Raw genomic sequence first — 57,671 nt, forward strand, 5'->3', positions numbered from 1 at the left:
TTCGCGGACGGCGTCACGGATTTCCCGGCATGTGCGCAGTCGGCAGAACCGGGCCGTCGGAGACGGAACGGCTCGCGCGCTCTGTAGGTCGTGGGAGTGCGAGGACATCGGCCGGAGCCGACTCCTCGGCGGCCTCGCCGGCCCTCACTGTGGTGATGGGCCCTGTCGCATGACCAATAGCGATGAGCTTGGGGTTCATGCTGTTTTCCTCGCGGACTGCGGCCCGGTGATTCTGTGCGGAGATGTTGCTGGTGTGGGTGGCCTCAGTGCGCCCGGGGGAACAGCTTCTCGACTGCGGCAACGACGGCGGCGCGCCGGGCTGCGGGGGCAGGGTTCGCGGCGTGTTCTGTCGCGGCCTGGCTGAGTTCGGGTTGGGCTGCCCAGGTGGTGGCGATCTGGTTGATCAGGGCGAGGACGTCGGCCGGGTCCCAGGCGGGATCGAGCTGTCCGGCTTGCTGCGCCCGGCGGAGCTGGTCGATTTTACGGGCGATGACCGCCGTGGTGGGATCGTCGGCGGCGACCCCGGATCCTGACAGTTCCAGGCGGCCCCAGGTGATCAGGCGGTGGTGGTCGGGGCGGTCGGTGAAGTAGTCGAACAGGCGGCCCGCGTAGCCGGGCAGGTCGGACGGATTCATCTGTGTGGCCTCGGCGATCACGGCCAGTTCCCGCGCGGCGACGTGGGCGTAGAGCGCTTCCTTGCTGCGGAAGTAGGCGTAGACGCGTTCCTTGCTGGTCCTGCCGAGTTTGGCGATGCGGTCCACACGGGCACCGGCGATGCCATGGCGGGCGAACTCCTCCATGGCGGCGTTGAGGATCCGCTCCCGCGTTGTGTCGCCGCCGTCGGGAGCGGCTGTGGGCGCTGCGGTCTGGCCGGAGTCGAGAGGGTGGGACACAACCCCAGGATAAAGCACCGAACTATTCAGTTTGACGTTGAGGGCTTCCGGTCGTAGGCTCAAACCAAACGGTTTGGTTTGAGCCGTTCGGAGTGGATCCGGCGAGTACTGAGGAAGTGAACTTTTGCAGCACCGCAATCTGGGCTCTCAGGGCCTGCGCGTCTCAGCGCTCGGTCTGGGCGTGATGGGGATGACCATGGCTTACGGCGCTTCGAACGACGAGGAGGGCGTCGCGACCATCCGTCGCGCCCACGAACTGGGAATCGACTTCTTCGACACCGCCGAGCTGTACGGTCTCGGCGTCGGTAGCAACGAGGCCCTACTGGGCAAGGCCGTCAAGGACTTCCGTGACGAGGTGGTCCTGGCCACCAAGTTCGGCTTCGACATGGCCGCCCAGCCGCTGGGTTCCGGGGTCGACAGCCGCCCGGAGAACATCCGCAAAGTCGCCGAGAACAGCCTTCGTTACCTGCAGACCGACCACATCGACCTCTTCTACCAGCACATCTCCGACCCCGACGTGCCTGTCGAGGATGTCGCGGGCGTGGTCGGCGAACTGATCGCCGAGGGCAAGGTGAAGTACTTCGGCCTGAGCAACGTCGGCCCGCAGTACATCCGCCGCGCCCACGCCGTCACGCCGGTCACAGCGCTGCAGTACGAGTACTCGCTCTTTGAGCGTGAGCTGGAAGAGAAGATCCTGCCGGTCCTGAGGGAGCTCGGCATCGGCCTGGTGCCCTACTCCCCGCTCGGCCGAGGCTTCCTGACCGGCGTGGTCAAGCCCGCCGACCAATATCCTGCAGACGACATGCGCAGCTGGGACGAGCGCTGGCAGGGCGAGAACTACACCTATAACCTGCACGCCACCGACCAGCTCAAGAAGTTCGCCACCGCCAAGGGCCTCACCACCGCCCAACTCGCCCTGGCCTGGCTGCTCCACCAGGGCGAGGACGTCGTCCCGATCCCCGGCACGCGCAACACCGTCCGCCTGGAGGAGAACGCCGGCGCCGCCGCCGTCGAACTCACCGACGCCGACCTTGGGCGCATCGCCGAGATCCTGCCTCACGGCTCGGCCGGCAGCCGCTACCCGGCCGCCATGCTGGCTGGCTTCTCCACCGACTGACCTCTGCCACCACTCCGCCGAGGAGAACCAACATCAGTGGTGCCATCCGCATGGCCAGGCTGGAGTCGTTCGTCAATCCGTGGACGCAGCAGACTGCATCGCCTCGAAGTACGCGGCAGGCACCGACGGCTGGGACCCGGTCTTCGGCCTGGGGCGACCGCACCGTCGGCGAAGCCATGGGCCAAGCCCTACCCCCCCACCTCGACCACGGTGTCGACCTGCGCACCGGGGTCACTTGTCGCAATGCGCGCCAAGGTCTCTGGAGTACTTGGCGACGTTGCGCAGGAATTCGAGGCTCCTGCCTTTCTGGTTGGCGGGGGTGAGGAGTTGGGAGATCTTGTCGATCAGGCGTGTGAGATCCGTCCCTGCCGTACGCGGAGCACGCAAGAGGGGGCACAAGAGGTAGTCGGACTGCGTGGTTTCGGCCCAGACGAGCACGGTGCCGAGCATGGTGCCGTACCGCGAGGTGAGCCGATTCGCCTGTGGCAGGCCGTCGCAGAGCTCGGTCCAGTCGCTGTGCGGCATCTGCCAGGTCGCCAAAGTACGTCGACGGAGCGCGTAGTTGACGCGTCGGGGTAGTTGATCGAGATGACAGGCGAGTTGTTCGGCGACTTCCACGAAGCGGGACCACCCGTCACTTTCGCCGAACTGACCGCGGAGTTTGATGAGCGCACTGCGGGCTCGGCCTTCCGGGATGTCCAGAGCCCGAGCGCACTGGAGCCAGGAGCCTCCAGCGGTCATTTCGACGAGCTTGAGCGGTGCGGCCCGGCGCAGGTGGCGGACGGTGTAGAGGTTTGGGTGGGGCACGTGATCGGCGAAGTCCGCAAAATACTTCTCATACCAGTCCAGGGGTAGGTGGGATGGGACTTCCTCAGCGGTGAAACGGCAGTCCCGGGAGGCGACCCGCAGGTTGGCGTACTCCCACGGGCCGGCAGCGTGGAAACCGTGCGCCTGGCGCACCAATGCACGTGCCAGCTTGCCCGCCCCGACCGCGTGCAGGCCGCAGTCCGGACACCACGTGTCACACACACCTCCGTGACACGGCCGACAGCCGGACCGCAATTGCAACTGGCAGACCTCTGCCTCACCGCACCGCACCGATCCGGAAACCGGCACCGGGCAGACCGAAATCGACCGGATGGCACGCTCTCAGGTCGGGACCGTCGTGACTGGGACTGCCAGGTATTCGATCTCCAGCCGCGGTGACACGCCTCGTGACCTGTGGTGTACCAAAGTGCCAACTATCTCTCTGATTCCGGGTCTCCAGCTGCTGAAGCTACTTGGCATCAGCGCAGGTCGCGAAGGTGACCTAGTGCCAACTACCGATCCTGGTCACAGCTCGTGTGACGAGGATTTTTGGTCGGCACAAAAGAGGGATAGCCGGCACCAAGATCACGGGGGCATTCAGAGGTGCCGGCGCATCACCTCGATGCAGGTGACTCGGGCCGCGTTCGATCGGTCCTGGGGGTAGGGGATTCCGAGGTTCATGCCGCTGTCGGTGGTTGCTGCCAGGCGAGGCTTCGAGTTCCACGGCGCGGAGGAACCGCTCGGAGCAGGACACTTGCGGTGTGCGGCAGGCCATGGCCTTCGAACCGCTGCCGGTGGTCTGCGTGATGCCTGACGAGCCATTCGGCGGAGCGCATCCTGATGCTCCCCACGGTGATTGGGACAGCGGAGCCGGCCCCGCGGTGCGTGGGCGCACGCGGCGTCGCTCGGCGCGGCCAGTTCTGGCTGCTGATGAACCCGATGCCACGTGGAGTTCCCCCGCTCCACCCGGCATCGGCGTGAGGTTCCAGCCGCCTTCGGGGCTGGCTCGTAACTGTGCGTGTGTGTCGCCGAGTTCATCGTGCAGGGCGGCGGCGCGAGCCAAGGAACACACGCGACAAATAGTCATCAACCCGAGTATTGCCTCTTGTTCGGATCCGTTGACTTGGAGGTGGTCCCGCGGTCACCGCCGGGTTCGGCCTTGGTCGCTGCTGCGGCGTCCGACGAACTACTCGTGGCTGGTCGTCCTGCGGAGCCACTGCGCGCACAGGGACGTCCACGTGCCGGCGGGCGCCATGTCCTGGGCCAGTCCCACGCCGTGTCCGCCGGTGGGGAATACGTGCAGTTCGACCGGGACCCCCAGGGAGGCCAGGCGCTGGGTCAGGGACAGGGAGTGGTCGACCCCGACGGTGTCGTCGTCCGCGCAGTGCCAGATGAAGGTCGGGGGGGTCCGCGGGACGGCGATCAGCTCGATGGAGACCGCGCGGCGCTGTTCCGGGGTCGAGCCGGGGCCGAGGAGCGGGTCGCTGTCCGGTTCGCCGGCTGCGGCGGGGCCGAAGTTGTGCCATGACGTCGCCGGGTAGCAGAGCACCGCGAACGCGGGCCGCTCGTCGTCGGCCGTGTCCGGGCCGGCGGCGAGGTGGGCGGCGAGGTGGCCGCCCGCGGAGAAGCCGAGGACCCCGATGCGCGACGGGTCGACCCCCAGCCCCGGTGCCTGCGAGCGCGCCTCACGCATCGCCGCCCGTGCCGAGTCCAGCGGCGCGGGGTGAAAGTCTTGCGGCCCTACCGGGTACTCGAGCACCCAGGCGGCGAATCCGAGCCGGTTCAGCCACTGCGCGACGGGCTTCCCCTCGTGCGGAGCAAGGAAGGTGTAGCCACCGCCCGGCATGATGATCACCGCAGGCGCGCCGGCAGCCGAGCGTGGCACCTCCGCCGGGAGTGGGTGGAACGTCAGCGCTGCCGCGCCACTATTCATGATCCGCAAGCCTGCCATCTGTTGCTCCATCTGCCGAGAAGGGGTTTTCTTCGTTCGGACCGCCGCGGTCCTGAAGGAAGTGCGGGCCGCACGGATGCGGGTCCCGACACCTGCACAAGTCAGTGCAACGCGTGTGCGACGGCGGCTCCTTCGCGTACGAAGACGGGTATGCGCTCCAGTGGGGCGTCAGCGTCGGATGTCGTTCCACCCTCCAGCACGTGTCCGGTGGCCGGGTCGTGCCAGCGGGCGCCGGAGGGCAGGTACACCGGGCGGGTGCGCGCGCCCGCCCGGTAGACGGGTGCCACCAGCACGTCGGGGCCGAGCAGGAACTGGTCGTCCACGTCCCAGGCGCGTTCGTCCTCGGGGAAGTCGAAGAACAGCGGGCGCATGGGCGGTGCGCCGGTGCGGTGGGCGTCCTCGGACAGCACGGTCACATAGGGGCGCAGGCGTTCGCGCAGCAGCAGGTGGTCCCGAAGGATCCCGTACGCCTGCTCCCCGTAGGACCAGACCTCGTTCGGCCCGCCGGTCATGTCCGTGGAGAAGGTCGGGTGGTTGGGCACGCGGTCCCCGTGCAGCCGCATGACGGGGCTGAAGGTGCCGTACTGGAACCAGCGGATCAGCAGCTCGCGGTAGGCGGGGTCGTCGGGGTCGCCGCCGAAGAAGCCGCCGATGTCGGTGTTCCACCAGGGGACGCCGCTCATCGCGACGTTCAGTCCGGCTCTGATCTGCCGCGCGAGGGAGTCGAAGGTAGTGGGGATGTCGCCGGACCACAGTGCGGCGCCGTACTTCTGGCTGCCCGCCCACGCAGAGCGGACCAGGGACAACGGCCGGTCCTCGCCGGCCGCGCGCAGGCCGTCGGCGACGGTTCGGGTGTGCAGGAGCGGGTAGAGGTTCGCGGCCTCGGCGGCCGGACCGGCGGCGTAGACGGCACGGTCGGCGACATCCCGGGACAGGTCGGGTTCGCAGGCGTCCAGCCAGAAGCAGGCCACGCCCGCTGAAAGGTAGTTGTCGCTCAGTCGTCGCCACAGTGCGGCGCGCGCGTGGGAGTTGGTCGCGTCGTAGTACGCCATCCGGCGCATCGGCTCCTCGGCGCTACGGGAGGGCCAGTGATAGGTGAGCAGGCCGCCGCCGCCGTCCCGTACGAGGCATCCGGCCGAGCGCAGCTCGTCGAAGGTGTCACTGCCGGGCTCGACGGTGGGCCATACCGAGACCGCGAGCTTCACCCCGAGGCCGGAGAGCTCTGCCACCATCGCGGCGGGATCGGGCCACTCGCTTGCTTCAAACCGCCAGTCGCCCATCGCGGGCCAGTGGAAGAAGTCACAGACGATGACGGACAGCGGCAGTCCGCGTTCCTTGTACTGCCGTGCCACAGCCAGGAGTTCGTCCTGGGTACGGTAGCGCAGTTTGGACTGCCAGAAACCGGACGCCCACTCGGGCAGGAGTGGCGGACGTCCGGTGGCCAGGGTGTAGGCGTCCAGGATCTGGGCCGGAGTGTCACCGGCGGTGATCCAGTAGTCGACCCGCCCGCCGGCGTCGGCGACCCACCGGGTGGTGTCGGTGCCCAGTTCGGCACGGCCGGTGGCGGGGTTGTTCCACAGCAGTCCGTAGCCGCGCGAGGAGTGCAGGAAGGGGATGGCGGCCACCGTGTTGCCCTGGACGAGGTCGATCACACAGCCTTTCTGGTCCAGGAGCCCGTGCAGATGCTGCCCGAGGCCGTGCAGCCGCTCGCCGCCATAGGCCTCGAAGTGCTGTTCCGTCCGGCCGTCGGCCGCATGGACGCGGGGGCCGGGATGATGGGGGTACGGGGTCTTGTCTGCGAGGAGTTCACGTCCCGAGGCGGCGTGCAGGAACCTCAGCCGACCGTCCGGCAAGGCCTCGACCGCGAGGCGGCCGTTGACCAGACGGGCAGAGCCGTCTTCCGCAACGGACGCTTCGACGTGGGGGGAGGGCGGCGGGCTCCCCAGCGCCCCGGGAGCGGCGGGGTCGACCGTCCCGGAGGAGGCCCGAACCCGAACCGCGTGCGGTCCCCAGGGCTCGATACGAAGAAGCTCTTCGGCGGTGTGACGTTCCAGGCCATCCGCGCTGATGCTGTACGGCAAGGCGATTCCTCTTGTTCTTCTGACGCCCCGCCCCGTGTGGGAGCACACGGGGCCGGAGTCGGTCACCCGGTGGTCAGGAGACGGTGCCCGTGACCGTGTCGCCGGACCTGGTCACGTGGTACGCGACGGAAGCCCCGCTCCAGAAGTCGAACTTCAGGGTCACGGTGGCGCCGTCGCTGAGGGTCTTCAGGTAGTCGGAGGTCAGCCGGATCGCGCCGTTCGGGTAGTCCGGCGTGAAGTGGGTGTTGAACTCCTGGTACGGGGTCCAGGAGTAGGGTCCGGCGGGGGTGCCGTCCGCGTACCGGGACTCCATGGTGGCCAGCACGTCGCCCGTGAACTGGGTGGGGATGGTCAACGAGCTGGTCGTACCGGTCGCGTCGGACTGTACGGGCAGGTCGTTGGTGATCACGTGGAACGTCCACGGCACGCCCCGGGAGAACCGCGCCTCGAAGGTGGCGTTCTCGCCGTACGCCCGGTCGCCGCCCAGCCGGGTGAGCAGCGAGGGGGTCAGCGTGAGCTGGTCGCCGGACACGGCGTAGTCAACCCCGGGACGCAGCCGGGTGTCGCCCTGCCACAGGCCGCGGAACGACAGGCCGTTCAGGTTGAGGGTGACGGTGTGCGCGGCGACCGGCGCGGACTTCGGCAGGAACACCTGGTCGGTGGACGCGGTGCCGGAGCGGGTGTGCCAGCTCGCCCTGATCAGCGCGACCAGTTCGGGGTCGCGCCATTGGAGGGTGTTGCGGTTGAGGAACGAGCCGGCGTCCCACAGCGAGGTGGTGATGCCGTTTATCCGCGCCTCGTAGCCGAGCTGCTCGAAGTACTTGAACGCCTCGCCCCGCTCGATCTGGTCGGGCTTGGTGAAGTCCGGGTAGGACAGCGTGCCGTACTCGCCCAGGTACACCGGGATGCCCTTGGCCACGAAGACGTCGTGCACCGCGGTGAAGTCGTCGATCAGGTCCTGCTGGGTCTGCTGGTTGTAGGTGGTGAAGCCGCCGTTGTTCACCGAGAACGGCCAGAAGCTGTAGTAGTGCACGGTCGCCCCGAGGTTCGGGTCGTGCAGCCTGGTGATCGTCGTGTACAGCTCGCCCATCTTCTGCGGGGTCGGGCTGGTGTTCTGGTCGGGCAGCAGCAGGACGCGGGTCGCGTTACGGCCGCCGGACTGCCGCACGATGGTGTGGAACGAGGTGTTCAGCTCGTCCATCGCCTGGGTCTTCTGCGCATCGGTGGCGTTGTCGCTGAACTGCGGCTCGTTGACGCTCTCGAACAGCAGCTTGCGCGGCTCGTCCTTGAACGCCGCCGCGATCTGCTGCCAGGTCGAGTCGAACCGGGCGAGCACCGCATCGTGGTCGGCGGTGGTGATGTTCTTGATCCACTGCCACGAGTCGTGGTGGACGTTCAGGTCCACGTACAGGCCGTCCGAGAGGGCCATGTCCACGACCTCCTTGACCCGCGCCATGTACGTCGGGTCGATCGTGTAGGGCGCGGTGGTGTCCTGGGCGCTGCTCCAGGTGACCGGGATCCGCACGCTGCGGTACCCGGCCGCCCGGACGGTGTCGAACACCGCCTTGGTGGTCAGCGGGTTGCCCCAGGACGTCTCGGTCGGGAAGGCGTCGAGGGTGTTGCCCAGGTTCCAGCTCGGCTGCATCGCCGCGACCACGGATTGCGCGCTGGTGGTGGCGTCCGCGTCCGCGGTGGTGTTGGCGGTGGTGCCGGCCAGGGCAGGGGTGCTGCCCACACCAATCGTGGTGACCAAGGCCAGGGGCAGGCTCGCCAGCAGCCACAGCCGCCAGCCGGCTCTCCCTGGGCGTGCTGTTCCGGTCATGTTCGGTGCCTCTCGATCGTCGGGATTTCCTCGTGCACGCGGTTGCCGTGCACAGGTTCTGGGGACGGGTGCCCCCCGTCAGGCCGGAGCGGATGTCGTTGCTCAGCCGATCTGCTCGTAGTCGAACCAGTCGACGTGGACGGTTCCGGCGGCCGCGTAGACGCCGATGACGCGACCGGTGAAGCCGCCGGCCACCTCGGTGGATACGTACCGGCCGTCCAGCGCGCCCAGCGCGGTGAACGTGCCGTCCGGCTCCTCGACACCGAGCGTGACGAGGTCCGGTCCGGTGCCCAGGCCCAGGTCCTGCGGCGGGGCGATGTCCACGCGAAGCACCACCGGGCCGTCCGGAGCGGGACGCGAGCCGAGCACGCTGCGCAGCCCGCCGACCCGGGCGACCGCGCGCACCTCGCCGTCGGTGACCTCCACCTCGTAGTGGTGCCGCTCGTCCAGGCGCACGGCCAGGCCGCCGGCGCCCTCGGCGGGGTCCAGCAGGGCGCGGCTGCGGCACGTCAGGTGCTGCTGGCGGCGGCCGACGAACACCACGTCCTTCTCGTCCATCGAGGCGCCCCGGGCGCGCAGCGTCAGCCAGCCGGGCCGCTCCCGGGTGGTGATCAGCTCGGCCGGGCGGTCGCGCAGCGAGATCCACTGCGGGGCCAGCGGCTCGGCGTCGAAGTCGTCCCGCGCGGGTGCGGTCGCGGACTGCAGCGGCCAGTTCGGCGCGGGCAGCGCGAGGTCCGGCGAGCCGGCCACCGGCCAGCCGTCCACCCAGGTCACCGGGGAGAGGAAGGTCTCCCGGCCGAGCCCGTGCCAGCCGGGGGTGGAGCCCTGCGGCCGAACGCCCAGCAGCACCAGCCACCAGGAGCCGTCCGGGCCCTGCACCAGGTCGGCGTGGCCGGTGTTCTGCACCGGGTGCTGGATGCCGCGGTGGGTGAGGATCGGGTTGTGCGGGCACGGCTCGAACGGCCCGTTCGGCGAGGTCCCGCGGGCGATCGAGGCGGAGTGCCCGCGTTCGGTGCCGCCCTCGGCGATCAGCAGATACCAGTAGTCGCCGATGTGGTAGAGGTGCGGGGCCTCGGGGTAGCTGGAGCCGGGGCTGCCGGACCAGATCCGGCGCGGCTCGCCGATCACCTTCCCGGTGGCCGGGTCGAGCTGAACCTGCTGGACCCCGGCGGAGGTGCACCAGCAGGTGCCGTCCTCGTCCCAGGCGAGGTCCGGGTCGATGCGGGGCACGTCCGGCAGCAGGATGGGGTCGGACCACGGGCCGGCCGGGTCGGTGGCGGTGACCAGCAGGTTTCCGTGGCCGCTGACGTTGGTGACGATCAGGTGGAAGCGGCCGTCGTGGTAGCGCAGGGTGGGCGCGTAGACACCGGCGGAGGACGGCGAGTCCAGTGGCAGGACCAACTGCTCGGGCCGGTCCAGCACGTTGCCGATCTGCGTCCAGTGCACCAGGTCGCGGCTGTGGAAGATCGGCACGCCCGGGAAGTACTCGAAGCTGGAGCAGGCGAGGTAGTAGTCGTCGCCGACCCGGCACACCGTGGGGTCGGGGTGGAACCCGGGGATGATCGGGTTGCTGACGGTGGCTGTCGCCTGGTGCTGGTCGGACACGCTTGTTCCTCTCGGGGGCCGTCGGCCCTGTTCCGGTCGTCGTTCGACGTGGGGGCCCGGCGAGGCGCCGGGCCGCCCGGTGCGGTTCAGCCGACTCGTGTCAGCCGAACGTCCACTGCTGGTTGCTCTGGTTCGAGCCGCAGGCCCAGAGCTGCACCTTGGTGCCGTTCGCGGTGCCGTACCCGTTCACGTCCAGGCACAGCCCCGTCAGCACGTTGGTGATCGTGCCGTTGGAGTTGACGTTCCACTGCTGGTTGGTGCCGCCGTTGCACTGCCAGATCACGGCGGCGGTGCCGTTGGTCGTGCCCTTGCCGTAGTCGTCCAGGCACATCGGGGTGGAGGTGTTGGCGTAGAGGCGGAACTCCTTGGCGGAGGTGCGCGTCAAGGTCTGGGCCGTACCGCTGTTGCAGTCCCAGATCTGGGCCTGCGTCCCGGCGGTTGTGCTGCTGTTGGCGATGTCCAGGCACTTGCCCGAGCCGACGGCGTGCAGCGCGCCGGAGGATCCGCCGGTGTCACCGCCACTGCTCGGGTGCATCTGCACCACGACCACCGAGTACGCGGGGACGGTCTGGGTGGTGCCGCTGCCGGTGGTGGACGACGTGATCGAGGTGGCGTTCTTCAGGTAGGTGTACACGGTCGGGGCGGCCGAGGACGGCGTGAACCCGTTGTAGGACAGGGACACCGTGGTGCTGTTGTTCGGATCCTTGTTGATCAGCATGACGTTCACGTCGCCGTTGCCGCGGTGCACCGCGTGCGCGGAGATCAGCGAGGTGGAACTGCTGGCCTGGATCAGCGAGTCGCCGGACTGGGCCAGCTTGCTGATCATCGAGATGCCGTAGTAGGGCGCGAACGGGGTGTCCAGCGGCGGCTCGCAGGACGGGCCGCTGGCCAGCACGCCCCCTTCGTCGTAGTCGGTGGCACCGTCCACTGTGGTCACGTGGGAGCAGTCGGTGCCGTTGTGCATGGCCCAGTAGTCGACGGTGAACGCGCCGTGCTCCGCCCAGGTCAGCATCTGGTCCGGGGCGAACAGCCCGTTCGGGGCGGTGTCCTTGTACTTGTCGACGTTCGTCTCGGTGATGGCGATGCTCACGTTCGGCGCGTTGCTGCCGGCGTACTGGTTGATCAGCGACCGCACCGTGCCGGCCATGGTCGGCACGTTGGTCTGCGGCTTGGCCAGCAGGTCGGCTTCGCTGGTGCTGGTCGGGTAGTCGTGCACGATCACGAAGTCGATCTTCGGACCGGCGATCGACAGGACCGTGTGGTTCCAGTCCTGGGTGTCGCCGGGGCCGACGATGCCGTCGGGCCAGCTACCGGGTGTGGTGAGTACCGCCCCGATCTTGATGCTGGGGTCGACCGCCTTCATCGCCGAGACGAACTGCAGGAGGTTGGTGGCGTAGGTGGTGGCGCTGTGGCTGGAGTGCTTGTCCGTCTCCCATTGCGCGCCGTACTCGCCGTTGCCGGGGATCTCGTTGCCGATCTCCCAGTACTTGACGCCGTAGCCCTTGGTGATGTTGGCGTACCGCACCCAGTCCGCCGCCTCCTGCGGCGTGCCCGACCCGTAGTCCGCGGTGATGATCGGCTGTGTGTTCGCCGCCCGGACGGTGCCCATGAACGTGTCGAAGTCGGTGTTCGGGGCGACGTAGTTGCCGTCGGCGGTGTTGGTCTGCCAGTGGTAGACGTCGGCGTAGCTGCCGCCCGGGTAGCGCATCATCCCGATACCGGCGTTGTTGAGCAGGCCGGGGATGTCCGAGCGGTTCATGTTGGCGTCGTAGACCTGGGTGTTCAGGCCGGGGGTGGTGGACGAGTAGTTCGCCAGCCAGTGGGTGCTGTCGACCGTCACCGTCGCGGAGGTGGCGGCGGCGGCCGGGGCGGCGGCGGTGAACGCGCCGACGGACAGGGCGGCGGCGGTGAACGTCGTAGCGGCGGCCAGGGCGAGCAGGCGATCGCGTCCGGCGCGCAGGAACCGTTTCACGAAACCCTCCATTGGGTCGTGTTCGAGCAGGGATGTGGTGCTCCCGTCTGCGGAACGGCGGGTTTCCAGCCGTGCGCTCAGGCACGGCAGGCAGGGGTGGGGGGTGGAGCCCTCATCGCACTGTGGGGCGGCCCCGGGAGGTGGGGCGGGTCGGTTCAGGGGTGGGCGCGGGTCAGCTCAGGCGGAGCAGGACGGCCGACGGAACCGCGGGCAGGGCCAGCGTGAGTTCCGCCGCACCGGGGTTCCAGGAGGTGGTGGCGCGCGTGTTGGCAGGGAAGATCGGTGTCGTGACTGCCGGGGTGTCCAGCAGGTGCGGCAGGTGCAGGGTGGTGGTCGGGGCGGCGCCGGGGCGGCGCCATGCGGTCAGATAGGTGGTGGTCGGGGTGCGCAGGGCCAGCGCCGCCCAGGGGTCGTCCCAGGCCGGCAGGCCCAGCGGCCATATCGGCAGCGCGCCCGGAAGGTCGGTGCGAAGGTCGCGGTAGACCGCCACCGCCTGGTGCACCAGGGCGCGCGCCTCCGGTCCCAGGCCGGCCAGCGGCCCGGACAGGTGGATCCGCCCGAGCAGCGCGCTCACCAGCGTGAACGCCACCTCCTCCAGGGTGTCCTCAGGCTGCGGGTAGGCCCACACGGCGCCCTGCTCGGGGGTGACGGCGGTCGGCGCGGCAGCCGCGATCGGCGCGTAGAGCAGCAGGTTCTGCTGGTCGCTGGTGGACAGCAGCTGCATCCGGGACAGCAACGCGTGGTCCGCGCGCATGCCGCCGGACGCGCAGTCCTCCAGCACCAGGTGCGGGTGCCGGTCCAGCACGCCGTCCAGCCAGGCCAGGTGCGCCCGGTGGTGGCCGAGCGCCCCGGCCGCCGGGACCTCGGCGGGGTGGCCGGAGGTTCCGGTGCCGGCGTCGATGTTGTGGTCCAGCTTCAGGTAGCCGACGCCCCAGTCGCCCACCAGTCGGTCCACCACGGCGTCCAGGTGGGCGCGGGCGGCCGGGTGCCGGAGGTCGAGCTGGTACCGCCCGGTCTCCACCACCCGCACGCCGTCGCGGCGGAAGAACGCCTCGTCCGGCAGCGCCGTGGCGATCGGGCTGCGCACCCCGACCACCTCGGGCTCCAGCCACAGGCCGGGCACCATGCCGCGCTCGCGGATCCGGTCCAGCACCTCGTGGATGCCGCGTGGACCGGGGAACCGGGTGGTGGACGGTTCCCACTCGCCGACGCTGTCCCACCAGCCGGCGCTGTCGTCGTACCAGCCGGCGTCGATCACGAAGTACTCCGCGCCGGCGTCCGCGGCGGCGTCCACCAGCGGCAGCAGCTTCTCGGTCGTCGGGTCGCCCATCAGGCAGTTCATGTAGTCGTTGAAGATCACCGGAAGGTTCTCGTGGTCCGGGTGCGGGCGGCGGGTCGCGCGGCGGTAGCTGCTCAGCGCGCCGAACGCGTCGTCCAGCCGGTCGCCGAGCGCCACCGACACCGGCACCGCGTGGAACTCGCCGCCCGGTTCCAGCGGGTGCCGCCAGCCGTGGTCGCCGTCGGTGGGGCCGGACAGCGCCAGGTAGGCGGTGTCGTGCCGTTCGCCGCAGTCCCAGCGCCAGCCGCCGCCGTTGTGCTCGACCTGCCACACCCAGGCGCGGCCGGACGCGCGGTCGGACAGCGCGCCCATCGGCAGGTGTCCGCAGCTGGACCAGGTGCCCTGCCCGGCCAGCGCGACCGAGCCCTTGCCGTACCCGTACCGGACCCGCCCGCTGAGCTGGGGCAGCGCCGCCCGCAGCGGCCGGCGCTGCCAGCGGAACTCGGCGAGCCAGTCGTTGCCGGCCCACCACACGTCGGCGGTGTCCAGGTCGACGTCGGTGATGCCGCCGAGGGCCAGCGAGGTCACCGACTCGAGGTGCAGGGTGCCGGTGCCCTCGTTGCGCAGCGTCACCTCGGCGCGCAGGGCCGGCACGCCGTCCGGGGACCGGTACACCACCTCGGCGACCAGCCCGGTGTCCGGGTCGTGAAGCGCCACGGTGAGCACATGCCACCCGCCCTCGCGGGTGACGTGGTGCGCGCGGTGCCGCAGCCGCGTGCCGAGGGCGCTGTCCACCAGGCGGTGGCTGGACCAGAACCGGCCGTGGCCGGTGGCGGTGACCTCGACCAGCGGCAGCGCGCCGTCCCAGGACGGGTCGGAGGGCGCGCCCAGGCCGAGTCGGGTGGTGCCGTCGGCGGCAATGCGCAGGTCGAGCCGCAACGCGTCGTGGCCCCAGCTGAGGGTCTGGTGGGTCGGCGTGGCGGTCACAGCGCCACCTCCGCCCCGGCATCCGCGGCGTCGCGGACAGGCGGCCGCTCGCGCACGTGCAGGTAGTGGCGCGGGATCGGGTACGCCTCCTCGCCGTACGACCAGACCGCGTTGTCCAGGCCGGTCATCGCCGGCTCGGGCGTCCGCTCGGGGCCACGCAAGCCGTGCGGGCGTGCGGGCGGGACAGCGGGAGCCCCTGGTCCCACAGGGGGGTGAAGGTCGCGAAAGTGCGGGGACATACAGGGCTTCTCCTCAAGTCCGGGGCAGGGGAAAGCTTGCTGCCGCGGGCGCGCTCGACCGGCACCGCGCGAGTGCGGTGGGCCGGGTTCGGGCCGGTGCCGGTGCTACCGCGGCGCGGGGCCGGTGCTCTGGCGGACGGTCAGGGTCGGTGTCAGCAGGACGCGTTCGTCGGGCGGTTGTTCGCCGCGTTCGGCCGCGGTCATCCGGCGCATGAGCTGTTCGACGGCCACTTGGCCGAGTTTCCCGGCCGGGCCGGTCACGGCGGTGAGGGTCGGCACGTACTGTTCGGCCAGGTGTGCCGGGCACAGGGCGACGACGGAGGCGTCCTCGGGGACGGTGCGTCCGCTGGTTCGCAGCAGGTTGAGCAGGGGTCCGATCGCCGCCTCGTTCTGCACGACGAAGCCGGTGGTGCCGGGCCGGTCGCCGAGGATGCGGGTGACGGTCCCGGCCGTGCTTTCGTAGGTGCCCTCGCAGGGGCGGTGCAGGAAGCGCAGGCCGCGTTGTGCGGCTCGTTCGCGGAATCCGGCCAGGGTGCGCTCGGCGTATGCGGCGCGGCGCTGGTAGATGCCCGGGCCGTAGCCGATGAAGGCGATCTCGTGGTGGCCGAGGTTGGCGAGGTGGTCCGCGCACAGTGCCCCGGCGGTGGCGAAGTCGTGGTCGACGCAGGAGAGGCCGCTGGGGTCGTCGGGCAGGCCGATCAGGGCGGCCTGGGTGCGCTGGCCGCGGACGAGGGGGATGCGGGCGTCGTCGAGTTGGACGTCCATGAGGATCACCCCGTCGGCCAGTCCGCTGGCGGCGACCCGTTGCACGCCTTCGGGGCCTTCGCCGTTGGTGATCAGCAGGGTGTCGTAGCCGTGCCTGCGGGCCTGGACGGTGACGGAGATGGCGATCTCCATCATGATCGGGACGTAGACGTCGGTGCGCAGCGGCACGACCAGGGCCAGGACGTACGAGCGGCGTCCGGCCAGCGCTCTGGCACCGGCGTTGGGGTGGTAGCCGAGTTCGGTGACGGAACGCTCGACACGGTGCCGGGTCGCGGCGGAGATCGTGCGCTTGCCGCTGAAGACGTAGCTGACAGTGCTGGTCGACACGCCGGCATGCCGGGCTACGTCGGCGATGGTCACCATCGTGGTGTCCTGCTCCCATTTCCTCGGATGTGGGAAGCGGCCCCTGCCACGCGGCGGGGTTGGGCGCGCGGAGCCGCTTCCGGTCCGCGGGGTGGTACGGCGGCCGATCACGTCAGCCCTTGATCGCGCCGGTCAGCACGCCGGTGCGGAAGTGCTTCTGGACGAACGGGTAGACGATCAGGAGCGGGACCAGGGTCAGTACCACGACCGCCATCTGCAGGGACAGCGGTGCGGTTTGGGCGTGGGCGCTTCCGAAGCCGGCGTTGACCGAGCCAGGCAGGCCGACGCCGCGGTTGACGTAGGTGAGCAGGACGTACTGCAGCGGCCACTTCTGGCTGTCGGTGGGCATGTAGAGCATCACGTTGAAGAAGGCGTTCCAGTAGCCCACTGCGTAGAAGAGGGCGACCACGGCGGTCACGGCGCGCGAGGTGGGCAGGACGACGGACCACAGGATCCGCCAGTCGCCTGCGCCGTCGAGCCGGGCCGCGTCGATGAGCTCGCCGGAGGTCTCGGAGTAGAAGGCGCGCAGGACCAGGATGTTGAACACCGAGACCGCGCTGGGCAGGATCAGTGCCCAGTACTTGCCGTAGCCGCCGAGGTCGGTGACGACCAGGAAGGTGGGGATCAGGCCGCCGTTGACGAACATCGTGACGATCAGCAGCAACAGCAGGAAGCGGTGTGCGAAGGAGCGGGGCCGGGACAGGCCGTAGGCGCACATGACCGACACGGCCATCGAGACCGCGGTGCCGATCAGGGTGATGCCCAGGCTCACCAGCAGCGAGGTCCGCACGGTCGGGTCGGATAGCATCTCGCGGTACGGCTCCACGGTCAGGCCGTCCGGCCAGATCACCAGGCCTCCGGCCCGGTTGATCGCCCCGGGAGTGGAGAAGCTGGTCACCAAGATGATCCAGATGGGGACCAACACCACCGCGACGACCCCGCTCAGGGTCAGTCCCTTGACGGTCCGTCCGACGACGCTGGGCTGTTCCTCCCACGGCGGGCGTGCCGATCCGGCCCTGCTGTGGCGGGCCTGAGCCGCCGCTCCGGCGCGGGTGGGGCTGATGGTGAGTGTGTTGGTCATTTGCGGTACAACCCGTCTTCGCCGAAGGCGTGCGCCAGCTTGTTGGCACCCCAGATGAGCAGCAGTGAGATCACGCTCTTGAACAGCCCGGCAGCCGCTCCGTAGCTGTAGTTGTTGGTGGTGATGCCGTAGTAGAAGGAGAAGGTGTCCAGCACGTCCGCGGACGAGTGGCCCACCGCGTCACGCTGGATCAGGAACTGCTCGAAGCCCACCGACAGCGCGTTGCCCAGCCGCAGGACCAGCATCAGCACGATCACTCCGCGCATGCCGGGCAGGGTGATGTGCCACATCCGCCGCCAGCGCCCCGCGCCGTCGGCTGCGGCGGCCTCGTACAGCTCGCTGTTGATGCCGGCCAGTGCGGCCAGGAAGACGATGATCCCCCAGCCGGCCTCCTTCCACACCGCCTGGCCGGTGACCAGCAGGGCGAAAGTGTGCGGGTTGGTCATGATGTCCCACGTGCTCATGTCGTGCGAGCGCAGGTACTGGTTGAGCAGGCCCGCGCCGCCGAGCATCTGCTGGAAGATGGTGATCGTGAGCACCCACGAGAAGAAGTGCGGCAGGTAGACCACGGACTGGATGAAGTTGCGCACCCGCATGCTGAGCACCGTGTTCAGCAGCAGGGCCAGCACGATGGGGATCGGGAAGAACAGGATCAGCTGGACGAAACTGAGGTAGATCGTGTTCTTCAGCGAGTCCCAGAACTGCGGGTCGTGGAACAGCTGGCGGAACTGGTCGAATCCCACCCACTGGCTGTGCCAGACCCCGATCAGCGGGTCGTAGTCCTGGAACGCGGTGGCCAGGCCGAACAGCGGCGCGTAGTTGAAGACCAGCAGCAGCGCGATCGAGGGCACGGTCATCATGAGCAGCGTCTTGTCGCGCCGTATCCTCATCCGCCAGTTCAGCCGCACAGGGCGTCCCGTGTCCTGCGACTGCTGGACGCTCACTGGCCGGTCCCGACCTTGTCCAGGACGTTCGTGGTCATCCAGCGCGTCAGGCGGTCACCACTGCTGGACTTCCAGCTGGAGATGGCCGCCTGGACGTCGGAGACCTTCTTCTTGCCGTGGTAGCAGTCCTTGATGGTGTCCTCCACCGACTGCGCGGCGGCGGCAGTCGCCAGCGACTGCGACAGGCTGATGTTCACGTTCCAGAACAGCGGCTTGTACCCGTACTTCACGTTCGCGGCCGCCCAGGCGGTGTAGTCCTTGGTGACGACGTCGGCGCCCTGGTTGCTGATCACGGAGGTCGGCGAGGCCAGGAAGGGGTAGGTGGTCGCCTGGACGAACTTCTGGCCCTCCTTGGTCGCCGTCGGCACACCGTTGTTCATCGTGTGGTGGACGCCCTCGACACCGTAGTTGACCATGGTGTACTCGCGCGTGCCGTAGGGCGCGGCCAGGTAGTTGGCCACCGACAGCAGTTCCTCGATCTGGGCCGGCTTCAGGCGCTTGTTCAGGTAGCTGATCATGCTGGCGGAGGGACCCAGGAAGATGCTCGGGGTGCTCTTGCCGTCGGCGGCGAAGACGTTGAACGAGCCGCGGCGGTAGTTCTTGTCCGCGGCGGTGCCCGACTGGTAGTCGGCAAGGTTCCACGCGCCGAGGCCCCCGCCGGCGATCAGCACCTTTCCGGAGTAGAACCGGGTGCCCTGGCCGGCGTTGTTCCCCGCCAGCGCGTCGGGGTGCATGAAGCCGGACTTCGCCAGGCGGTAGTGCCAGTCCATGGCCTCCAGGAACTCCGGCAGCTCGTACTTGTGGACCAGCTTGCCGTCCACCAGCTTCCACTGCTGCGGCACGCCCCAGAAGAGGGAGAGGTAGGTCCACACATCGTCGAAGGCCCACACACCGCGCTTGGCGTCGGTCAGCTCCTTGCCCAGCTTCCACAGGTCGTCGGCGGACTTGACCTGGTCCGCGGTGATTCCCTTGGCCTCCAGGCTGTCACGGCGGTAGAAGATGGCGCCGGCGAGCCCGAAGTTGGTGGAGAAGCAGGGGATTCCGTAGATCTTGTCGCCCCACGCGCAGGTCTGCCAGGCGCCGGTGGGCAGGGCGGCGAGGTTCGGGTACTCCTTGACCTTGCCGCCGCCCAGGTAGGGGGTGAGGTCCGCGAGTTGGGTCCCGGCCAGTTCGCCGGTGTTGAAGGCGTTGTTCCACCAGGCCGGCAGCTGGATCCAGTCGGGCAGGCGGCGCGCGGCGGTCATGGTGGGGACGATGGTGTTGTAGTTGTTGCCATCGGCCGGCTTGACGGTGAGGTCGACGCCGAGGGCCTTGTTCATGGCCTGATAGAAGGAGTTCCCCGCGGGGGGGATGGTCCCCCACAACGGGGTGACCGCGGTGTAGCTGCCGCCCTTGCCCGGTACTCCGGAGACCGTCGCGACCTGGTCAGTGGGGTAGTGCAGGAACGCGGGGTCGGTCGCCGCCCCGTTGCCGCCACCCGACACGGACGGGATGTCCGGCTTCACGGCCGCGCTGGGCACGTAGGCCGGCAGCGCCGCCTTCAGACCCGCCTTGGTGTTCGCACCGGTCTTCTGGTGCGAGCCGCCTCCGCAGGCGGACAGCAGCGGCGCCATGGCGGCGGCTCCCGCGACCGACGCGGCCGTACTGACGAAGGTTCTGCGATTCAGCTGACTGCTCATGTGGAGGCGGCCCTTCCCCTGAAAGCGTCGAAGCGCTTAGACGATTGGCGGCGACCGTATCGACCGTTCTCCTGCCAGACAAGAGGAGAAACAGAAGGAAAAAACCGTTTCCGCTTTCGTTGACAGCCCGGACGGCCGCGTGGCAGCGTCGATGCGCTTCGCCTTCTGTTCCATCCCACTTGCTAGGGGTCAGCTGCGTGAGTCCGCCATCCCTCTCCGCTGTCGAAAACTTTCCGTTCCAGGACCCGGCGCTGTCCTTGCGGACGCGTGTCGGCGACTTGCTCGAACGACTCGCCCTCGACGAAAAGCTCGCGATGCTGCACCAGTACGCTCCCGCGGTGCCGCGGCTGGGCGTCGCGGCGTTCCGCACCGGGACCGAGGCGCTGCACGGCGTGGCCTGGCTGGGCGAGGCGACCGTCTTCCCGCAGGCGGTGGGGCTGGGCGCGACCTGGGACGAGGAACTGGTGCACCGGGTTGCCGAAGCCGTCTCGGTCGAGCTGCGCGCCTTCCACCACCACCGCCCGCCCGCCTCCGGCCCGGGCACCAACAGCCTGCAGGCGTGGGCCCCGGTGGTGAACCCGCTGCGCGACCCGCGCTGGGGCCGCAACGAGGAGGGCTACTCCGAAGACCCCGTGCACACCGCGCGGCTGGGTACTGCCTACTGCCGGGGCCTGGCCGGCGACCACCCGCACTACCTGCGCGCCGCCCCCGTCCTCAAGCACTTCCTCGCCTACAACAACGAGGACGACCGCTGCACCACATCCTCCGGGCTGCGCCCGCGCGTACTGCACGAATACGACCTGGCCGCGTTCCGACCCGTCGTCGCCTCCGGCGCGGCCACCGGCGCCATGGCCGCCTACAACCTGGTCAACGGCCGCCCGTGCCACGTCAGCCCGCTCATCGAGGACGAACTGCGGCGCTGGGCCGTCGCCACCGGCCACGAGCTGTTCGTGGTCAGCGACGCCGAAGCACCCTGCAACCTCGTCGACCCCGAGCACTACTTCGACGACCACCCCCAGGCCTTCGCCGCCGCCCTCAAGGCCGGCATCGACAGCTTCACCGACCACGAACAGGACAGCGCTACCGTCACCGGCTGGCTGCGCCAGGCCATCGAGCGATCCCTGATCGCCGAGGACGACGTCGACCGCGCCGTACGGCGGCAACTCGAACTGCGTTTCCGGCTCGGCGAGTTCGACCAGCACCTCGATCCCTACGCCGACATCGGCCCCGACGTCATCGACCACCCCCGCCACCGCGAGCTGGCCCGGCTCGCCGCGACCGAGTCGGTGGTGCTGCTCAAGAACGACGGACTGCTGCCCCTGGACGCAGCCCGCACCCCGACGATCGCCGTCATCGGCCCGCTGTCCGACACCCTGTTCGAGGACTGGTACAGCGGCACTCTGCCCTACCAGGTCACCGCCGCCGCAGGGCTGGAAGCAGCACTCGCCGATCAGGGCGGACAAGTGGTCCGGGTCGAGGGCTGCGACCGTATCGCCCTGCGCTCGCGCACCACCGGCGAACTGCTGGGCAAGACCTCCTTCGACACCGCTGACTGGGGCGAAGGCGCACTGACACTGCGCGATGCCGACACCGGCCGCTACCTGAGTGTCAAGGACGACGGCCACCTGGAAGCCGACCAGCAACAGCTCAAGTCCTGGTTCATCCACGAAACGTTCCGCCTGGAACCCGACCCTGCCGGCGGCCCCGACGCCGTGCTGCTGCGCAACGTCCTCACCGGCCGCTACGCCGCCATCGACCCCGCCGACGGCGCGGTGAGGATGACGGCCAAGACCCCGCAGGCCGCCGAAACCTTCCACCGCGAACTGCTCCGCGACGGCACCGCCGAAGCACGGACCGCCGCCCAGAGCGCCGACGTCGCCGTCGTCGTCCTCGGCAACCACCCCCTGATCGGCGGCCGCGAGACCCAGGACCGGGCGAATACCGCACTGCCCGAAGGACAGCAGGAGCTGCTGCGGGCGGTCGCCGCCGTCCGCCCCCAGACCGCGCTGGTCGTCATGAGCAGCTACCCCTACGCCCTGGACTGGGCCGACACGCACCTGCCCGCCGTACTGTGGACCTCACACGCGGGACAGGAGGCCGGCCACGGGCTGGCCGCCGTCCTGCTCGGCGAAACCGACCCCTCCGGGCGCCTGCCCCAAACCTGGTACCGGGGCGAGGACGAGCTCCCCCACCCACTCGACTACGACATCGTCAAAGCCGGCTGGACCTACCAGTACCACCGCACCCCACCCCTCTACCCCTTCGGCCACGGTCTGTCCTACACCGACTTCACGTACCACGACCTGCGCCTGTCCGCAGCGTCCATCGACCCCGACGGCACGGTCGACATCTCGGTCACCCTCACTGACACCGGCACCCGCCCCGGAAGCGAAGTCGTCCAGCTCTACGTCCGCGCGACGGACGCCCGCTATGAGGCGCCCCGGCTGTGGCTCGCCGACTTTGCCAAGGTCCGTCTCGCCCCGGGCGAAAGCCAGGAGGTCACCTTCCACCTGACCGCCGAACAGCTCGCCCACTGGGACGTCACCACCGGAGCCTTCACCACCGACCCGGGCACGTACGAGGTCCTCATCGCCCGGTCCGCCGAGGACGTCGTCCTCACCGCGCCCCTCACCGTCACCGGAACCGCTCCCGGACCACGGGCAGTTGTCGATGACCGCACCTGGGCCGCCGACTTCGACGACTACGAGAACCTCACACTGGTCGACGTCACCCGCACCACCGGCGACGCGATCACCCCCACGGACCCCACAAGACCCGCCACCGCCCTCTTCCGCTCCGCCGACCTGACCTCCGCGGTCCGCCTGGAAGCCGAGGTCGCGCGCGCGGACACCGGGCCGGGCGAGGCTCTCTTGGAACTCAGGGCCGACGAACGCCTCCTCGCGGCCCTCCCCGTACCGATCACCGGCAGCCGCTACACGTGGACGACCGTCACCCAGGAGGTCCCCGCACCGCTGGACGGCGTGTACGACCTGCACCTCACCCTGCACGGGGACTTCCGGCTGGCCGCCTTCCGGTGCGCCTCACCCCACGCAGTCGCGGACTGAGACCGGGCGGCCCGCCCCCGAGGGGCGGGCCGCGCCCGCGCCGACCGGGAACGACCGGGCCCGACCGTGGCGCCGGCTTGCTCGGTGGTCATGCACCGGATCGTGCTGCTGCCACCGCACGCATCCTGCGGCGCGATCCCGGCCTCCGGCGAGGCGGGCCGCGTCGGGCTGCCGCAGAAAGTTTCGTCGCTTGCGGGCGGAGAGAGCTAATATGATGCGGGCCGGTGCCTGGTCCGGCTGTGCGGCAACCGCAAAGGTGCCGCACACGTCGGGCAGGCCTGCCGGCCGCTCGGCCGGCCATGGGGGGCGGCGAGGACGCGAAGGATCGGAAGGCGGCTTTGGCTGACGACGCAGCGGAAGGACTGGCGGATGGTGGCGAACGCCCCGGGGGTGACGCCTCCCGGCCGGTGACGATCGCGTACATCGCCGAGTCGGCGGGCGTATCGGTTCCGACCGTCTCGAAGGTGCTCAACGGCAAGTCGGGGGTGTCGCCCGGCACCCGTGCCCGCGTCGAGGAGCTGATCGACAGGTACGGCTACCGCAAGCTTTCGGGGGCCAACCGCAACAACGTGGTGGAGTTGGTGTTCCGCGAGCTGGAGAGCATGTGGGCCGTGGAGATCATCCGGGGCGTGGAGCGGGTGGCCAGCAAGCACCGCGTGGGGCTGATGGTCTCGCGCTTCGGCCTGCACGACTCACCCGCTCCAGCCTGGGACGACACCGTGGCGCGCCGCCCGAACTGCGTGCTGTCGGTGGCGCAGCTCTCCGAGGCCGAGCGCGAGCAGCTCCAGGCGAAGGGCATTCCGTTCGTCGTCTTCGATCCGACCCGTGAACTGCCGGACGACGTCCCCTTCGTCGGCGCCACCAACTGGTCCGGCGGCCGGGCCGCGACCCGCCACCTGACCGAGCTGGGCCATCGCCGCATCGCGATGATCAGCGGGCCGCAGGACGTGCTGTGCTGCGTTGCCCGGCTGGACGGCTACCGCTCGGCGTTGCAGGCCGCCGGTCTGCCGGCCGATCCGGACCTCGTGGTCCACGCCAAGCTCACCCGGGAGGACGGCTACACCGCGGCGTGCGACCTGCTGTCCCGGCCCGACCGCCCCACCGCGATCTTCGCCGCGAACGACCTTCTGGCGCTCGGGGTCTACCAGGCCGCGCGCGAAGCCGGCCTGCGCATCCCCGACGACCTGAGCGTGGTCGGGTTCGACGACCTGCCGGCGGTCTCCTGGGTGGACCCGCCATTGACCACCGTCCACCAGCCGCTGACCGAGATGGCCATCGCGGCGACCGAACTCGCACTGACCCTCGGCCGCGGTGAGCAGGCACCCCAGACCGGGCTGGAGATCGCGACGACCCTCACCGTACGGGAGAGCACGGCGCCACCGAAGGACTGATGGCTCCGCCGCCGGACCGCGGGGCCAGTTGGCCAGGAGATCTAGAGTCACCATCAAAATCGGAACGGTTCAATCCTGGGTGAACCTAAAGTGCCGGTTCGAGAGTCGAAGCCGATCTTCGCCGGACCTGATCAGTGCTGCTCTGCCGTTTGAACTGTCCCAACCGTGCACAAGGGCGGGGCCACGGCGGCCACGCTGTGGGTGAGCGACAAAGTCAACTGGCGGACGATCGGCGGCGTGGTCGACGATCTCACCCGCATCGGACCGCTGCTCAACTGGGACCGGATGAACCGCTTCGGCCGTGGCGCGTGGGCCGGGGCCATCCGCTTCCACGCGGGCCGGTACTGGGTGTACTTCACCGCGATGGTTCACCGTGACCGGAAGGCGGCTCGCGGGACGAGCCTGCGGCCGTGCGCGCGCTCCGCGTCGACGATGCGCAGACGGTCCTCCGCGGTGGTGGGCAGCGGCTTCTCGCAGGACACGGGCTTCCCGGCGGCGATCGCGCTCAGCACGTGCTCGGCGTGGGTGGGGCCCCAGGAGGTGACGAGTACGGCGTCCACGTCGTCCGCCGCGATCAGCCCGGCCCCGTCCGCGAACACCCGGGAGCCCACCCGGGCCGCGCCGCCTCCTCCGCGCGCGGTGTCGATGTCGGTGAGCGCGGTCAGCCGGGCGCCGGTCGCGCTCTCCGTGAGCCGCCGCATGTGTTCCTGACCGATCCAGCCGGCCCCGGGTTCCGGCTCCTCGGTTACGGTCAGCTGGAGGTGGGGAAGGTGAAGCCGGCGGTGACCTGCTGGGCGGGCTGCGGCCAGCGGGTGGTGACCACCTTCGGGCGGGTGTAGAAGCGGATGCCCTCGGGGCCGTGGACGGGGGAGTCGCCGATGAGGGAGTCCTTCCAGCCGCCGAAGGAGTAGTACGACATCGGGACCGGGACGGGGACGTTGATGCCGATCATGCCGACCTTGATCCGGCGCTGGAAGCGGCGGGCGGCCTCGCCGGAGCCGGTGAACAGGGCGGTGCCGTTGCCGTAGGGGTTGGCGTTGATGAGGTCGATGGCCTGGTCGAGGCTGTCGGCGCGGACGATCGCGAGGACCGGGCCGAACAGCTCCTCCTGGTAGGCGTCCATCTCGGTGGTGACGTGGTCGAGGAGGGAGGGGCCGGTGAAGAAGCCCTCTTCGTGGCCGTCGACCTTCAGCCCGCGGCCGTCCACGACCACGGTGGCACCCTGGGCGGCGGCGGTGCCGACCGCGTTCTCCACCCGCTCCTGCGCGGCCCTGGTGACGAGCGGGCCCATGTCGGTGCCGGGCGCGTCACCGGGGCCGACCTTCACCTCGTTCGCCTTGCGCTCCAGGACGGCGACCAGCGCGTCCGCCGCGTCACCCACGGCGACGGCGACCGACACCGCCATGCAGCGCTCGCCCGCGGAGCCGTAGGCGCCGGCGGTGATGTGGTTGGCGGCGAACTCCAGGTCGGCGTCGGGCAGGACGACGGCGTGGTTCTTGGCGCCGCCGAGGGCCTGCACCCGCTTGCCGTGCGAAGTCGCCTGCTCGTGGACGTACTTGGCGATGGGGGTGGAGCCGACGAACGAGACGGCCTCGATGCCCGGGTGGGCGAGGATCGCGTCGACGGCGTCCTTGCCGCCGTGCACGACGTTGAACACGCCGTCCGGCAGGCCGGCCTTCCGGTACAGCTCGGCGACGAAGTTGGCGGCGGAGGGGTCGCGCTCGGACGGCTTGAGGATGAACGTGTTGCCGGTGGCGATGGCGACCGGGTGCATCCACAGCGGCACCATCGCCGGGAAGTTGAACGGCGTGATGCCGGCGACCACGCCGAGGGGCTGGCGGAAGTTGTGGACGTCGACGCCCCGGGAGACCTGGTCGGAGAAGGAGCCTTTGAGGACGTCGCCGAGACCGCAGACGTACTCGACGACCTCACGGCCGCGGACGATCTCGCCGCGGGCGTCGTCGACGGTCTTGCCGTGCTCGGCCGAGATGATCCGGCCGAGCTCCTCCTCGTGCTCGACGAGCAGCTGGCGGAAGGCGAACATGACCTGGACGCGCTGGGAGAGCGAGGAGTCCTGCCAGGTCTCGAACGCGGCGGCCGCGGCCTGGACGGCGGCGTCGACCTCGGCGGCGCCGCCGAGCACGACCCGGGCCTGCTCGGCGCCGGTGGCCGGGTTGAACACCGGGGCGGTGCCGGTGCCCGGGAGCGGCGAGCCGTTGATCCAGTGGGGGATGGTGTGCACGGGATGGGTGTCCTTACAGGTAGTGACGCTGGGCGCGCTTGCGGGTGGCGTAGGTCTCGTGGGCGGCCTGGGTGGAGTCGAGGGCGGAGGTCTGGCTGACGGGGACGTCCCACCAGCCGTGACCGGGCGGGTTGGGGCCGTACAGGTCGGTCTCGACGTGGACGACCGTGGTGCGGGTGGCGGCCTTCGCCTTCTCCATCGCGGAGCGGAACTCCTCGACGGAGGCGGCGTGCAGCACGTCCGCGCCGAGACTGGACGCGTTCGCCGCCAGGTCGACGGGCAGGACGTCGCCGTCGAGATGGCCCGAAGCTCCGTTGCGGTAGCGGTACTCGGTGCCGAAGCGCTGCGAGCCGAGCGACTCCGACAGCGCACCGATCGACGCGAAACCGTGGTTCTGGACCAGCACGACGACGACCTTCAGGCCCTCGGAGACCATGGTGACGATCTCCTGAGCCATCATCAGATAGGAGCCGTCACCGACGAGTACGACCACTTCGCGCGACGGGTCGGCCATCTTCGCGCCGACGCCGGCGGCCACCTCGTAGCCCATGCAGGAGTAGGCGTACTCCACGTGGTAGGCCTTCGGGTCGCGGGCCCGCCACAGTTGCTGCAGGTCGCCGGGCATGGAGCCGGCCGCGTTGATGACCACGGCACGGTCGTCCAGGACGTCGTTGAGCGCGCCCAGGATCTCCGTCTGCGCGGGGAGCGGGCCGTGACCGACGTGGTAGCACGCGTCCTCGATCTCCCGGGTGCGGGCGATGAGTTCACGGGTGCGGCGGCGGTAGGCGGGGGAGACCTCCCAGCCGTCGAGGGCACCGGCGAGGGCCTGGATACCGAGGCGGGCGTCGGCCACCAGCGGCTCCGCCGAGTGCTTGACGGCGTCCAGGCGGGCCACGTTGAGGTTGACGAAGGTGACGTCCGGGTTGCCGAAGACGGTGTGGCTGGCGGTGGTGAAGTCGGAGTAGCGGGTGCCGATGCCGAGGACCACGTCGGCTTCGCGGGCCAGTTCGTTGGCCGCGTACGAGCCCGTCGAGCCGATGCCGCCGACCGCACAGGGGTGGTCCCAGGCGACGGCGCCCTTGCCGGCGTGGGTGTCGGCGACCGGGATGCCGGTGGCCTCGGCGAAGGCGCGCAGCGCGGTCTCGGCGCCGGAGTAGACGGCACCGCCGCCGGCGACGATCAGCGGCTTCCTCGCGTTGCGCAGCAGCGCCGCGGCCCGCTCGACGGCGGGGGGCTCGGGGACCGGGCGGCCGACGTGCCACACCCGGCGGCGGAAGAAGTCGACCGGCCAGTCGTACGCCTCGGCCTGGACGTCCTGCGGGAGCGCCAGCGTCACGGCACCGGTCTCGACCGGGTCGGTCAGCACCCGCATCGCCGCGAGCGCGGCCGGGATCAGCTGCTCCGGGCGCTGGATGCGGTCGAAGTACTTGGAGACGGCGCGGAAGGCGTCGTTGACGGTGACGTCGCCGCCGCGGGTGTCCTCCAGCTGCTGCAGGACGGGGTCGGCGGCGCGGGTGGCGAACATGTCGGAGGGCAGGAGCAGGACGGGCAGGCGGTTGGTGGTGGCCAGCGCCGCACCCGTGATCATGTTCGTGGAGCCCGGACCCGTGGAGGCGGTGCAGGCGAAGGCGGCCAGCCGGTCGCGCATCTTGGCGTAGGCCACCGACGCGTGCACCATGCCCTGTTCGTTGCGGGCCAGGTGATAAGGCAGGTCGGCCTCGCCGGTGGTGGCCGCCTGGAGCAGGGCCTGCCCGATGCCGGCCACGTTGCCGTGGCCGAAGATGCCCCACACGCCGGGGATCAGGCGCTGCTCCTGGCCGTCGCGCTCGCTGTACTGCTGGGCCAGGAAGCGGACCAGGGCCTGGGCGGTGGTCAGTCGTACGGTGTTCATCGGTTCTCTCCGAAGGGCAGCCGGTCGTCCGCGTCCTGGGCGTCCCAGGTGGCGCGGACCCAGCCGTGGGCGGGGTCGTCGCAGATCAGCCAGGCACGGTCCGGCCCGGGGCCGGCCATGACGTTGAGGTGGTAGAGGCCGTAGCCGGGCGCGGCGACCGAGGGGCCGTGCCAGCCGTGCGGGATCAGCACCGCACACCGGAGCGGAGCTCGGCGGGCAGGTCGACCGGCCGCTCGGCCGTGCCTCCCGCGCTCTCGGCTTCGCTCGAGCGGGAGGTGCCCCCATCGCGCTGGTAGCCGAAGCCGTTCTCTCCGGAGACCTCGAAGTAGGCGCCCGGCAGGCAGTGGTTGTCGACCTGCCGCGAGCAGGCCCCGGCAGCGCCGCCGATCACGGCCGCCGACTCGCGGGGGAGGTGGGCGAAGTCGGTGGCCGAGCTGAACACGCCCGTCCGGCCGGTGAGTTCGAAGGTGCCGCCGTCCGTGGTGACGGTGCGCGAGCCCGTCGGCGGCAGCACCAGGAACTCGGACTCCCCGGTGGACAGGGCGTGCGTCTCGCCCGGCCTCAGGGTCAGGATCCTGAGGCCGGAGTATCCCCGGCCCGCCGACTCGGGCGTGACCAGGAGGTCGTAGGGGCCGTCGGCCGAAGTACCGGCCGGGAGACGGTATTCGCTGCTCACAGCAGGCTCACCGCCTTGTCGACGGCGCCGGCGACGTCGCCGCCGGCCGGGTAGAGCAGGGAGCGGCCGACGACCAGGCCCTGCGCGGTGGGCTGCCTGAGGGCCCGGCCCCAGGAGGTGAAGGCGGCATCGGGGTCGGTGACCTCGCCGCCCAGCAGCAGCGCGGGCAGCGTGGAGGCGGCGAGCACGCGTTCCATGTCCTGGACCACCGGCAGCTTCAGCCAGGTGTAGGCGCTGCGCCGGCCGAGACCCGACGCGATGGTGACCGACTTGATCACGGCGTCGGTGGAGAGGTCGTTGCGGATCCGGCCGTCCCGCCACTCGCTCATGAACGGCTCGACCATGGCGATGAGCTGCCGGTCGTTGAGTTCGTCGACCGCGCGGGCGGTGTCCTGGAGAGCCGACGGGGTGGCGGGGTCGGTGAGGGCGATGCGGGTGAGCATCTTGCCGCCGTCGAAGCCCATGGCGGCGATGGTCTCGGCGTCATAGCCGGTGAAGCGGTCGTCGATCTCGAAGACCGATCCGGCGAGTCCGGCGCGGTTCATGGAGCCGAAGACGGTCTTGCCGTCGAGGACGCCGAGCAGGAGCAGGTCCTCGAGGATGTCGGCGGTGCCGAGGACACCGGTCACGCCAGGGCGTTCCAGGGCGGTGCAGAGGCGGTCCAGGAGTTCGAAGCGGTCCGCCATGGCGCTGGGGTCTCCGCCGACCCCGTTGGCGCCGCGGGCGGGGTGGTCGGCGGCGATGATCATCGCCCTGCCGTGCTCGCCCAGCAGCGAGGTCGCCTTCACCCGGCGTGCCGCGGCGGCCGCGACGGCGCCGGGGTCGTGCACCCGGGCGGCCACGATCCGGCTCACGTTGTCGGACAGCACGTCGTCACACCTCTCGGTCGGTGAGGGCGAGGGAGGCCTCGCGGAGCTTCGCGTCGACCTCGGCCTCGGTCGGCATGGCCTCGGAACAGGCCAGCCGGCCCGCGACGATGGCACCGGCGGCGTTGGCGAAGGCCACCGTCCGGCGGGTGTCCCAGGCCGACAGCAGCCCGTGGCACAGCGCGCCCCCGAAGGCGTCACCGGCACCGAGCCCGTTGACCACGTCCACGGGCACGGGCGGGAGCTCGGCGACCGAACCGTCCCGGTCCATCGCGAGGACGCCCTTCGGGCCCTGCTTGACCACGGCCAGCTCCACGCCTGCCGCCAGCAGTGCCTTCGCGGCGGCGTAGGGCTCGCGCTCGCCGGTGGCGACCTCGCACTCGTCGAGGTTGCCGACCGCCACCGTGGTGTGGTGCAGCGCCTGCGCGTAGTACGACTGCGCCTGGGCCGGGTCCCGCCAGAACATCGGCCGCCAGTCCAGGTCGAAGACCGTGGTACCCGTCTTGGCCCGGTGCGCCAGGGCGGCCAGGGTCGCCGAGCGGCTCGGCTCCTCGCTCAGGCCGGTGCCGGTGATCCAGAAGATCCCCGCGTCCCGCACCGCCGCCAGGTCCAGATCGTCCGGCTGAATGTCCAGGTCCGGGGCCTTGGGCAGGCGGTAGAAGTACAGCGGGAAGTCGTCCGGAGGGAAGATCTCGCAGAACGTCACCGGTGTCGGAGCGATGTCCGACGTACCGACGAAGCGGGGGTCGACGCCGTAGCCGTCGAGGGCCGTGCGGACGAAGTCGCCGAAGGGGTCCCGGCCGGTCTTGGTGATCACCGCGGCGGGGCGGCCGTACGGGGCCGCCGCGACCGCGACGTTGGTGGGGCTGCCGCCCAGGTACTTCCCGAACGAGGTGACCTCCGCCAGCCCCACGCCCGTCTGGAGCGGATACACGTCCACCCCGACCCGGCCCATGGTCAGCACTTCGTACGGCATCCCGCTGGTTCCCTTCGCTCCGGAGACCCCGGCATCGCGGCGCGGTGCAGGACCGCGCCAGACTTAGAGCGCTTTGGAAGCACGCTTCAGTCGAGTACGATGCCGTCCCGTATATGTCATGTCAATAGGTTGTTATGACGAGGCTGTCGCGTACGCGCCGATCGTCTCCCGCATGAACAGGGAGGACTCCCTCGCCTTCTCCTCCCAGGCGAACACGCACGCCGTCAGGGTGCCGGCGAAGCCGTTCGCGCGGAGATCGCGGAAGAGTTCGCCGAAGGCGTCGGCGAGGTGGACGTGGGTGAGGAGGTCGCCCGCGTGCTTGATGACGCCGGGGGCGCCGGGTCCGTGCGAAGGGGCGCCGTAGCCGCGCGGCCGACCGCCGTCGCGCGCCTCGCCGGCGACGGCAGGTGTGCGGCTCACCGGCGGCGGTCGCGTCCGGTCCGCCGGGCCCGACCCGGGAGGGACGCCGGTCAGAGCGGCTCGAACCCCGGGGCGACCGGACCCGCCTCGCCGAGCTCCGCCAGTTCGTCGAGGTCCTCCTGCTCGAGGAACTCCAAGGCCTCCGGGTCGATGCCGTGCTCCGGGTCCACGTCGCACAGTCGCTTGACGAACCGGAGCACGAATTCGGTGAACGATCCGTCGAAGACCTCGGGGTCGGCCCCGTTGATGTTGGTGACGACCTTCCAGCGGTCCGGCTCCGGGGCGCACGGCCAGAAGAAGTGCTCGTCGCCCGAGTAGTCGTAGCCCCAGGAGACGAGGCCGCCCGGTTCGGGATGGAACCGGAACGGATACGCGTCCGGGTCGCCGCGCCACGACCGGCCGAACGAGTCGTGGATCTTCCGCATCCGCGCAAGCAGCGGACTGGAACCCCGTGGATGGAAGACGACCAGCTCGCCGCAGATCACGCCCGTGCCATAGGCGTCCAGAAACGCCTTGAAGTCGCGGGGCAGCGCCGAGCCGACGTAGTCCTCCACCTCGGCCCAGTCCTCCGGCGACGATTCTCGCGCCGGAGGCGGGCCGAACAACGCCACGAGATCATCCAACCCGGCCATGCGTCCCACCCCGCTTGATCGTCCGTCCCCGGCAGCCAACCTAGTCCGGCGCTGGTACAGCGGGCCACTTCACCGGCCGGCCGTGCGGAGCCTTCGCCGCAGAGGCGGCGGCGCCGGACGGTGTCCTCGAAGAGAGTGCCGACGTGTCCTGACGTCGGACCAGGGCAGGAACTCGATCCCGAGGCGGGTGCCCACGGCGTCCAGCAGATCCTCGGTGTCCATGTCGCTCGTCGTCCCTCGTCCCTGGTGTCTTCCGGGATCTCCTGGCTGCGTCGACGGCGCGGCCGTGCGGGGCTACGCGGCGCCGCGCAGTACCGAGCGCAGGTGCTCGGCGCTGGCCCACACGTCCTCGACCGGGCCCTTCTCCTTGGGTTCCGCGGTGAGGATGGTGTCCTGTTCGAGGACGTACCAGCCGTCGTAGCCGCGGCTGGTGAGGTGGGTGACGATGGCCTGGACGTCGACGTCGCCGGCGCCCAGCGGGCGGTACATGCCGGCGCGGACGGCGTCGGTGTAGGTGAGGCGGCCGGACTGGACCTTGGCGGCGAGGGTGGCGTCCACGTCCTTCATGTGGGTGTGGGCGATGCGTTCCGGGGCCTGCCGGGTGAGTTCGGCGGGGTCCGTGCCGCCGATGAGCAGGTGGCCGGTGTCCAGGCAGAGGGAGATCGACGAGTCCTCCAGGACGCGGCGGACCTCGTCGCCGTTCTCGATCATCGTGCCGACGTGCGGATGCAGGACGGCGCGTACGCCGCGTTCGGCGGCGAGTGCGGTGAGCCGGTCGAGGTTGGACAGGAGCAGTTTCCAGCCGTCGGCGTCGAGTTCGGGGCGGGAGTCGTAGCCGTCCTGGCCGGTGATGGCGGACAGGACGAGCACCTCGGCGTCGGAGGCGGCGTAGTTCGCCAGGAGCTGTTCCGCCTCGGGCAGGGGGTCGTGGCCGGGGACGTGGAGCAGGAGCGGCGTGAAGCCGCCGACGGCGTGCAGGTCGTGGTCGGCCAGGACGCGGGCCATCGCCTCGGGGGCGGCGGGCAGGAAGCCGTCGGGGCCGAACTCGGTGGCCGCCAAACCGACCTCCCGCATCTCCCTCAGCACCCGCTCGGGCGTCAACTGGTAGCCCCATCCGGGCACTTCGCACACGCCCCAGGAAATGGGCGCGCCGGCGATCCGGTTCTGCTGCGGGGTGGTCATGCCGTGGCCTTTCGGTGGTTCCAGTGGGGGCCGGCGACGCCGCGGGCGGCGTCGAAGAGGACCGGAGTCGTCGCCCGGCGCGCCCTCCCCGTCAGGTGGCGGGTGCGGACGGCGTCCGGGTGGTCGAAGAGCGGATGGTGGACGGCCGTTCCGGCGGCCGAGGGGCGGTCCGGCTCCAGGACGGCCAGGCAGCCCCAGCCGCAGCCGACGGGGATCGCTCCCGGCACGGGTGGGCGCGTGGCGCGCTGCGCGGCCGCTCGTGGACGGGTGTCCGGCACCGCGTCGCGGCTCCGCGTCCGGCCGCCGATCAGCAACTCCACGGGCGCCATCGCCCTCTCCGTTCAGGAAACCGTCAGAGCAGGGCCGTGGCCGAGGCGCCGATCAGGGGCGCACGGCCGACGGCCAGGCCGTTCACGTGGTCGTAACGCTAGGGTCGGCAATGGATTTGGTGAAGCCCTCGGATCCATCAATTGGCCGTCATCGGGACCGTCATTTGCCCGTCATCGCACGGGTGCCGGCATCGCCGGCGCCACCCCGTCGAAGACCCGGCGGCGGCCGATCCCGTCCGGGCCACGGGGACGGGTCGGGTCGGACGGCAGGCGGTGACCTTGCGGGCCTTCTATCTCCAACCCGTGTTGTTCCTAGAATGGCCGGGTGAACGACATCGACGCGATCGCGGCGTTGCAGGATCCGGTGCGGCGCCGACTGTACGAATACGTGGCCGCGCAGGGCCGCGAGGTCGGCCGTAACGAGGCCGCCGAGGCGACCGGGGTGGCGCGCACGCTCGCCGCGCACCATCTGGACAGGCTGGCCGAGGCCGGCCTGCTCGACACCGGCAGCCGGCGGCTGACCGGGCGCTCGGGGCCGGGCGCGGGCCGGCCGGCCAAGGTGTACACCCGGGCCCGGGAGGAGCGAGCGGTGTCGCTGCCCGCCCGCGACTACCGCACCGCCGCCGAACTGCTCGCCGAGGCCGCCGAGCAGGCGGGGCTGGACGCCGGGCTGTGCGCGGCCGCACGCCGCCGCGGCGAGGCCCTGCGCGGCTCGGCGGCGCCCTGCGGAAGCCTCGAAGAAGCCATGGGGACGCTCGCGGCCCGAGGCTACGAACCGCACCTGGAGGCCGCCGGGGGCGCCGAGGGCGCTGCGGATGCCGAGGGTGCGACCGGGGCGACCCCGGCTGTCGTCCGTATGCGCAACTGCCCCTTCCATGCCGTCGCCGAACGCTTCCCGCCGCTCGTCTGCGGCATGAACCTCGCGCTGGTGGAGGGGCTGCTCGGCACCGACGGCCCGGTCCGGGCCCGTATGGCCGCACGGCCGGGCGAGTGCTGCGTGGTGGTGGAGGCCGTGGCGGCCGCTGACGAAGAACTCTAAAAACAACGGTGATTGACATAGAAGGGGGTGCGTGCTGGTATGAGGCCATGACCGCATCCGCGCACGCAGCCCACCTCGCCCAGCTGAATGTCGCCACGCTCCGCTTCCCCCTCGACGACCCGCGCATGGCGCCCTTCGTCGACCTGCTCGACACGGTCAACGCCGCTGCCGACGGCGCGCCCGGCTTCGTGTGGCGGCTCGTGGAGGACGGAGCGGCCGACGCCACCGCGCTGCGCCCGGCGGGCGAGGACGTCATCGTCAACCTGACGGTCTGGGAGACCCAGGAGGCGCTGTGGGGCTTCACCTACCGCAGTGAGCACCTGGACGTGATGCGGCGCCGGCGCGAGTGGTTCGAGCGGCACGTCGAGGCGCATCTGGTGCTCTGGTGGGTCCCCGCCGGTCACCTCCCGACCACCGACGAGGCCCTGGAACGGCTGGCCGACCTGCGCGCGCACGGACCGTCCGCGCGCGCCTTCACCTTCGCCTCCTCCCACTCCGCGGACGAGGCCGCCCTCGCACCGCGCCCGGTCCCGGACGTCGGTACCGCTCCCGCCGGGCGCGGGTGAGGGGCGTACGCCCGCGCGCGTGCGGCGGACGCCCCTCACCGTGGCTCACGATGCCCGGCCGGTCTCGACGGCCGGCCGCGTCGGGTGTCCGTGCCCGTGCCGGTGAGGTCGGTGCGGCTGGCCCTGCCCAGCAAAGCCGGGCACGCCATCGTCACCCGGCAGAACGCGGCGATGATCGCGGAGATCGGCGGCCTGCCGGACGTCGTCCGGATCGCCGGCGTCACCGGCCTCCCGTTTCGGCCGCGGCGTCAGGGAGGTCGGCCGTATGGTCCTGGCCGAAGTCGGCCGACCTGCTCACCGGCTCCCAGGCGGCCGCCTCCGCCAGCTGGCCGTGGGAGTAGTCCTGGGCCATCCGCACGGCATCGGCGCCCAGGATCAGGTGGGAGGGGAGCTCCGGCCGCTTCACGACCCTGACCAGGATCTCCCCGGCGCGCCTCGGGTCGCCGGCCGGGGTCGCCGCTCCGCCGAACATGCGGACCAGCTCGCCGACCGTCGGGTCGTACTCCGGGGCGACCTCGGGGATCTGCATCGACGGGCCCGCCCAGTCGGTGGCGAAGCCGCCCGGCTCCACGACCAGGTAGCGGATGCCGAAGGGCGCGGTCTCGGCAGCCAGGACGCGGGTGAAACCGTCGACGGCGAACTTGGCGGCCTGGTACGACCCGAGGCCCGGCGTCCCGCCGACCCGGCCGCCGATGGAGGAGAACTGCACCACGGTGCCGCCTCCTTGCGCCCTGAGGACGGGGAGCGCGGCCGTGGAGACGTTGTAGACGCCCCAGAAATTGGTGTCGAACTGGCGGCGGAAGTCGTCCTCGGCGGTGGTCTCGACCGCGCCGAGGTTGGCGTACCCGGCGTTGTTGACCACGACGTCGACCCGGCCGAACCGGTCGACGGCCGCCCGCAGGCCGGCCACCGCGGCCGGCCGGTCGGTGACGTCGAGTGCGACGGGCAGTACGCGGTCGCCGTACTTCTGTACGAGGTCGTCGAGTTGTTCGGGCCTGCGAGCCGTGGCGACGACGTTGTCGCCGGCCTCCAGTGCCGCGATCGCGAGGTTGCGGCCGAAGCCGCGGGACGAGCCGGTGACGAACCAGGTGTGGGTACTCATGCTGATAGCAAAACACGGTTGCGGTATTAGTGCAACCTGGTTGTGTTAACGCTGGGTGGCGGTGTCCGGGAGCGTGGTGGACGAAGCGGTGCGTGGCCGGGAGCAGAGGCAGGGGCAGGGGTCGGGGGACGGGGCAGGCGATGCCGAGGTCACGGGCGGCCCGCGCGTCGGAGAGCCCGGGGTGGCGGACGGGAGGGGCGGAAGACAGGGTGCCGCGGGGCGTCTCGTCGGGTCAGACGGCCTTGACGGGCGGGTAGACCGGCTGCCACACGGCGGCCCTGATCCGCTTCTCGACGGAGTCGTCGACGGTCGTGCCGGCCACCCCGTCGGCGGCCGCGGCGCGGGCCACCGCCACGGCGACCGCCACCGAGGTCTCGCGCAGCTGGTCGGTGAGGGGCAGGATCGGCGCGCCGGGGCCGTCGGCGTCGGTCTGCCCGGCGACGGCGTGCGCGGCGGCGACCAGCATGCCGTCGGTGACCCGGGTGGCCCGGGCGACGATCGCACCGAGGCCGAGGCCCGGGAAGACCAGCGCGTTGTTGGCCTGCCCGATCAGGTACCGCACCCCGTCCCGCTCGACTGGGCGGAACGGGCTGCCGGTGGCGATCAGCGCGCGGCCGTCGGTCCAGGCCAGCAGGTCGGCGGGGACCGCCTCGGCCAGGTCCGTCGGGTTGGACATCGGCAGGATGATCGGCCGCTCGGCGTGGCCGGCCATCGTACGGACGATCTCCTCGGTGAAGGAGCCGCCCTGCCCGGAGGTGCCGATCAGGACCGTCGGCCGGACCCGTGCCACGACCTCGGCCAGCGCGATGCCGCCCACCTTCTCGTCCCGCTGCCAGTCGGCGACCTCGGCGGCCGGCCGGGCGTAGCGGACCTGGAAGTCGCGCAGGTCCTGCTGGTCATCGGTGAGCAGGCCGTAGCGGTCGACGCCGAAGATGCGCGCGGTGGCCTCCCCGGCGGTCCGCCCGTCGGCGACCATGGCGTCCCGCAGCTGGTCGGCGATGCCGATGCCGGCGGTACCCGCGCCGAAGATCACGACCCGGTGGTCGCGCAGCGGGATCCCGCTGGCCTTCACGCCGGAGAGCACGGCGGCGAGGTTGACGGCACCGGTGCCCTGGACGTCGTCGTTGAAGGTGAACTCGGTCGGGCGGTAACGCTCCAGGATGCGGCGGGCGTTGGCGGGACCGAAGTCCTCCCAGTGCAGCAGGGCGTGCGGGAAGAGCCGGCGGGCGGTGGTGACGTAGGCGTCGATGAAGGCGTCGTATGTCTCCCGGTCCACGCGCGGGTGCCGGTTGCCCAGGTAGAGCGGGTTGTCGAGGAGTTCCTGGCGGTTGGTGCCGACGTCCAGCATGACCGCGAGGGTGCGGTTCGGGTCGATGCCGGCGGCGGCGGTGTAGACGGCGAGCTTGCCGACCGAGATGTCGATGCCGCCCACCCCCCAGTCGCCGATGCCCAGGATCGCCTCGCCGTCCGTGGCGACGATCAGGTCCACGTCGTCGGGGCCGAGGCCGGCGGCCGTCAGCGCGCCCTCGATCTCCTCCGGGGCGTCCACCGACAGGTACACGCCGGCCGGGCGTCGGTACTCGTTGCTGTAGCGCTGGATCGCCCTGCCGACGGTGGGGGTGTAGACGATGGGCAGCATCTCGTCGAGGTGGTCGCAGAGCAGGCGGTAGAAGAGCACCTGGTTGCGGTCGTGCAGCGCGGTGAGGTTGACGTTCTTGGCCAGGTCGGTCGGCTGCGCCGCGTACTGCTGGTACGCCCGCTCGGCCTGCTGCTCCAGGGTCAGCACCGCCGGTGGCACCAGGCCCACCAGGCCCAGCATCCGCCGCTCCTCGGGAGTGAAGGCGGTGCCGCGGTTGAGGCGGGGCTGGGAGAGCACGGCACGGCCGCGGGCGGTGGTCTCGATGCGTCCTTCGCCGGCGTTCCACTGGGTCGTCATGATCGGCTCCTTGCCGTTTCCGTATCGCTTCCAGGATCGCGTGCGGGACGCTCCCCGTCGCTCCCGGTCGCTCCCGGTCGCCGCCGGGGAACCGGTCAGCCGTGCCGGGCCGTGGCGTAGGCGCGTTCCAGTTCCGCGACCGTGCCGAGGAGGCCGGCACCCTGCAGCCGGTGCAGGGTCTCGGTGGCGAGGCGCCGAGGGTGGTCCAGAGGTCGGCGAGCGGCTCGCGGAGCGCCTCGCCGCCGGCGGTGAGCGAGACGATGAAGGCCCGGCGGTCGTGCTCGGCGCGGGCCCGGGCGGCCAGCCCGGCGTCCGCCATGCGGCGGATCGACCGCGAGAGCGTGGAGTGGTCGAGCGCGTACTGGAACCCGTGGGCGTTCCTGAAGGCGCTGGGGGGCGAGAGTTTCTGACTGCCGCTCGGCAGCGCGCGCGAGGAGCGCCGGGATTGCCCCCGGCCGAAGGCTGGGGGAGGAACCGCGGCGACCAGCCGCGACGGCGCCGCGGACGAACGACTGCGCATCGCGGCACTTCCAGTGGAGCGCTTACGCCGCCGGCCGGATCAGCCCCGACTCGTAGGCGAAGGCCACCGCCTGCACCCGGGCGCGGGCGCCGATCTTCGCGAGGACGTTGCTGACGTGGGTCTTCACGGTGGTCGGGGCGATGGACAGCCACTGTGCGATCTCGGCGTTGGTCCACCCGGAGGCCACCGCGATCAGGACGTCGCGTTCGCGCCCGGTGAGGGCGCCGAGTCCCGAGGTGCGGGGGAGGGGGCGGACGGTGTGCTGCAGGCGCACGGCGTCGATCAGCGCGCGGGTCAGGCCGGGCGTGATGACGGCGTCGCCGGCGGCCACCACCCGGATGGCCGCGGTCAGTTCGGCAGGGTCGGCGTCGTTGAGCAGGAAGCCGCCGGCGCCCGCCCGCAGGGCCGCCCAGGCGTCCGCCTCCTGCCCGGCCTGGGTCAGCATCAGGACTCGGGAGGTGCGGGAGGCGGTCGCCGCCTCGCCGGTGAAGCCCGGGGAGGGGGTGCGGGTCCGGGCGGCGGGGCGGGCGATGCGCCGGATGGTGTCGATGGCGTCCGCCGGGGACAGCAGGCTGTCCATGAGGACGACGTCGGGGCGGAGCGCGGCGCTCGCACGGATCGCCTCGTCCCCGTCCGCCGCCTCCCCGACGACCGTCAGTCCGGGCTCGGCGGTGAGGAGCATGCGCAGAGCGAGGCGCTGGAGGGATTGGTCGTTGACGACGAGTACGGAGACCGTGCCTGTCTTCTCCATGCGAGGTCCGTTCCCTGAACGAAACTGTTTCGTTCACATAGTACGCCTGGAGTCGCCGTACCGGGAGAGGGGGGTCCGACTACTTGGCCCGGACCAGTCCGGCGTCGTACGCCGTGATCACGGCCTGGATCCGGTCGCGCGCCCCGATCTTGGCGAGGACCCGGCCCCCGCGCTTCTTCACGGTCGACTCGGTGAGGACCAGGCGCTCGGCGATCTCGGTGTTGTTCCAGCCCCGGCCGATGGCCACCAGCGCCTCACGCTCGCGGTCGGTCAGCGAGCGCAGCCGGGGGTCCTCGGCGGGGGAAGCGGGCGCCGGGACCCGGTGGGCGTAGGCGTCCAGGAGGCGCCGGGTCGGCGAGGGGGCCACCACGGCGTCGCCGCTCGCCACCGCGTGGATGCCCGCGGCCGGCTCCTCCGGGCGGGCGTCCTTGAGCCGGAAGCCGCCGGCCCCGGCGCGCAACCCGTCGTACGCGTACTCGTCGAGGTCGAAGGTGGTCACGATGAGGACGCGGGTGCGGCCGCCGGTGGCGACGATCCGCCGGGTCGCCTCCAGGCCGTCCATGCCGGGCATCCGGATGTCCATGGGGACGACGTCGGGACTCAGTTCGGCCCGGGGGAATCTTCGGCGGGGGAGTGGTGCCGGGGTACCAGGGCGATGTCCTCACCGCGGTGGACGGCGGGCCGACCGCCCCTCGACGGAGCTGCCCCGGCGGGGCGAGAAAAGTGTTATCCCGGAACCCTGTACTCCGTCTCCACCCTGTGATCCCCGACATTGCCAAGGCCACCGCCCGTGCTGAGAGGGTGCGGTCATGAGGATGGACCTGCAGGGGGCGCGGCAGTGGCGGGCCACGGTCGCGGCCGCGCAGGCCGGCGACCGGCGTGCGCTGGACGAACTGGTCGAGGGCTGGCTGCCGTTGGTGTACAACGTGGTCGGCCGTGCCCTCAACGGGCACGCCGATGTCGACGACGTCGTCCAGGAGACCATGCTGCGCGCCGTCGACAACCTCGGCACGCTGCGCGACCCGGACAGCTTCCGGTCCTGGCTGGTGGCCATCGCCATGCGGCAGATCCGGGACCGGGCACGCCGCAGGCAGGACCGGAAACTGGACGAGGCGGTCCCGGACGGCACCGCCGACTTCGCCGAACTCACCGTGTTGCGGCTCCAGTTGGAGGGCCAGCGGCGGGAGGTCGCGGAGGCCGTGCGCTGGCTGGACGCCGAGGACCGGCAGCTGGTGTCGCTGTGGTGGCTGGAGGTCTCCGGCGAACTCACCCGGCGCGAACTGGCGGCGGCCGTCGGCATCAGCCGGCAGCACGCCGCCGTCCGGGTCCAGCGGATGAAGGAGCGGCTGGAGACCTCGCGCGGCATCGTGCGCGCACTGGACGGGGCCTGCCCCGAGCTGCGCGAGCTGACCGGCCGCTGGGACGGGCGGCCCGACTCCGTCTGGCGCAAGCGGCTGGCCCGGCACATCCGCGGCTGCGGCTACTGCGGTGACGCCCGCGACTCCGTCGTGCCGGCCGAACGGCTGCTGGTCGGGATCGCCCTGGTGCCGGTCCCGGCCGGTTTCACGCTGTCGCTGGTGCTCGGCGGGAAGACGGCGGCCGCGGCCACCTCCGTCGGCTGGTCGGCGAAGGTGCTCGGCGCGCTGACCAAGCCGGCCGTGGCCGTGACGGCGGGAGCGACGATGGTGGCGGGGGGCGCCTACGTCGTCGTACAGACGCCGCACGACCCCGCACCGCGGACCGCGGTGTCGCCGACGGCGGCCGTCTCGCGCGCGGTACCGCGGGCGCCGGTGACCACTTCCCCGCCGGCCCCTTCCCCTTCGCCGTCCCCGTCGGCTTCGGCGAGCGCGGCGGTCTACGGCTCGGTCGTCGACGCGGCCGACACGGCGCCGGCCCCGGACGCGAAGCCGGGTGCGCTGCCGCACCGGCCGGAGGGCGGGATCACCAGCAGCGGCGGGGCGCACGCCGTGCTGAACCACCGCGGCGACAGCGTGACGCTCAGTGGACAGGGCTATGTGCTGGTCCGCTGGCAGATCTCACCTCAGTACCGGGCCGGGAGTCTGGTCATGCCGTCCTGGACCGGCCTGAAGGGGAAGATCTTCCACGTGGCGTCGGGGGGTGGGCGGCGCATGGACGACCGGGTGAGTGCGACGGACGGTTCCGCGACGGGGATGGGAAGCTCCTCGACCGGGTATGACGTGCTGCCGGCCGGCGCTCAGCAGATGTGGCAGAACGAGTACTACTACGTCGACGGCAGCGTGACCTTCACGGTGAACGAACGCGGGGCCGACTACGGGGTGAGTGTCTTTCCGTCGTCGTGGGACGCGGCGGAGAAGGACGTGCTGTACGGGCCTGCGGAGGGGGCGATCCGGTACGGGAAGGTGCGGGACGACGGGACGGATGCGGCGCCGGTTCCGCAGTATGTGACGCGGTCGGTGCCGAGTGATCCGGCGACGGTGGCGCAGAGGTCGCGGGTCTAGTGCGGGCCGGTGGGGGCTGGTCGCGCCCACGCGGCGGAGCCGCACGTCGAACACAGCCCCGCGTCCCCGAAGGGGCACGCTTCAGCGCAGGGAATTGAGCAGATCCACCCTGTTCGTGGTGATCGAGTCGACGCTCATGTCCAGCAGGCGGCGCATCGAGCGGCGGGTGTCCGGGGTCCAGCAGGAGACCAGGTGGCCGCTGCGGTGGACGTGTTCGACCAGGGCGTGGTCGAGCAGGCTGAAGCGGTAGTTGAGGTAGCGGGGGCGGATCGCGGCCAGGAGCGCGGGGCGGGTCGGGGCCAGGCTCTTGCGGGTCAGGGCGATCTCGGCGGACGGGTCGGCAGCCCGGACCGCCAGCATCGTGACGGCGTCCCCCGTGTAGTAGACGCGGTCCGTCGCGTCGCACTCCCGGGCCACGGCCACGATCCTCGCCACCGCCCGCTCGCTCGGGTCGCCGGGCAGGTCGAGCATCATCCGGCTGCCCTCTGTCGCCGCCAGCGCCTCGGCGAGGGTCGGGACACCACCCGCGGTGAGGCCGCGCACCTCGTCCGCCGACAGGGCGTGCAGCGGGCGGTCGTGCTCCCACAGCCGCTTGAGCGTGGCGTCGTGCAGGAGGACGGGAACGCCGTCACGGGTGAGCCGTACGTCGGTCTCCACCGCGTCCGCGCCCCGGTGGAGCGCGGAACGCAGGGAGTCGAGCGTGTTCTCGCGGAAGCGGTAGGGGTCGCCGCGGTGGGCCACGGCGGTCACGGTCTGCATGAGCCCATGGTCTCAGGGCTCCGCAGGGGTTCCGCGGCGCCTCGTCAGGGGGCGAGCCACGCCTTCGTGTACGCGTCGATCTCGGCCGAGATCCGCGCCTTGCCCGTCAGGTCCAGGAAGGACGCCTCCACCGCGTTCCTCGCGAGGTCCGCGAGGCCGCGCTCGTCGAGGCCGAGGAGGCGGGCGGCGACGGCGTACTCGTTGTTGAGGTCGGTGCCGAACATCGGCGGGTCGTCGGAGTTGACCGTGACCAGGACACCGGCGGCCACGAAGTCCTTGATCGGGTGCTCCTCGAGGGTGCGGACCGCGCGGGTGGCGATGTTGGAGGTCGGGCACACCTCGAGGGCGATGCGGTGCTCGGCCAGGTGGGCGAGGAGCTTCGGGTCCTGCGCGGAGCTGGTGCCGTGGCCGATGCGCTCGGCGCGCAGGTGGGTCAGCGCGTCCCAGACCGTCTCGGGTCCGGTGGTCTCGCCCGCGTGCGGGACGGAGCGCAGGCCGGCCGCGACGGCCCGGTCGAAGTACGGCTTGAACTGCGGCCGCGGCACGCCGATCTCGGGGCCGCCGAGACCGAACGAGACCAGCCCCTCCGGGCGCAGGCGGTCGTCGGTCGCCAGCCGTGCCGTCTCCTCGGCGGCCTCCAGACCCGCCTCGCCGGGGATGTCGAAGCACCAGCGCAGCACCGTGCCGAACTCGGCCTCCGCCGCCTTCCGCGCGTCCTCGATCGCGTCCATGAACGCCCGCGCGTCGATCCCGCGCCGGGTGGACGAGAACGGGGTGATCGTCAGCTCGGCGTAGCGCACCTGCTGGCGGGCCAGGTCGCGGGCCACCTCGTAGGTGAGCAGCCGCACGTCCTCGGGCGTGCGGATCAGGTCGACCACCGACAGGTAGACCTCGATGAAGTGCGCGAAGTCCGTGAAGGTGAAGTAGTCGGCCAGGGCCTCGGGGTCGGTCGGGACCTTGGAGTCGGGGTGCCGGGCGGCGAGTTCCGAGACGATGCGGGGGGAGGCGGAGCCGACGTGGTGGACGTGCAGTTCGGCCTTGGGCAGCCCGGCGATGAAGGCGTGCACGTCGTGCACGTCGTGCGCATCGCGCAGGGCTGCGGGGTCGGTGCGGCGGTCGGTCAAGGGTTCCTCCCCGGAACGGCGCGGGCCGCCTACGGCGGGGTACGGCCGTGGGGCCCGACGCGGTGATCGGCTGATCGGTGATGCGAGGTCATCGTAGGCCGGACCGGCGTTCGACAGGACCGGGCCGTAGCATGACGGCGGCACGCGGTCGGGGAGAGGGGACATCGCGAGATGGCTGACGAGGCGCCGGAGACTCCGAGGGTACGGCTGGACAAGGGGGAGGGGGCCGCGGCACAGGCCCCGGTGGTACCGCCGTCGGTCCACGACCAGCGGACGGTCGCGGAGACACCGGGGCCGGACGCCTCCGCGGGCGCACCGCCGCAGGGCTGGGCCAGCCCCTTCGCCGCGCCGTCCGGCACGCCCCCGGCTCCGCCGGCGAACCCCTTCGCGGCGCCGGATCCCGCCGGACCGCCGCCCCGTCCCTACGCCCCGCCGATGGCGCAGCAGCCGCAGAGCGCGGCGGTGCCGCCACCGCCGATCGCCCCGAACGGGCCGGGGCCGGTCCCGTACGGCTACCCCGGCGCCCCTGCTCCCGGCGGAGCTCCGGTGCCGGGGTACGGCCATCCCGGCCGGCCGCTGCCGTCGTACCCGGCCGGGCCCGGGGGATACGGCGGCTGGCCGGGGATGCAGCCGATGCCCGACAACGGGCTGGGGACGGCCGCCATGGTGACGGGGATCATCAGTGCGATCGGGTTCTGCCTGGCACCGGTCGCGCTGGTGACGGGGGTGCTGGGCATCGTGCTCGGGTCCATCGGGCGGGGCCGGGTGAAGCGGGGGGTGGCGACCAACGGCGGGCAGGCGCTGGCCGGGATCATCTGCGGGTCGGCGGGGCTGGTGCTCGCCGCCGTGTTCATCACGCTGATCGTGGTGGCGGGGCACCAGTAGCTCGGGTGGTTCGGTGGGTGGTCGGGTGCGGGTGGGTGGGGGCTGGTCGGGCAGTTCCTCCCCCAGCCTTCGGCCGGGGGCACCCCCAGCGCCCTTGAGGTAGGGCCGGTCCCGTCGGACGGAAGTCCTGCGCCCCTCAGACGGAAGCAGTCCCCTCTGTCTCCAACCGCTCCCGCGCCTCCATCAACGCGAACCCCAGCAGGTTCAGCCCCCTCCACCGCTGCGGATCCTCCGCCCCCGCGTCCCTCGCCGCCAGGCCGATGCCCCACACCCGGTCCACCGGGCTCGCCTCCACCAGGACCCGGTCGCCGGTCCCCAGCAGGAAGTCCCGTAGCCCGGTGTCGGCGGCGAACTTGTGCACGCTGCCCTCGGTCACGAGCCCGAAGCGCTCCCGCTCCCATATCGCCTCGTCGAAGCCCCGGACCAGGCGGCCCGCCTTCTTCGCCTCGGCGGGGTGGGCCGCCGCCAGGGCCGCGCGCTCCGCCGCCGCGTCTCCGAAGAGCCGGGCCTTTCCCGCCATCATCCAGTGCTCGGCGGTCGCGTACTCCACACCGTCGACCACGAAGGGCGACGGCCACCACTGGCTCAGGCAGCTCGCGGAGACCCGCCCGTCCGCGCTCGGCCGGTGTCCCCAGAAGTGCAGGTACTTGATCCTGGCCCCCGCCTGGACCGCCCTGATCAGGGCCTCCACAGAATCGATCTTCGCCATGCACGCCAGTCTTTCGGGCACCACTGACACTCCGTCCCGCCTTTTCTCTGCCGACTCGACACCTGGTCGACAGATTCCGTCGCGTAACCAAAAGGCAACAACGGAATCACTTGTTGGACTCCCTCTGCTCTGTCAGGATCGGCAGTCAAATCGAGCTGGAGCTACGCCACCCGCCTCTCGGGACGGGCGACGGCGGAGGAGACGCGACATGGACAACCCGGGCACCGCCACCCCGGAGACCTTCCCCGCGCAGGAGCGGCTCGCGGGCGGCGCGCAGTACATCGCGGGCCGGTTCGCCAAGGGCACGTCAGGCCGTACGCACGCCGTCGTCGACCCGGCCACCGGCGCGGACGTCTACACGTACGAGCTGGCCGGCACCGAGGACGTCGACCGGGCCGTGGCCGCCGCGCGGGCCGCCTTTCCCGGCTGGGCCGCGACCACGCCCGGCGACCGGTCGGACGCGCTGCACCGGTTCGCCGCCGTGCTCGCCGACCGTGCCGAGGAGTTCGCCCGCGCCGAGTCCCTCCAGTGCGGCAAGCCGCTGAAGCTGACGCGTGAGTTCGACGTGCCGGGTACCGTCGACAACACCGCGTTCTTCGCCGGTGCCGCCCGGCATCTGCAGGGCCAGGCCGCAGCCGAGTACTCCGGTGACCACACGTCGTACATCCGCCGTGAGCCCATCGGCGTCGTCGGGTCGATCGCGCCCTGGAACTACCCGCTCCAGATGGCCGCCTGGAAGATCCTCCCGGCGATCGCCGCCGGCAACACCATCGTGCTGAAGCCGGCCGAGCTCACCCCGCTCACGTCGCTCCTCTTCGCCGAGGCCGCCACGCTCGCCGGTATCCCGGACGGTGTGATCAACATCGTCACCGGGACGGGGAAGGTGGCCGGTGAGCACCTCGTCGGGCACCCCGACGTGGCCATGACCTCCTTCACCGGGTCCACCGGTGTCGGCAAGCGGGTCGCCGAGGTCGCCACCGCGACCGTGAAGCGGCTGCACCTGGAGCTCGGCGGCAAGGCGCCGTTCGTGGTCTTCGACGACGCGGATCTGGAGGCGGCCGTCAACGGCGCCGTCGCGGGTGCGCTCATCAACACCGGGCAGGACTGCACCGCCGCCACGCGCGCGTACGTGCAGCGGCCGCTCTACGAGGCCTTCGTCGAGCGGACGGCCGCCCTGATGGAGACCGTGCGGCTCGGAGACCCGTTCGCGCCGGGTACCGACCTCGGGCCGCTGATCTCGCACGCGCAGCGGGACCGGGTCGCCGCCTTCGTGGAGCGGGCGCGCGGCTACGCGCGCGTGGTGACCGGTGGTGAGCCCCCGCAGGACGAGCTGAAGAGCGGCGCCTACTACCGGCCCACCCTGATCGCCGACGCGCCGCAGGACAGCGAGATCGTCCAGTCCGAGATCTTCGGGCCGGTGCTGGTCGTCCTGCCGTTCGACACTGATGATGAGGGCATCCGGCTGGCCAACGACACCCCGTACGGTCTGGCCGCCTCCGCCTGGACCAGTGGCGTCTACCGGGCGAACCGCGCGACCCGCGAGATCAAGGCGGGGTGTGTGTGGGTCAACGACCACATTCCGATCATCAGCGAGATGCCGCACGGCGGCTACAAGGCGTCCGGCTTCGGCAAGGACATGTCGGCGTACTCGTTCGAGGAGTACACCCAGGTCAAGCACGTTATGTTCGACAATACGGCGGTGCCGCGGAAGGACTGGCACCGCACGATCTTCGGGGACCGATAGTCAGATCTCCGGCCGCTCATCACGGCCCCCTTCCCGAAAGGGCATCAAGCGCATGAGGCAGTACGAGCCCGACCGCCCGACCCCGGTCGAAGTGGCCGCGATGCGGCGCAGTCTCCGCACCGGCCGGGCCGCCCTGGCCCGCCGGTCGTTCCTCGGCGGCGCGCTCGCGGTGGGCGGCGTCGGGGCGCTGAGCGCCTGCGGCATCCCCGCGGCCGGCAAGTCCCAGGGCGGGGTCTCCGCCGACGACCACTCGGCCACGGAGAAGGTCGTCAACTTCTCCAACTGGCCCGAGTACATCGACGTCGACGACAGCGGGAAGAAGCATCCGACCCTTGACGCGTTCCGCAAGCGGACCGGGATCACGGTCAAGTACACCGAGGACATCAACGACAACGACGAGTTCTTCGGCAAGATCCAGCCGCAGCTCGCCGCCGGCCAGGACACCGGCCGGGACCTGATCGTCCTCACCGACTGGCTGGCCGCCCGCATGATCAGGCTCGGCTACGTCCAGAAGCTGGACGCGTCCAACCTGCCGCACGCCTTCGCCAACCTGTCGGACCAGTTCCGCAGCCCCGACTGGGATCCGGGCCGGGCCTACTCGTACCCCTGGCAGGGCATCTCGACGGTCGTCGCCTTCAACAAGAAGGCGCTGAACGGCGTCGAGGTGAAGTCGGTCTCCGACCTGCTCGACAACCCCGCGCTCAAGGGCCGGGTCGGGCTGCTGACCGAGATGCGGGACACCGTCGGCATGACCATGCTCGACATGGGCATCGACCCGGCGAAGTTCACCGACGACGACTACGACACGGTGATCGCCCGGCTGCAGAAGGCCGTCGACAAGGGGCAGATCCGCCGGTTCACCGGTAACGACTACACCTCGGACCTCAGCAAGGGCGACCTGGCCGCGTGCGTCGCCTGGGGCGGCGACATCGTCCAGCTCCAGGCCGACAACCCGGACGTCGCCTACGTCATCCCGGACAGCGGCTACATGACGTCGACCGACAACATGCTGATCCCGAACAAGGCGCGCCACAAGACGAACGCCGAGCGGCTCATCGACTACTACTACGAGCCCGAGCAGGCCGCGGAACTCGCCGCCTACATCAACTACGTCAGCCCGGTCGCGGACGTGCAGCCGTACCTTGCCAAGATCGACAAGACGGCGGCGACCAACCCGCTGATCGTTCCCGACAAGGCCATGCAGGCCAAGTCCCGTGCCTTCCGCTCCCTGAGCTCGAAGGAAGAGACGGCCTACCAGCAGAAGTTCGCGAAGCTCACAGGGGCGTGACGACACCATGACGACAGACAGCAGCGGCGACGTCCGCCTCACCGGCATCGGCAAGACCTACGACAACGGCTTCACCGCCGTACAGCCGATGGACCTGACCGTGCCGCAGGGCTCCTTCTTCGCCCTCCTCGGTGCCTCCGGCTGCGGCAAGACCACCACCCTGCGCATGATCGCGGGGCTCGAGGAGCCGACCACCGGCAGCGTGCACCTCGGCGACCAGGACGTGACCCATCTGCCGCCGTACAAGAGGCCGGTGAACACGGTCTTCCAGTCGTACGCCCTCTTCCCGCACCTCGACATCTTCGAGAACGTCGCCTTCGGCCTGCGCCGGCGCGGCATCAAGAGCGTGAAGAAGCAGGTCGAGGACATGCTGGAGCTGGTCCAGCTCGGCGAGCAGGCGCGCAAGAAGCCGCACCAGCTATCCGGCGGCCAGCAGCAGCGCGTCGCGGTGGCCCGCGCGCTCATCAACCACCCCAAGGTGCTGCTCCTCGACGAGCCGCTCGGCGCCCTCGACCTCAAGCTGCGCCGCCAGATGCAGCTGGAGCTCAAGCGGATCCAGACCGAGGTCGGCATCACCTTCGTGCACGTCACGCACGACCAGGAGGAGGCCATGACCATGGCCGACACGGTCGCCGTGATGAACGCGGGACGCGTCGAGCAACTCGGCTCGCCGGCCGACCTCTACGAGAACCCGAACACGACCTTCGTCGCGAACTTCCTCGGCACCTCGAACCTGATCGAGGCCGAGGTAGACACGAAGAGCGGGGACGACATCATCCTCAAGGCCGGCGGCGGGAAGCTGGTGCTGCCCGAGGCGCGGTGTTCGGCGCCGACCACGACCGGCGGCAAGGTGCTGGTCGGGGTCCGGCCCGAGAAGATCTCCCTCACGCACGCGGACGACGCGGGCTCCATCCCCGAGGGCCGCAACCGCATCACCGGCAAGGTCGCCGACGCCAGCTTCATCGGCGTCTCCACGCAGTACGTCATCGACAGCGCGGTCTGCCCCGAGTTCGCGGTGTACGTGCAGAACGTCGAGCGCGACGGGCGGCTGGTGCCCGGTGCCGACGTGGTCCTGCACTGGAGCCCGGCGCACACCTTCGGTCTCGACGCCGCCCAGGACATCGACGCCGGCACCGAGGAGGAGGCCGCCTGATGGCCACGCTCTCCGAGGCGCCCCCGCCCCTGGCGCCCGCCGAACCCGAGACGAAGAAGCCCCCGCGCAAGCGCGGCAGGTGGACCCCCTACTGGCTGCTGCTGCCCGGCATCCTCTGGCTGGTCGTCTTCTTCGCCCTGCCGATGATCTACCAGGGGTCCACGTCGATCCAGACGGGCTCCCTGGAAGAGGGCTACAAGGTCACCTGGCACTTCGCGACCTACTGGGACGCGCTGAGCGAGTACTGGCCGCAGTTCCTCAGGTCCGTCTTCTACGCCGCCGCCGCCACGGTCCTGTGCCTGCTGCTCGGCTACCCGCTGGCCTACCTGATCGCCTTCCGCGCCGGGCGCTGGCGGAACCTGATCATGATCCTGGTGATCGCGCCGTTCTTCACCAGCTTCCTGATCCGCACCCTGGCCTGGAAGACGATCCTCGCCGACAACGGCCCGGTCGTGCACACGCTGAACTCGCTGCACATCCTGGACCTCACCAACTTCCTGGGCTGGACGGCCGGCGACCGTGTGCTGGCCACCCCGCTCGCCGTCGTCTGCGGTCTGACGTACAACTTCCTGCCGTTCATGATCCTGCCGCTCTACACCTCGCTGGAGCGGATCGACGGACGGCTGCACGAAGCCGCCGGCGACCTGTACGCCAAGCCGTGGACGACGTTCCGGAAGGTCACCTTCCCGCTGTCGATGCCGGGTGTGGTCTCCGGCACGCTGCTGACCTTCATCCCGGCGGCCGGTGACTACGTCAACGCCGAACTCCTGGGCTCGACCGACACCCGCATGATCGGCAACGTGATCCAGACGCAGTTCCTGCGGATTCTCGACTATCCGACAGCGGCCGCGCTCTCCTTCATCCTCATGGCCGCGATCCTCGCCATGGTCACCCTCTACATTCGCCGGTCCGGGACGGAGGATCTGGTCTAAATGCCCTTCGTCAAGTGGTTCAAGAAGAATCTCGTCGTCATCGCGGGACTCCTGACCCTCGGATATCTCCTCCTTCCGAACGTCATCGTCACGGTGTTCTCCTTCAACAAGCCGAAGGGGCGTTTCAACTACGAGTGGCAGCAGTTCTCACTCGACGCCTGGAAGCAGCCGTGCGGGGTCGCCGACATGTGCGGCTCGCTCTCCATCAGCCTCCGGATCGCCGCCCTGGCGACGATCGGGGCCACCGTGCTCGGCACGATGATCGCCTTCGCGCTGGTCCGCTACCGGTTCCGGGCCCGCGGCGCCGTGAACTCGCTGATCTTCCTGCCGATGGCGATGCCCGAGGTCGTCATGGCGGCCTCGCTGCTCACCCTGTTCCTCAACATGGGCGCCCAGCTGGGCTTCTACACCATCCTGATCGCCCACATCATGTTCTGCCTCAGCTTCGTCGTCACCGCGGTCAAGGCGCGCGTCATGTCGATGGACCCGCGCCTCGAGGAGGCGGCCCGGGACCTCTACGCCGGACCGGCGCAGACGTTCCTCAGGGTCACCCTTCCCATCGCGGCCCCCGGAATCGCGGCGGGCGCGCTGCTGTCCTTCGCGCTCTCCTTCGACGATTTCATCATCACCAATTTCAACGCGGGCTCCACCGTCACCTTCCCCATGTTCGTCTGGGGCTCGGCACAGCGTGGCACGCCCGTCCAGATCAATGTCATCGGTACGGCCATGTTCCTGGTCGCCGTACTGTTCGTCCTGGCATCGATGCTCATCAACAACCGCCGCAACAGGCAAAAGGCATAACCCCTTGATTGACTCTGTAGGGAGTTGAAAATCATGGCCCCAAGCGCCATGAGCCGTCAGGCAGATTGGACCAAGTCTCTCTCCGAAGCACAGCCGGTTTCGTACTGGCTCGAAGACCCCGGCAAGCCCCACCCCGAGCCCGCGCTGACCGGCGCCGACACCTGCGACCTGCTGGTCGTCGGCGGCGGCTACAGCGGACTGTGGACCGCGCTCAACGCCAAGGAGCGCGACCCCGGGCGCGATGTGGTCCTGCTGGAAGGCCACGAGGTGGGCTGGGCCGCCTCGGGCCGCAACGGCGGCTTCTGCGCCGCCTCCCTCACCCACGGGCTGCCCAACGGCCTCGCCCGCTGGCCCGAGGAGATCCACGAACTGCAGGAGCTGGGCCGGCGCAACCTCGACGAGATCGAGGGCGCCGTCGCCCGGCACGGCATCGACTGCGAGTTCGAACGCACCGGCGAGATCGACGTCGCCACCGAGACCTACCAGGCCTGGGAACTGCGCGACTGGCACAGGAAGCTGGAGCAGCAGGGGCTCGCGGACGGCATCGAGTTCCTCGACGCCGACGCGGTCCGCGAGCAGGTCGCCTCACCCACCTTCGAGGCGGGCCTGTACGACCGTCGCGGCGTGGCCATGCTGCACCCGGCCAAGCTCGCCTGGGGTCTCAAGCAGGCCTGCCTCGCGCTCGGCGTCCGGGTGTACGAGCACACGCCCGCCCTCGACCTGAAGGCCTACGGCACCGGCATGGCCGTACGCACCTCGTACGGCACCGTCCGCGCCCGGCGGGTCGCGCTCGCCACCAACATCTTCCCGAACCTGCTCAAGCGGGTCCGCGCCTACACCGTCCCGGTCTACGACTACGCCCTGATGACCGAGCCGCTCACCGCGGAGCAGCTCGGCGCGATCGGCTGGAAGAACCGGCAGGGCCTCGGGGACTCCGCCAACCAGTTCCACTACTTCCGGCTGTCGGCCGACAACCGGATCCTCTGGGGCGGCTACGACGCCATCCACCACTACGGCGGCCGGGTGCGCCGCGAGTACGACGACCGTCCGGAGACCTACGCCAAGCTCGCCGGTCACTTCTTCACCTGCTTCCCGCAGCTGGAGGGCGTCCGCTTCACGCACGCGTGGGGCGGCGCGATCGACACCTGCTCCCGCTTCTCGGCGTTCTTCGGCACCGCGCACCAGGGGCGGGTCGCGTACGCCGCCGGGTACACCGGCCTGGGTGTCGGCGCCTCCCGCTTCGGCGCCGACGTGATGCTGGACCTGCTGGCCGGGGAGGAGACCGAGCGCACCCGGCTGGAGATGGTCCGCAAGAAACCGCTGCCGTTCCCGCCCGAGCCGTTCGCCTGGACGGGCATCGCCCTGACCAAGTGGTCCCTGGCCCGCGCCGACGCCCATGGCGGCCGCCGCAACCTGTGGCTGCGGACGATGGACCGGCTGGGGCTGGGCTTCGACAGCTGAGCCGGTTCGATATGTGATCCAGCTCACTTCAATACGGTGCCGAAACCCGAGTAATGGCCCCGGAAGACCTCCCTCTCTCCCCGTGACGCGACGCCCGCGTCCACGAGTGAGATGGGGAGGTCTTCTGATGACTGGGGCGAAGACGGCGGTCGAATGGCTGGCATCCGTCGCACCGGATCCCGAGGCCTGCCGCTGGGAATGGGAGCGCAGCCCCCGGGGGGTCGCGCTGCTGCCCGCGGGCAGGGCCTGGGACGTGCTGATCCTGCCGGGCGAGCTCGGCTATCCGACCCTCGACGTGCTCACCCGCGTCCTCGACCGGCCGGGGCCCGTCCTCGTCGACTTCGGGGACGACCGGGTCGGTTTCTTCGTGCCGCCCGGCACGGCGGCCCGGTGGCTCGGCACCGGGATCCGCACGGCGGGCGCCGGCACCTGGATCGTCGTGCCGTATCCCGGCCGGTCGACCCAGGGGGTGCGGTGGCTGGTGGCGCCGGACGGGTCGGGGACGCTGACGGATCCGGCGCTGCTGGAGCTGGCCATGCACGAGGCTGCCGCCGGCTTGGCCGACGGTGAGTAGGCGCCGACGGTGACTGGGCGTCGTGGAGGGCGCGGTCGGCGGTCGGGTGCGGTGGCGTCGTGGCGGGTGTGGTCGGCGGTCGGGTGTGGCGGCGTCGTGGCTGGTCGCGCAGTTCCCCGCGCCCCTGAAGGGGCGCACTGTCGGACCGTCGGCAGATCGGTGCCGCAGCTCTTGACAAGTGAATTGGTCTGGACCAAGTTGAGCGCGCACCCCACCTCCAAATCCCCCATCCCCGGAGGCACTTGTGGTTCGCGCGAGACCTGTCCTCACCATGCTCACGGCCGCGTTGCTGGCCGTACCCGGTATCACCGCGCTCTCGTCGGCCGCCCGTGCGGCCGACGCGGACCTCGTCGTCAACGGCGGGTTCGAATCGGGCCTCTCCGGCTGGACCTGCACGGCGGGCAGCGGTACGACGGTCAACTCGCCCGTGCACAGCGGCAGTTCCGCGCTGCAGGCGACCCCGGCCGGCAGTGACAACGCCCAGTGCGCGCAGACCGTGACCGTCAAGCCGAGTTCGCAGTACACCCTGTCCGGCTACGTCCGCGGCTCCTACGTCTACCTCGGCGCGAGCGGCACCGGCACCACCGACGTCTCCACCTGGACCCAGTCCGCCCCCGACTGGCAGAAACTCACGACCACCTTCACCACCGGCGCCTCGACCACCAAGGTCACCATCTACACCCACGGTTGGTACGGCACCGGCGCCTACGACGCCGACGACGTGTCGCTGGTCGGACCCGGTGGCTCCACGGGCCAGCCGCCGGCCGCGCCCACCGGCCTCGCCACCGGCACGATCACCTCCTCCAGCGTGGCCCTGTCCTGGACCGCGGTCACCGGCGCGACGAGCTACGCCGTCTACCGGGACGGGACCAGGGTCCAGACGGCGACCGGGACGTCGGCCACCGTGACCGGGCTGAACCCGTCGACGGCGTACAGCTTCCAGGTCACCGCCGTGAACGACGCCGGCGAGTCCGCGAAGTCGGCCGCGGTGACCGCCACCACCGGCGCCGGCTCCTCCGGAGGCTCCACCGGCCTGCCCACCCACGCCCTGGTCGGCTACCTGCACTCCTCCTTCGCCAACGGCTCCGGCTACACCCGGCTCGCCGACGTCCCCGACAGCTGGGACGTCATCGACCTCGCCTTCGGTGAGCCGACCTCGGCCACCTCGGGGGACATCCGCTTCAACCGCTGCCCGGTCACCGAGTGCCCGAACGTGGAGAGCGACGCCGACTTCAAGGCGGCGATCAAGGCCAAGCAGGCGGCCGGCAAGAAGGTGCTGATATCCATCGGCGGCGCCAACGGCCAGGTCCAGCTCACCACGACGGCCGCCCGGGACACGTTCGTCTCCTCCGTCTCGAACATCATCGACACCTACGGCCTCGACGGCCTCGACATCGACTTCGAGGGCCACTCGCTCTCCCTGGACGCGAGCGACACGGACTTCAAGAACCCGACGACCCCGGTGATCGTCAACCTCATCTCCGCGCTGAAGACCCTCAAGGCCAGGTACGGGTCGAAGTTCGTGCTGTCCATGGCGCCCGAGACCTTCTTCGTGCAGATGGGCTACCAGTACTACGGCACCGGCAAGTGGGGCGGCCAGGACCCGCGCTGCGGGGCGTACCTCCCGGTCATCTACGCCCTGCGCGACGACCTGACCCTGCTGCACGTCCAGGACTACAACTCGGGCTCGATCATGGGCCTCGACAACCAGTACCACTCCATGGGCGGCGCCGACTTCCATATCGCCATGACCGACATGCTGCTCACCGGCTTCCCGGTGGCGGGCGACGCCGGCAACGTCTTCCCGCCGCTGCGCCCCGACCAGATCGCGATCGGCATGCCGGCGTCGACCAACGCGGGCAACGGCTACGTGGCACCGTCCGAGGTCACCAAGGCCCTGGACTGCCTGACGAAGAAGACGAACTGCGGCTCGTACGCCACCCACGGCACCTGGCCGGCCCTGCGCGGCCTGATGACCTGGTCGGTCAACTGGGACCGGTTCTCGAACTGGGAGTTCCAGAAGAACTTCGACGCGTACTTCGGGTGAGCAGCAGGCCCAGTGACGTCAGCAGGACGGTGGCCAGGCACCAGCTGGCCACCACGTCCAGCGGCCAGTGGTAACCGCGGCGGACCAGGCCGTAGGAGACGCCGAGGACGAGCGCCGTGCAGACACCGACGGCGGTCCGGCGGGCCGTCGAGGACGTGAGCCACGGGAGGAGGAGCAGGGTCGCCGAGCCGTACGCGATCGCCGCCGTCGCCGTGTGGCCGGAGGGGAAGTAGCCGACGGCCGGGGGCACCGCCGGGGTTCCCGGACGGGCGGTCCAGTCCTTGAGCGGCACGATGACCGCCGGGACGAGGGCCATCAGGACGGCGGCGGCCGCGGGCGGCAGCCACCAGCGGTCTGTACCAGTGGCACGGCCGCGCCGGGCGACGTACGCGCTGACGAGCACCAGGACCGGGACCGCGACCTGCACGTTCCCGAGGTCGGAGAGGAGCTCGGAGAACCGGTCCGGGTGGACGAGTGCGCTGCTCAGGCGGCTGTCCAGGCGGAGCAGGGGGCCGTGGGCCACGACCTGCCAGGTGATCAGCGCGAAGAGGAGGGCCGGCAGCCCCAGAAGTCCCAGGAGTCCCGCGAGGGGAGAGCGAAGGAAGGAGGTCGGCCGCCCCGGAACAGGGGGGGTGGTTCCGAGGCGGCCGTCCGGATCGGAATGTCGCGCGCCCCGGGGGGTTTGGGGCGAGCGACTGTCCGATCGGTGAGGAGATCCGGAGCCGGAGGCCCCGGTTGTGTGCGCGAGGGCACGACCAGGTCGAAGCTGGGGAGGCCCCGGCCTGAAATCGCCCACAGTCCCCTGTGGGCGGGGTGTATCTCTCATCTGGGTAGAACCTACGGCAGGGTCCGGTGCGGCGACAGGCTGAATCGCGTCCCGTCATCCACCTCGCACACCTTCTTCACACGGCCTGACGGGGGCCGCCCCAGCCCCCCACATCACGCCAGGTGGGAGGGTTGGGGCGGTGGTGGCACACGGGTTCGAGACCCGGTGCGCCGGCTGGGAGAAGCCTGTGGCTCAGATCCGCGTGAAGGCCTGCTCGATGATGTCGAGGCCCTCGTTGAGGAGGTCCTCGCCGATGACCAGCGGGGGCAGGAAACGGAGCACGTTGCCGTAGGTGCCACAGGTCAGGACCAGCAGTCCCTCCTGGTGGCAGGCCTTGGCGAGGGCCGCGGTGGCCTCCGGGTTCGGCTCCTTGGTGGCGCGGTCCTTGACCAGCTCGATGGCGATCATCGCGCCCCGGCCGCGCACGTCGCCGATGACGTCGAACTTCTCGGCCATGGCGGTCAGGCGGGGCTTCATGATCGCCTCGATGTTCTTCGCCTTGGCGTTGAGGTCGAGCTCCTTCATGGTCTCGATGGCGCCGAGCGCACCGGCACAGGCGACGGGGTTGCCGCCGTAGGTGCCGCCGAGGCCGCCCGCGTGCGCGGCGTCCATGATCTCGGCGCGGCCGGTCACGGCGGCCAGCGGCAGACCGCCGGCGATGCCCTTGGCCGTGGTGATCAGGTCCGGGACGATGCCCTCGTCCTCGCACGCGAACCACTGACCCGTACGGCAGAACCCGGACTGGATCTCGTCCGCGACGAACACGATCCCGTTGTCCTTGGCGAACTGGCTGATCGCCGGCAGGAAGCCCTTCGCGGGCTCGATGAAGCCGCCCTCGCCGAGCACCGGCTCGATGATGATCGCGGCGACGTTGTCGGCGCCGACCTGCTTGCTGATCTGGTCGATGGCCTGCCTGGCGGCCTCGGGACCGGCGTTCTCCGGCCCGGTCGGCCAGCGGTAGGCGTAGGCCACCGGGACCCGGTAGACCTCGGGCGCGAACGGACCGAAGCCGTTCTTGTACGGCATGTTCTTCGAGGTCAGCGCCATGGTGAGGTTGGTCCGGCCGTGGTACCCGTGGTCGAACACGACGACGGCCTGGCGCTTGGTGTACGCACGCGCGATCTTCACGGCGTTCTCGACGGCCTCGGCGCCGGAGTTGAACAGCGCCGACTTCTTGGCGTGGTCACCCGGGGTGAGCTCCGCGAGGGCCTCGGCGACCTCCACGTAGCCCTCGTACGGGGTGACCATGAAACAGGTGTGGGTGAAGTCGGCCAGCTGGGCGCTCGCGCGGCGTACGACGGCCTCGGCGGAGGCACCGACCGACGTCACGGCGATGCCGGAACCGAAGTCGATGAGGCGGTTGCCGTCGACGTCCTCGATGATGCCGCCGCCCGCGCGCGCGGTGAAGACGGGCAGCACCGAACCCACACCCTGCGCCACCGCGGCGAGACGGCGGGACTGCAGCTCCTGCGACTTCGGGCCGGGTATGGCGGTGACGACGCGACGCTCCTGCGGAAGTGCGGTCATGGGGGCTCCCTGATGAGTGGTGCGAACCGATGCGTGCCGGGCGCGTCCCGTCCGGTTGCTCCGGTGGTGCGTTTTCGGACGCTTTCCTTCTTTCTTCGCAGGCTAGGGCCGGGTGTGGGAGGTGGGCATGCTCCATGTGGGCGTTGTCGGAGAGTGACGTTGTCCGCGATGGACATAGTGCGGTCGGGGGGG

Annotated in this window: 43 protein-coding genes and 5 pseudogenes; 15 read left to right on the forward strand and 33 right to left on the reverse strand. The window is 70.7% G+C overall.

What is annotated here, in order from left to right; all coding sequences use genetic code 11:
- Positions 1-263: 263 nt before the first annotated feature.
- Positions 264-893, reverse strand: a complete 630-nt coding sequence (locus ACFY0P_RS37310; protein WP_388923663.1) for a TetR family transcriptional regulator — start codon at positions 891-893, stop codon at positions 264-266.
- A gap of 124 nt (positions 894-1,017) precedes the next feature.
- Here ACFY0P_RS37310 and ACFY0P_RS37315 point away from each other — a divergent pair, with 124 nt between their 5' ends.
- Complete coding sequence (locus ACFY0P_RS37315; protein ID WP_388923666.1) at positions 1,018-2,010, forward strand: aldo/keto reductase; 993 nt, start codon at positions 1,018-1,020, stop codon at positions 2,008-2,010.
- 231 nt (positions 2,011-2,241) lie between these two features.
- Here ACFY0P_RS37315 and ACFY0P_RS37320 read toward each other — a convergent pair whose 3' ends face one another.
- The 12 genes from ACFY0P_RS37320 to ACFY0P_RS37375 form a co-directional block, all read right to left on the reverse strand.
- A complete protein-coding gene (locus ACFY0P_RS37320; protein ID WP_388923669.1) occupies positions 2,242-3,039 on the reverse strand; it encodes a hypothetical protein in 798 nt (265 codons plus the stop codon).
- Positions 3,040-4,003: 964 nt separating this feature from the next.
- Entirely contained in the window at positions 4,004-4,768 is a 765-nt protein-coding gene (locus ACFY0P_RS37325) for an alpha/beta hydrolase (protein WP_388923672.1), read from the reverse strand.
- A gap of 101 nt (positions 4,769-4,869) precedes the next feature.
- The gene (locus tag ACFY0P_RS37330) at positions 4,870-6,849 is read right to left on the reverse strand and encodes a TIM-barrel domain-containing protein (RefSeq protein ID WP_388923675.1); all 1,980 of its coding nucleotides are present in this window, start codon (positions 6,847-6,849) and stop codon (positions 4,870-4,872) included.
- A 73-nt stretch (positions 6,850-6,922) separates the two neighbouring features.
- The gene (locus ACFY0P_RS37335) at positions 6,923-8,671 is read right to left on the reverse strand and encodes a cellulase family glycosylhydrolase (RefSeq protein WP_388923678.1); all 1,749 of its coding nucleotides are present in this window, start codon (positions 8,669-8,671) and stop codon (positions 6,923-6,925) included.
- Between the two features lie 102 nt (positions 8,672-8,773).
- Positions 8,774-10,276 (reverse strand): glycoside hydrolase family 43 protein, encoded by a 1,503-nt coding sequence (locus tag ACFY0P_RS37340; RefSeq protein ID WP_388923681.1) that lies wholly within the window; start codon positions 10,274-10,276, stop codon positions 8,774-8,776.
- A gap of 100 nt (positions 10,277-10,376) precedes the next feature.
- Positions 10,377-12,248, reverse strand: a complete 1,872-nt coding sequence (locus tag ACFY0P_RS37345) for an RICIN domain-containing protein (RefSeq protein ID WP_388923684.1) — start codon at positions 12,246-12,248, stop codon at positions 10,377-10,379.
- Between the two features lie 172 nt (positions 12,249-12,420).
- Positions 12,421-14,514 (reverse strand): alpha-galactosidase, encoded by a 2,094-nt coding sequence (locus ACFY0P_RS37350; RefSeq protein WP_388923687.1) that lies wholly within the window; start codon positions 14,512-14,514, stop codon positions 12,421-12,423.
- Positions 14,511-14,675, reverse strand: a complete 165-nt coding sequence (locus ACFY0P_RS37355; RefSeq protein WP_388923690.1) for a hypothetical protein — start codon at positions 14,673-14,675, stop codon at positions 14,511-14,513. Before ACFY0P_RS37355 ends, ACFY0P_RS37350 begins: the two co-directional genes overlap by 4 nt.
- Positions 14,676-14,858: 183 nt before the next feature.
- Complete coding sequence (locus ACFY0P_RS37360) at positions 14,859-15,881, reverse strand: LacI family DNA-binding transcriptional regulator (protein ID WP_388923693.1); 1,023 nt, start codon at positions 15,879-15,881, stop codon at positions 14,859-14,861.
- A 112-nt stretch (positions 15,882-15,993) separates the two neighbouring features.
- A complete protein-coding gene (locus tag ACFY0P_RS37365) occupies positions 15,994-16,962 on the reverse strand; it encodes a carbohydrate ABC transporter permease (protein ID WP_388923696.1) in 969 nt (322 codons plus the stop codon).
- Entirely contained in the window at positions 16,959-17,906 is a 948-nt protein-coding gene (locus ACFY0P_RS37370; RefSeq protein WP_388923699.1) for an ABC transporter permease, read from the reverse strand. Before ACFY0P_RS37370 ends, ACFY0P_RS37365 begins: the two co-directional genes overlap by 4 nt.
- On the reverse strand, positions 17,903-19,585 hold the full coding sequence (locus tag ACFY0P_RS37375) for a Tat pathway signal sequence domain protein (protein WP_388923702.1): 1,683 nt from the start codon (positions 19,583-19,585) through the stop codon (positions 17,903-17,905). The genes ACFY0P_RS37370 and ACFY0P_RS37375 overlap by 4 nt, the downstream gene beginning before the upstream one ends.
- 197 nt (positions 19,586-19,782) lie before the next feature.
- Between ACFY0P_RS37375 and ACFY0P_RS37380 the strand changes: the two genes are divergently transcribed.
- Both ACFY0P_RS37380 and ACFY0P_RS37385 read left to right on the forward strand, forming a co-directional pair.
- On the forward strand, positions 19,783-22,650 hold the full coding sequence (locus ACFY0P_RS37380; RefSeq protein WP_388923705.1) for a glycoside hydrolase family 3 C-terminal domain-containing protein: 2,868 nt from the start codon (positions 19,783-19,785) through the stop codon (positions 22,648-22,650).
- 407 nt (positions 22,651-23,057) lie between these two features.
- A complete protein-coding gene (locus ACFY0P_RS37385) occupies positions 23,058-24,041 on the forward strand; it encodes a LacI family DNA-binding transcriptional regulator (RefSeq protein WP_388923938.1) in 984 nt (327 codons plus the stop codon).
- A gap of 395 nt (positions 24,042-24,436) precedes the next feature.
- Here the strand turns inward: ACFY0P_RS37385 and ACFY0P_RS37390 are convergent.
- The 10 genes and pseudogenes from ACFY0P_RS37390 to ACFY0P_RS37435 all read right to left on the reverse strand — a co-directional run.
- Positions 24,437-24,796, reverse strand: a pseudogene (locus tag ACFY0P_RS37390) (Gfo/Idh/MocA family protein); the annotation flags it as partial.
- Positions 24,793-26,283, reverse strand: a complete 1,491-nt coding sequence (locus ACFY0P_RS37395; protein ID WP_388923707.1) for a CoA-acylating methylmalonate-semialdehyde dehydrogenase — start codon at positions 26,281-26,283, stop codon at positions 24,793-24,795. The pseudogene ACFY0P_RS37390 and the gene ACFY0P_RS37395, both read right to left, overlap by 4 nt.
- A gap of 13 nt (positions 26,284-26,296) precedes the next feature.
- Entirely contained in the window at positions 26,297-28,174 is a 1,878-nt protein-coding gene (gene iolD, locus ACFY0P_RS37400) for a 3D-(3,5/4)-trihydroxycyclohexane-1,2-dione acylhydrolase (decyclizing) (protein ID WP_388923710.1), read from the reverse strand.
- Positions 28,171-28,850, reverse strand: a pseudogene (locus ACFY0P_RS37405) (5-deoxy-glucuronate isomerase). Before ACFY0P_RS37405 ends, iolD begins: the two are co-directional and overlap by 4 nt.
- Entirely contained in the window at positions 28,847-29,719 is an 873-nt protein-coding gene (locus ACFY0P_RS37410; RefSeq protein ID WP_388923713.1) for an aldolase, read from the reverse strand. Before ACFY0P_RS37410 ends, ACFY0P_RS37405 begins: the two are co-directional and overlap by 4 nt.
- A 4-nt stretch (positions 29,720-29,723) precedes the next feature.
- Positions 29,724-30,692 carry a 5-dehydro-2-deoxygluconokinase gene (gene iolC / locus ACFY0P_RS37415; protein ID WP_388923715.1) on the reverse strand — a complete coding sequence of 323 codons (969 nt, stop codon included), beginning with the start codon at positions 30,690-30,692 and terminating at the stop codon, positions 29,724-29,726.
- A gap of 132 nt (positions 30,693-30,824) precedes the next feature.
- Positions 30,825-31,112, reverse strand: a complete 288-nt coding sequence (locus ACFY0P_RS37420; protein ID WP_388923718.1) for a hypothetical protein — start codon at positions 31,110-31,112, stop codon at positions 30,825-30,827.
- Between the two features lie 50 nt (positions 31,113-31,162).
- Entirely contained in the window at positions 31,163-31,744 is a 582-nt protein-coding gene (locus ACFY0P_RS37425; protein WP_388923721.1) for a hypothetical protein, read from the reverse strand.
- 294 nt (positions 31,745-32,038) lie between these two features.
- Positions 32,039-32,926, reverse strand: a complete 888-nt coding sequence (locus ACFY0P_RS37430; RefSeq protein WP_388923724.1) for a sugar phosphate isomerase/epimerase family protein — start codon at positions 32,924-32,926, stop codon at positions 32,039-32,041.
- Positions 32,923-33,255 (reverse strand): hypothetical protein, encoded by a 333-nt coding sequence (locus ACFY0P_RS37435; RefSeq protein ID WP_388923726.1) that lies wholly within the window; start codon positions 33,253-33,255, stop codon positions 32,923-32,925. Before ACFY0P_RS37435 ends, ACFY0P_RS37430 begins: the two co-directional genes overlap by 4 nt.
- 325 nt (positions 33,256-33,580) lie before the next feature.
- Here ACFY0P_RS37435 and ACFY0P_RS37440 point away from each other — a divergent pair, with 325 nt between their 5' ends.
- Entirely contained in the window at positions 33,581-34,294 is a 714-nt protein-coding gene (locus ACFY0P_RS37440; protein ID WP_388923729.1) for a helix-turn-helix transcriptional regulator, read from the forward strand.
- A gap of 47 nt (positions 34,295-34,341) precedes the next feature.
- Positions 34,342-34,860, forward strand: coding sequence for a DUF3291 domain-containing protein (locus ACFY0P_RS37445; protein WP_388923732.1), 519 nt, complete (start codon positions 34,342-34,344; stop codon positions 34,858-34,860).
- Between the two features lie 220 nt (positions 34,861-35,080).
- Here ACFY0P_RS37445 and ACFY0P_RS37450 read toward each other — a convergent pair whose 3' ends face one another.
- From ACFY0P_RS37450 to ACFY0P_RS37470, 5 genes and pseudogenes are all read right to left on the reverse strand, one after another.
- Positions 35,081-35,962, reverse strand: coding sequence for an SDR family NAD(P)-dependent oxidoreductase (locus ACFY0P_RS37450; protein WP_388923735.1), 882 nt, complete (start codon positions 35,960-35,962; stop codon positions 35,081-35,083).
- 232 nt (positions 35,963-36,194) lie between these two features.
- On the reverse strand, positions 36,195-37,898 hold the full coding sequence (locus tag ACFY0P_RS37455) for an NAD-dependent malic enzyme (RefSeq protein ID WP_388923737.1): 1,704 nt from the start codon (positions 37,896-37,898) through the stop codon (positions 36,195-36,197).
- 298 nt (positions 37,899-38,196) lie between these two features.
- Positions 38,197-38,418: pseudogene (locus tag ACFY0P_RS37460) on the reverse strand (hypothetical protein); the annotation flags it as partial.
- A gap of 22 nt (positions 38,419-38,440) precedes the next feature.
- Complete coding sequence (locus tag ACFY0P_RS37465) at positions 38,441-39,169, reverse strand: LuxR C-terminal-related transcriptional regulator (protein ID WP_388923739.1); 729 nt, start codon at positions 39,167-39,169, stop codon at positions 38,441-38,443.
- A 79-nt stretch (positions 39,170-39,248) separates the two neighbouring features.
- A pseudogene (locus tag ACFY0P_RS37470) lies at positions 39,249-39,779 on the reverse strand (response regulator); the annotation flags it as partial.
- 199 nt (positions 39,780-39,978) lie between these two features.
- On the opposite strand from ACFY0P_RS37470, the gene ACFY0P_RS37475 reads away from it, so the two are divergent.
- Complete coding sequence (locus tag ACFY0P_RS37475; RefSeq protein ID WP_388923742.1) at positions 39,979-41,649, forward strand: RNA polymerase sigma factor; 1,671 nt, start codon at positions 39,979-39,981, stop codon at positions 41,647-41,649.
- Positions 41,650-41,730: 81 nt separating this feature from the next.
- Here ACFY0P_RS37475 and ACFY0P_RS37480 read toward each other — a convergent pair whose 3' ends face one another.
- Positions 41,731-42,408: a glycerophosphodiester phosphodiesterase gene (locus ACFY0P_RS37480; RefSeq protein WP_388923744.1), complete on the reverse strand. Its 678-nt coding sequence runs from the start codon at positions 42,406-42,408 to the stop codon at positions 41,731-41,733.
- Positions 42,409-42,452: 44 nt separating this feature from the next.
- Positions 42,453-43,697: pseudogene (locus ACFY0P_RS37485) on the reverse strand (adenosine deaminase).
- Between the two features lie 6 nt (positions 43,698-43,703).
- Here ACFY0P_RS37485 and ACFY0P_RS37490 point away from each other — a divergent pair.
- Positions 43,704-44,417, forward strand: a complete 714-nt coding sequence (locus ACFY0P_RS37490; RefSeq protein ID WP_388923747.1) for a DUF4190 domain-containing protein — start codon at positions 43,704-43,706, stop codon at positions 44,415-44,417.
- 136 nt (positions 44,418-44,553) lie between these two features.
- Here ACFY0P_RS37490 and ACFY0P_RS37495 read toward each other — a convergent pair whose 3' ends face one another.
- Positions 44,554-45,126, reverse strand: coding sequence for an NADAR family protein (locus ACFY0P_RS37495; protein ID WP_388923749.1), 573 nt, complete (start codon positions 45,124-45,126; stop codon positions 44,554-44,556).
- 208 nt (positions 45,127-45,334) lie between these two features.
- Between ACFY0P_RS37495 and ACFY0P_RS37500 the strand changes: the two genes are divergently transcribed.
- The 8 genes from ACFY0P_RS37500 to ACFY0P_RS37535 all read left to right on the forward strand — a co-directional run bounded on the left by ACFY0P_RS37500 (position 45,335) and on the right by ACFY0P_RS37535 (position 55,126).
- Entirely contained in the window at positions 45,335-46,870 is a 1,536-nt protein-coding gene (locus tag ACFY0P_RS37500; protein ID WP_388923752.1) for a gamma-aminobutyraldehyde dehydrogenase, read from the forward strand.
- 52 nt (positions 46,871-46,922) lie between these two features.
- Positions 46,923-48,158 (forward strand): spermidine/putrescine ABC transporter substrate-binding protein, encoded by a 1,236-nt coding sequence (locus ACFY0P_RS37505; RefSeq protein ID WP_388923755.1) that lies wholly within the window; start codon positions 46,923-46,925, stop codon positions 48,156-48,158.
- 7 nt (positions 48,159-48,165) lie between these two features.
- Positions 48,166-49,311 (forward strand): ABC transporter ATP-binding protein, encoded by a 1,146-nt coding sequence (locus tag ACFY0P_RS37510; RefSeq protein ID WP_388923757.1) that lies wholly within the window; start codon positions 48,166-48,168, stop codon positions 49,309-49,311.
- Positions 49,311-50,243 (forward strand): ABC transporter permease, encoded by a 933-nt coding sequence (locus ACFY0P_RS37515; protein WP_388923759.1) that lies wholly within the window; start codon positions 49,311-49,313, stop codon positions 50,241-50,243. Before ACFY0P_RS37510 ends, ACFY0P_RS37515 begins: the two co-directional genes overlap by 1 nt.
- Entirely contained in the window at positions 50,244-51,044 is an 801-nt protein-coding gene (locus ACFY0P_RS37520; protein WP_388923762.1) for an ABC transporter permease, read from the forward strand.
- Positions 51,045-51,077: 33 nt separating this feature from the next.
- Entirely contained in the window at positions 51,078-52,505 is a 1,428-nt protein-coding gene (locus ACFY0P_RS37525; RefSeq protein ID WP_388923766.1) for an NAD(P)/FAD-dependent oxidoreductase, read from the forward strand.
- A gap of 127 nt (positions 52,506-52,632) precedes the next feature.
- Positions 52,633-53,079, forward strand: a complete 447-nt coding sequence (locus tag ACFY0P_RS37530; protein ID WP_388923772.1) for a hypothetical protein — start codon at positions 52,633-52,635, stop codon at positions 53,077-53,079.
- 271 nt (positions 53,080-53,350) lie between these two features.
- The gene (locus ACFY0P_RS37535; RefSeq protein WP_388923941.1) at positions 53,351-55,126 is read left to right on the forward strand and encodes a chitinase; all 1,776 of its coding nucleotides are present in this window, start codon (positions 53,351-53,353) and stop codon (positions 55,124-55,126) included.
- Here ACFY0P_RS37535 and ACFY0P_RS37540 read toward each other — a convergent pair.
- The gene (locus ACFY0P_RS37540) at positions 55,065-55,922 is read right to left on the reverse strand and encodes a phosphatase PAP2 family protein (protein WP_388923775.1); all 858 of its coding nucleotides are present in this window, start codon (positions 55,920-55,922) and stop codon (positions 55,065-55,067) included. The two genes, ACFY0P_RS37535 and ACFY0P_RS37540, sit on opposite strands and share 62 nt — an antisense overlap.
- Before the next feature lie 222 nt (positions 55,923-56,144).
- Positions 56,145-57,479 carry a 4-aminobutyrate--2-oxoglutarate transaminase gene (gabT, locus tag ACFY0P_RS37545; RefSeq protein ID WP_388923778.1) on the reverse strand — a complete coding sequence of 445 codons (1,335 nt, stop codon included), beginning with the start codon at positions 57,477-57,479 and terminating at the stop codon, positions 56,145-56,147.
- Positions 57,480-57,671 lie beyond the last annotated feature (192 nt).

This window comes from Streptomyces sp. NPDC001714 (assembly GCF_042892755.1).
Taxonomy (GTDB): domain Bacteria; phylum Actinomycetota; class Actinomycetes; order Streptomycetales; family Streptomycetaceae; genus Streptomyces.

Excerpts from the sequence above, each read along its gene's own strand:
- iolD (WP_388923710.1), bottom strand. The coding sequence starts at position 28,174 with ATGAACACCGTACGACTGACCACCGCCCAGGCCCTGGTCCGCTTCCTG.
- ACFY0P_RS37360 (WP_388923693.1), bottom strand. The coding sequence starts at position 15,881 with ATGGTGACCATCGCCGACGTAGCCCGGCATGCCGGCGTGTCGACCAGC.
- ACFY0P_RS37495 (WP_388923749.1), bottom strand. The coding sequence starts at position 45,126 with ATGGCGAAGATCGATTCTGTGGAGGCCCTGATCAGGGCGGTCCAGGCG.
- ACFY0P_RS37500 (WP_388923752.1), top strand. The coding sequence starts at position 45,335 with ATGGACAACCCGGGCACCGCCACCCCGGAGACCTTCCCCGCGCAGGAG.
- iolC (WP_388923715.1), bottom strand. The coding sequence starts at position 30,692 with ATGCCGTACGAAGTGCTGACCATGGGCCGGGTCGGGGTGGACGTGTAT.
- ACFY0P_RS37465 (WP_388923739.1), bottom strand. The coding sequence starts at position 39,169 with ATGGAGAAGACAGGCACGGTCTCCGTACTCGTCGTCAACGACCAATCC.
- ACFY0P_RS37515 (WP_388923759.1), top strand. The coding sequence starts at position 49,311 with ATGGCCACGCTCTCCGAGGCGCCCCCGCCCCTGGCGCCCGCCGAACCC.
- ACFY0P_RS37510 (WP_388923757.1), top strand. The coding sequence starts at position 48,166 with ATGACGACAGACAGCAGCGGCGACGTCCGCCTCACCGGCATCGGCAAG.
- ACFY0P_RS37450 (WP_388923735.1), bottom strand. The coding sequence starts at position 35,962 with ATGAGTACCCACACCTGGTTCGTCACCGGCTCGTCCCGCGGCTTCGGC.
- ACFY0P_RS37375 (WP_388923702.1), bottom strand. The coding sequence starts at position 19,585 with ATGAGCAGTCAGCTGAATCGCAGAACCTTCGTCAGTACGGCCGCGTCG.
- ACFY0P_RS37525 (WP_388923766.1), top strand. The coding sequence starts at position 51,078 with ATGGCCCCAAGCGCCATGAGCCGTCAGGCAGATTGGACCAAGTCTCTC.
- ACFY0P_RS37325 (WP_388923672.1), bottom strand. The coding sequence starts at position 4,768 with ATGGCAGGCTTGCGGATCATGAATAGTGGCGCGGCAGCGCTGACGTTC.
- gabT (WP_388923778.1), bottom strand. The coding sequence starts at position 57,479 with ATGACCGCACTTCCGCAGGAGCGTCGCGTCGTCACCGCCATACCCGGC.
- ACFY0P_RS37425 (WP_388923721.1), bottom strand. The coding sequence starts at position 31,744 with ATGGCCGGGTTGGATGATCTCGTGGCGTTGTTCGGCCCGCCTCCGGCG.
- ACFY0P_RS37480 (WP_388923744.1), bottom strand. The coding sequence starts at position 42,408 with ATGCAGACCGTGACCGCCGTGGCCCACCGCGGCGACCCCTACCGCTTC.
- ACFY0P_RS37365 (WP_388923696.1), bottom strand. The coding sequence starts at position 16,962 with ATGACCAACACACTCACCATCAGCCCCACCCGCGCCGGAGCGGCGGCT.
- ACFY0P_RS37490 (WP_388923747.1), top strand. The coding sequence starts at position 43,704 with ATGGCTGACGAGGCGCCGGAGACTCCGAGGGTACGGCTGGACAAGGGG.
- ACFY0P_RS37455 (WP_388923737.1), bottom strand. The coding sequence starts at position 37,898 with ATGACGACCCAGTGGAACGCCGGCGAAGGACGCATCGAGACCACCGCC.
- ACFY0P_RS37530 (WP_388923772.1), top strand. The coding sequence starts at position 52,633 with ATGACTGGGGCGAAGACGGCGGTCGAATGGCTGGCATCCGTCGCACCG.
- ACFY0P_RS37430 (WP_388923724.1), bottom strand. The coding sequence starts at position 32,926 with ATGACCACCCCGCAGCAGAACCGGATCGCCGGCGCGCCCATTTCCTGG.
- ACFY0P_RS37535 (WP_388923941.1), top strand. The coding sequence starts at position 53,351 with ATGCTCACGGCCGCGTTGCTGGCCGTACCCGGTATCACCGCGCTCTCG.
- ACFY0P_RS37445 (WP_388923732.1), top strand. The coding sequence starts at position 34,342 with ATGACCGCATCCGCGCACGCAGCCCACCTCGCCCAGCTGAATGTCGCC.
- ACFY0P_RS37335 (WP_388923678.1), bottom strand. The coding sequence starts at position 8,671 with ATGACCGGAACAGCACGCCCAGGGAGAGCCGGCTGGCGGCTGTGGCTG.
- ACFY0P_RS37475 (WP_388923742.1), top strand. The coding sequence starts at position 39,979 with ATGAGGATGGACCTGCAGGGGGCGCGGCAGTGGCGGGCCACGGTCGCG.
- ACFY0P_RS37435 (WP_388923726.1), bottom strand. The coding sequence starts at position 33,255 with ATGGCGCCCGTGGAGTTGCTGATCGGCGGCCGGACGCGGAGCCGCGAC.
- ACFY0P_RS37520 (WP_388923762.1), top strand. The coding sequence starts at position 50,244 with ATGCCCTTCGTCAAGTGGTTCAAGAAGAATCTCGTCGTCATCGCGGGA.
- ACFY0P_RS37505 (WP_388923755.1), top strand. The coding sequence starts at position 46,923 with ATGAGGCAGTACGAGCCCGACCGCCCGACCCCGGTCGAAGTGGCCGCG.